This is a genomic window from Myxococcus sp. CA040A, from assembly GCF_013336725.1.
In the GTDB taxonomy this organism is placed as follows: Bacteria; Myxococcota; Myxococcia; order Myxococcales; family Myxococcaceae; genus Myxococcus; species Myxococcus llanfairpwllgwyngyllgogerychwyrndrobwllllantysiliogogogochensis.
In genome coordinates this window covers 1110426-1168096 of record NZ_JABUMR010000002.1, presented here as the reverse complement: position 1 = coordinate 1168096, position 57671 = coordinate 1110426, and the positions used below count along the sequence as shown (strand labels likewise).

At 69.7% G+C, this 57671-nt stretch carries 21 protein-coding genes (2 of these 21 cut by a window edge); 9 read left to right on the top strand and 12 right to left on the bottom strand.

What is annotated here, in order from left to right; all coding sequences use genetic code 11:
- Window positions 1-729 carry the end of an endopeptidase La gene (gene lon / locus HUA75_RS11345; RefSeq protein WP_141647087.1) on the top strand. 1761 nt of this gene lie to the left of the window's left edge, so 729 of the gene's 2490 nt are visible here — the last part of the coding sequence; its start codon lies off the left edge, out of view; the stop codon is at window positions 727-729.
- An 81-nt stretch (window positions 730-810) separates the two neighbouring features.
- Here the strand turns inward: lon and HUA75_RS11340 are convergent, their stop codons facing one another.
- A complete protein-coding gene (locus tag HUA75_RS11340; protein ID WP_174486364.1) occupies window positions 811-4380 on the bottom strand; it encodes a DEAD/DEAH box helicase in 3570 nt (1189 codons plus the stop codon).
- Window positions 4381-4529: 149 nt separating this feature from the next.
- Here HUA75_RS11340 and HUA75_RS11335 point away from each other — a divergent pair, with 149 nt between their 5' ends.
- Window positions 4530-5531: an N-acetylmuramoyl-L-alanine amidase gene (locus HUA75_RS11335; RefSeq protein WP_174486363.1), complete on the top strand. Its 1002-nt coding sequence runs from the start codon at window positions 4530-4532 to the stop codon at window positions 5529-5531.
- 141 nt (window positions 5532-5672) lie between these two features.
- Here the strand turns inward: HUA75_RS11335 and HUA75_RS47890 are convergent, their stop codons facing one another.
- From HUA75_RS47890 to HUA75_RS11305, 6 genes are all read right to left on the bottom strand, one after another.
- Entirely contained in the window at window positions 5673-6440 is a 768-nt protein-coding gene (locus tag HUA75_RS47890) for an immunity 52 family protein (protein ID WP_174486362.1), read from the bottom strand.
- A gap of 12 nt (window positions 6441-6452) precedes the next feature.
- On the bottom strand, window positions 6453-7805 hold the full coding sequence (locus tag HUA75_RS47705) for a Tox-REase-5 domain-containing protein (protein WP_371746093.1): 1353 nt from the start codon (window positions 7803-7805) through the stop codon (window positions 6453-6455).
- Window positions 7806-8169: 364 nt separating this feature from the next.
- A complete protein-coding gene (locus HUA75_RS11320; RefSeq protein ID WP_174486360.1) occupies window positions 8170-8958 on the bottom strand; it encodes a DUF4336 domain-containing protein in 789 nt (262 codons plus the stop codon).
- A gap of 39 nt (window positions 8959-8997) precedes the next feature.
- Window positions 8998-27153: a non-ribosomal peptide synthase/polyketide synthase gene (locus HUA75_RS11315; RefSeq protein WP_174486359.1), complete on the bottom strand. Its 18156-nt coding sequence runs from the start codon at window positions 27151-27153 to the stop codon at window positions 8998-9000.
- Window positions 27150-38549 (bottom strand): non-ribosomal peptide synthetase/type I polyketide synthase, encoded by an 11400-nt coding sequence (locus HUA75_RS11310; RefSeq protein WP_174486358.1) that lies wholly within the window; start codon window positions 38547-38549, stop codon window positions 27150-27152. Before HUA75_RS11310 ends, HUA75_RS11315 begins: the two co-directional genes overlap by 4 nt.
- 4 nt (window positions 38550-38553) lie before the next feature.
- Window positions 38554-43887: a non-ribosomal peptide synthetase gene (locus HUA75_RS11305; RefSeq protein ID WP_174486357.1), complete on the bottom strand. Its 5334-nt coding sequence runs from the start codon at window positions 43885-43887 to the stop codon at window positions 38554-38556.
- Window positions 43888-44142: 255 nt separating this feature from the next.
- On the opposite strand from HUA75_RS11305, the gene HUA75_RS11300 reads away from it, so the two are divergent.
- Window positions 44143-45123 (top strand): aldo/keto reductase, encoded by a 981-nt coding sequence (locus tag HUA75_RS11300; protein ID WP_141646072.1) that lies wholly within the window; start codon window positions 44143-44145, stop codon window positions 45121-45123.
- A gap of 30 nt (window positions 45124-45153) precedes the next feature.
- On the opposite strand, the gene HUA75_RS11295 is transcribed toward HUA75_RS11300, so the two are convergent.
- From HUA75_RS11295 to HUA75_RS11275, 5 genes are all read right to left on the bottom strand, one after another.
- Window positions 45154-45960, bottom strand: coding sequence for a hypothetical protein (locus HUA75_RS11295; RefSeq protein WP_174486356.1), 807 nt, complete (start codon window positions 45958-45960; stop codon window positions 45154-45156).
- A 125-nt stretch (window positions 45961-46085) separates the two neighbouring features.
- On the bottom strand, window positions 46086-47222 hold the full coding sequence (locus HUA75_RS11290) for a DUF4130 domain-containing protein (protein WP_371745633.1): 1137 nt from the start codon (window positions 47220-47222) through the stop codon (window positions 46086-46088).
- A gap of 102 nt (window positions 47223-47324) precedes the next feature.
- Window positions 47325-48290 (bottom strand): FHA domain-containing protein, encoded by a 966-nt coding sequence (locus tag HUA75_RS11285; RefSeq protein ID WP_174463655.1) that lies wholly within the window; start codon window positions 48288-48290, stop codon window positions 47325-47327.
- Window positions 48278-49618 (bottom strand): S1C family serine protease, encoded by a 1341-nt coding sequence (locus HUA75_RS11280; protein WP_174486355.1) that lies wholly within the window; start codon window positions 49616-49618, stop codon window positions 48278-48280. Before HUA75_RS11280 ends, HUA75_RS11285 begins: the two co-directional genes overlap by 13 nt.
- A 224-nt stretch (window positions 49619-49842) precedes the next feature.
- Window positions 49843-50514, bottom strand: a complete 672-nt coding sequence (locus tag HUA75_RS11275; RefSeq protein WP_174456853.1) for a hypothetical protein — start codon at window positions 50512-50514, stop codon at window positions 49843-49845.
- Window positions 50515-50674: 160 nt separating this feature from the next.
- On the opposite strand from HUA75_RS11275, the gene HUA75_RS11270 reads away from it, so the two are divergent.
- From HUA75_RS11270 to HUA75_RS11245, 6 genes are all read left to right on the top strand, one after another.
- Window positions 50675-51157 carry a hypothetical protein gene (locus HUA75_RS11270; RefSeq protein WP_174463653.1) on the top strand — a complete coding sequence of 161 codons (483 nt, stop codon included), beginning with the start codon at window positions 50675-50677 and terminating at the stop codon, window positions 51155-51157.
- A gap of 141 nt (window positions 51158-51298) precedes the next feature.
- A complete protein-coding gene (locus tag HUA75_RS11265; protein WP_174486354.1) occupies window positions 51299-52396 on the top strand; it encodes a 6-phosphofructokinase in 1098 nt (365 codons plus the stop codon).
- Window positions 52397-52425: 29 nt separating this feature from the next.
- Window positions 52426-54507: a protein kinase gene (locus HUA75_RS11260; RefSeq protein ID WP_174486353.1), complete on the top strand. Its 2082-nt coding sequence runs from the start codon at window positions 52426-52428 to the stop codon at window positions 54505-54507.
- The gene (locus HUA75_RS11255) at window positions 54504-55523 is read left to right on the top strand and encodes a hypothetical protein (RefSeq protein WP_141647956.1); all 1020 of its coding nucleotides are present in this window, start codon (window positions 54504-54506) and stop codon (window positions 55521-55523) included. The genes HUA75_RS11260 and HUA75_RS11255 overlap by 4 nt, the downstream gene beginning before the upstream one ends.
- 28 nt (window positions 55524-55551) lie before the next feature.
- Entirely contained in the window at window positions 55552-57444 is a 1893-nt protein-coding gene (locus HUA75_RS11250; RefSeq protein ID WP_141647955.1) for a sigma 54-interacting transcriptional regulator, read from the top strand.
- A gap of 19 nt (window positions 57445-57463) precedes the next feature.
- A protein-coding gene (locus HUA75_RS11245; RefSeq protein WP_141647954.1) for a hypothetical protein crosses the window boundary here: on the top strand, window positions 57464-57671 show its 5' portion. The gene runs 383 nt beyond the window's last position; 208 of the gene's 591 nt are visible here — the first part of the coding sequence; the start codon lies at window positions 57464-57466; its stop codon lies off the right edge, out of view.

Here is a 57671-nt window from a genome sequence, read left to right as displayed (position 1 = left end):
ATGGACAAGCAGACCATCGACTCGGAGCGCGTGAAGGAGGTCCTCGGGCCCGAGATGTTCTACTCGGAGGTCGCGGAGCGCACGGAGGTTCCGGGCGTGGCCACGGGCCTGGCCTGGACCGCGGCGGGTGGCGACCTGCTCTTCATCGAGGCGACCAAGATGGCGGGCAAGGGCGGCATGACGCTCACCGGCCAGTTGGGCGACGTGATGAAGGAGAGCGCGACGGCGGCGCTGAGCTACCTGCGCAGCAAGTCCGAGCAGTTGGGCATCAGCTCCAACTTCCTCGAGAAGACGGACCTGCACCTGCACTTCCCGGCGGGCTCCATCCCCAAGGATGGTCCTTCCGCGGGCGTCACCATCCTCACCGCGCTCACCAGCCTCCTGACGGGCATCCGGGTGCGGCACGACACGGCGATGACGGGCGAGGCCACGCTGCGTGGCCTGGTCCTGCCGGTGGGTGGCATCAAGGAGAAGGTGCTGGCGGCGCACCGGGCGGGCATCAAGCGGGTCATCCTGCCCGAGCGGTGCCGCAAGGACCTGGTGGACGTGCCGGATCAGGCCAAGAACGAGCTGGAGTTCATCTTCGTCACGCAGATGGACGAAGTGCTCAAGGCCGCGCTGGAGACGTCGCCGTTCAAGTCGTCGGCGGGGACGCCGGGTGGCGAGCCGGGCAAGGAGCCGCTGCCTCCCCAGGCCGCGGACGCCAGCTCTCCCGAGGTCCGCGCTTAAGCGCGCAGGCCGCTGAGATGTGACACGGGCAGGTTCCTCTTCCGAGGGACCTGCCCGTTGTCTTTGCGGGTCTCGGCGACGTCAATGCCGCGTCGGAGGCGTGTCCTGCGCGTCGGGCCCGGAGAGCCGCTGGGCGAGCAGGCCGAGCAGCTCCTGGGTGGAGAGCCGGCCCGCGCCGTCCTTGCCCTCGAGCACGTCCGCGACGAGCGCGCGCTTGTGCTCGTGCAGGGAGAGCATCTGCTCTTCAATCGTGCCGCGCGCCACCAGTCGGTAGACGGTGACGGGACGCTCCTGACCGATGCGGTGCGCGCGGTCCGAGGCCTGGTCCTCCACGGCCGGGTTCCACCACGGGTCCAGGTGGATGACGCTGTTCGCGGCGGTGAGGTTGAGGCCGAAGCCACCGGCCTTGAGGGAGATGAGGAACAGCGGCGCGGTGCCCTCCTGGAAGGCCTTCACCGCTTCCGCGCGGGCCCTGGGGGCCGTCTGCCCGTCCAGGTACTCGTAGGTGATGCCCCGCGCGTCCAGCACCTCTCTCACCAGCGCCAGGTGCGAGGTGAACTGGCTGAAGACCAACGCGCGGTGGCCCTCGGAGCGCAGCTCCTCGACGAGCTCCAGGAAGCGCTCCAACTTGGAAGACTCCACGCGTGACGCGGCGTCATAGAGGCGCGGGTGCGAGGCCAACAGTCGCAGCCGGGTGAGGGCCGCGAGCACCTCGAAGCGCTGCTCGTGCTCGCGCTCACGCCGCTCGCGCATGACCTCCGGACGAGACTCCAGCGAGGAGATGGCCGCCAGTCGCGCGTCCTCGTACAGCGTCCACTCCGCCGAGGACAACACGACGGGCACACGCACGTCGGTGCGCGGGGGAAGCTGCGCCTCCACCTGGGCCTTGGTGCGACGGAGCAGGAAGGGTTGCAGCACGCGAGCCAGCGCGGGGGCCGCCGTTGGATCCACCCTTCGCTCGATGGGAATCGCGAACCGGGTGCGGAACGCCTCGTGACTGCCGAGCAGCCCCGGGAAGACGAGCGAGAACACGCTCCACAGCTCTCCCAGGTGGTTCTCCAGCGGGGTGCCGGAGAGGGCGAACTTGAAGTCTCCCTGGAGGGCCCTGGCGGCGCGGAAGCGATGCGTGCCGGCGTTCTTCAGTGCCTGGGCCTCGTCGAAGACGATGGTGGCGAAGCGCAGCTCGGACAGCCGGCCGATGTCGCGCGTCAGCAGGCCATAGCTGATGACGAGCACGTCCCGAGGCCCCAGCCGTTCGAGCAGACCGCCCCGGTCCGCCGCCTCGGAGAAGAGCCGCATCCGCAGCGAGGGCGCGAAGCGCTTCGCCTCGTCCATCCAGTTGAAGGCCACGGAGGTGGGCGCCAGCACCAGCGCGGGTCCGTGCTTGCTTCGCTCCAGCAGCACGGCCAGCGCCTGCACCGTCTTGCCCAGGCCCATGTCGTCCGCCAGCACCGCGCCCGCGCCCCATGACGCCAGCCGCGTGAGCCACCGGAAGCCCTCCGCCTGATAGTCGCGCAGCTCCGTCTTCAGAGTCGCGGGCACCTTCGGCTTCAACTCCTTCGCGGCGAAGATGCGCTGGACGAGCCCTTGCCAGGTCTTGTCCGCCTCCAGCTCGGCCCCCGCGCCACTCAGGGCGGACAGGGACTCCGCGGCGGCCGGGCCCACCTCCAGTCCGTGCCTCGACTGGTGGGCATGGTCCGCCAGTCGCTCCAGGTGCTGGCGCAGCGCCTCTTCGACCTCCACATAGGTCTGGTCCTTCACCAGGACGAAGCGCTCCTTGCGGCGCGCGGCATCGAGCAGCCGCGCCAGCTCCACGCGCTCCCCCTGCACAGCGAGCCCGCCGAGCATTCCGAACCAGTCCCGCTTGCGCTCGACGGAAATCTGGAGCGCGCTGGCTCCACGGTGGGCCGCGATTCGCAGCGGCGAGCCCAACCACTCCAGCTCCGGAGCAGGCTCCATCTCCTGACACGCGGCGAGCAGTGCGAGCGCGCCCTGCACTCCCGAGAACGAATAGGAGAAGGGCATCACCTGCGGCTCCGCGAGGCCGAAGGGCAGGCGCGTCTGGAGCGACTCGGCCAGCGCGAGTTCCTTCACGAAGTCGCGCACCGTGTGGGCCGCGTCGTTGCCACGGCGCACGTAGACATCCCGGGGTCCCTCGCCAGGGATGAAGGAGGCGCTGTCCGGGAGGGCACGCACGCGCAGGTCCACGCGCACCGCGCCGCCCGGCTCGATTTCGAGCCGCAGCACCGGGAGCTGGAGCACGGGGACGCGCTCACCCATGACTCCGCGAGGCAGGGCCACGGGCAGGCGCACCGCCAGCTTCGCCAGCTTCTCCAGCAGCACGCCATGGCTCTCCGGCGGGAAGACGTTGCCGTGGCGCTGGAGCACCGTGACGAGCGCGCGGACCTCCGGGCCCACGTCCAGGAGGGTGAGCCGACGCGCGCCTTCGTCCCAGAGGAAGAGGGCCTCCTCGGGCTTCGACTTGCGCACGCGGTCCACCATCGACGCGGACAACGTCGCGCCCTCCACGCCCGCGGTGACGACGACCGCCCCACCCCGCTCCACCGCGACGATGCCCACCTTGGCGCGCTCGACCTGGACCAGCAGGTCCTGCGTCCCCTCCTGGTAGAGCCGGGGATGGTCCACCAACTCAACGAGCAGCGCGCGCGAGGCGGGCCCATCGTTGTCCGGGAGCAAGGACGCGAGGCGCGCGTCGAGGGAGGACAGCTGCGCGCCGTGCTCTTGCAGCAGCTTGCGCCGGCTCACCTTCGCCCCCGTCGAGCGCTGGCCCTTCTTGGTGCGCCGGTGCACGTACGGATGCACCTCCACGCCGTAGCCCTCGATGACGTCGACGCGCCAGGAGACCTCCACGCCCGAGCCGCTTCCGAGCCCCTCGTCGAGCGCGCGCTCCAGCGCCCGGAGTGTGCGATCCCACCCCGGCCGCACCAGCTCATCGAGCGTCTCGCCGAAGCCCTCCGTCCAGGGTTGGCGCAGCCACAGCAGCACCGTGTCGATGGCCGCGAGCAGATGGACACAGGGCGGCGCGCCACAGGTGCAGTCGGCCTGCACGGCGGTGGGCGTGAAGGTCAGGCTCGCCTCGGGGAGGATGAACCCCATCTGCGCGCCGTAGGGCAGCTCCGAGCAGCGCGTCTCACGGAAGCGGAAGCCCGGGAGCTCGGGGTCGAGCTGGAGCGCGTCGCGACTCAGCGCGCTCGTGGGACGCGGAGCGACGGTGCCGGGCGCGCGGGCGCGGAGGTCCAGCAGCAGGCCGTGGACGCGGTGCGTGCGAACGTCCTGAGGGGGCGCGAGGCGCTCGGGGAGCGAGGCCCGGGTCTGCTCCGCGTTCCGCCGCTCCTCTTCCACGAAGCGCCATGCGAGCAGCGGGAGCAGCTCCTTCATCTTCGGAGATGGGAGGGACTCCTGGCTCCAGCGGGTCCGAGCCTCCTCGCTGAGCATCTCCACCAGGCGGCGGCGCGCGGTCGCTGGACGGGCCTGGGGCAACAGCGCGGCGTCCACCAGGGGCGTCAACACCGTGAGGCTCAAGCGGGACAGATGCTCGATGCCCTGCTCCCGCAACCAGGACCGCAGTGCGCCCTCCGTGGCGAAGTGTGGGACAGACGAGGGAACAGGCTGCGGGCGCTCCACGGACATGGCCCTTCGCTTCTTCGCGAAGCGGCGGGGAAACGCAAGCGCCACGGCGAGGCGGACAGGCAGGCAACCCTCCTTCCACGACTTCCGCTTTCCTGCCCTTCCACGGCACACTGCGGAACGACGCTCCCTTGCCAGGCGTCGCACCTGCCATGACCAAATCCGCTGGAGTGTGGGGACTGGGCTTCATCCTGCTCGCCGGGCCCGCGTGCCTGCGAGCCTCGACGGAGGCGAAACCGGCCACCCTGCCCGTCGACCCGGCTGCGGTGAAGGAGTCGGTGGAGGGCAACCGCACCTCCCTTCCCACCGCGCCGGCCGAACCCAAGGGCGTCGTCGTCGAACCTCCGACGAAGCCACCGTCCGGGGAGCCCGAGGCCCTCCGCTCGTCACCGAAATGGCCCGCTTCCGGGGCGCCCCTGACGCTGGTGTCGGCACGCTTTCCCCAGGGCTTCGGCAAGCAGCGCGTGTACCTGGACGCGGGACATGGAGCGGAGGGGAACACCGGCACGCGGTCCGTCACCTGTGAGGACGAAGAGGTCTTCACGTTGCGCGTGGCGGAGGACCTGGCCCGGCGCCTGGAGGCCACGGGGCGCTTCGACGTGCGCATCAGCCGCAAGTCGGGGCAGCGAGTCGCCTACGCGGACCGGCTCGCGGAGGCCGAGCGTTGGGGCGCGCACGTGCTGGTAAGTCTGCACTCGGACTCCCGGGGGACGGCGCACCCGTGGTCACCCACGGCGGGCCAGGAGTGCAACCGGCAAGATGAGACGCCAGGGTTCAGCGTGCTCTGGTCCGAGGAGGCCGAGCCTCCCCTCCAGGCACGACGGGCCACGCTGGCGCGGGCACTCGCCCGGAACCTGTCCCAGGTGGGATTCCTGCACTACGACGGCGTGGACTACACGGGGCTCTATGCCGCTGACTCCGCGCAGGCCGGGGTCTTCGTGGCGAGAGAGCCTACGCACCGACGCATCTTCGTGCTGCGCAAGCCGACCATCCCTTCCGTCATCATCGAGACGCACCATGCGCTCGACTTCGAGGAAGCCGCGCGGTGGCGTGAGGAGCGCACGCTGGAAGCCTTTGGCTCCGCGGTGACGCAGGGGCTCGTGGACGCCTTCACGCCGTCCATTGTCTCAGCGCCCCAGGCGAACAGCCGCTGACGAGCAAGTACGTCACCTTCGCAAAGGCACGAGAAAACCCCGGCAGGACGCGCTGTTGCCCGCTGGAGCCTCGGTTTCGCTCGGAAACGTCATCCCGCCCCGCCCCATGCTGATCCCCCAGAGGGCAGGGCACAAGGGTGGTCAGGGAGCGATGACGGACCGCATCAGACCCGCCTTGGCCAGCAGCCCTCTAACACGTCGCGCCAGTGCGACATGCTCGGGGTTGGCGACGCTGAATGGCTCGGGCGTGAGGAAGATAAGCATCCCCTTGTCCTCCACCGGCTCGATGCGCACTGGGGCGGGAAGCGGCGGCACCGTGCCCCAATGACGCGCGAAATACGTCACCCAGCCGAGCCAAACGGCGGCCACGCCGCCCTCGTTCTCGTCGTCCATATCCCGATGGGTGCGGGACATGGCTACAGCCCAGTCGGGCTCCCAGGCAACCGCCATGCTGCGCAACACGTGTCCCAATACGGAAGCAGTGAGCACTCGCTCGGCATCGGGTCCCCTCCTGGGCAGCGACATGAAGCAGGAGTTGGGAGTAGCCCCACAGTAGTCCCCGCACTTGATGCGCATGTCCGCACCCTCGTGTGGGAGGCCTCCGTTGTGGAACCAGACACGATAGCCCAAATCCTCGAAGACAGGCCCACCCTTCTCACGATTGACGCCTCCCCGAAACACCTCGGTGAGGGTGTTCACGTCAGGGGGCGTCAGGGGGTATTTGCGCGCGTCCTTTGGTGACTTGGCGGTTTTGTACCAGTGGGCCAGGGAGGGGTCACACGGGGCCAGGAGGTTGATGAAATCCGCCGCTCGCCGCGCACACTCGTCGGGCGCCTCTCGTCTCGGGCCCCAGTAGGCTCCGGCAAAGTGGGATTCAGGATAACGCTCTGGAGCGGGTTTGACGGTCACGTGGGTCTCTCGTCAAAGGGCCTGGGTGTGCAGGACCTTGATTCCTTCGAGGCGTGCGTTCCTCAGGAGTTCTCGGATGGCATCGGCTGCATTCTTCTCAGCGACGTGCCACTGGATTCGAATGCCCGTGCCACGTACCCGCTTGAGCTGTCGGTCTGCCTGGTCAATGAGCCCCTGTGCACCCGACGACGTGAACCACGCCTTCGGGTCCAGGCCTTCGAAAAACCTGGCATAGCCCGGCCCCTTCGCCTCCAGGAGCACGTCTTTTTCGAAGCCATCGAACTTCACGCCTCCACTGTCCTTGCCCACGCCACCGACCCAGTATGCCTCGTCGGCGGAATGCCCCGTAATCTGTTCCTGGTAGCGCCGGGCACGCAGGGACATTGATTCCTTGGCTGGCCCCCACTGTCCGGGCCCTTCGGATGGTGCGCCGCCCGTCGCCGCCGTGCTCGCCCGCTGGACAATGATGGCCGCTCCAGGCCCACCGCTCAGCACCGCCGCCGCGCGTCCCACCGGCACCGCGACACGCCCCATGACAAGCCCCCCTTGTGCCGAGAGCGACAGCACTGGCACCTCGGCCGTAGCGAGCGTCGCACCTTGCAGCGTGCGCGGTGCGGCAGACGCCGTACCCCAAGTGGCGATGAGGTTCGTGACCAGCTTGGAGACGGCCTGAATCTGCTCACCCCTCGGCATGTACTGGAAGCGCTCCAGGTACTCGGGCGACGAGGCCAGCAGCGCGGCCACGGCGGCAGGCATCTGTCGCAGCGCCGCGAGGTTGTCGGCTGGCGACGTTGAGAAGAACTGCCCCACCGCCAGCGCCAGCCCGACGAATGCCTCTTCGGCCCCATCCAGCGAGCGGCTGATGACGTCGGCATCGTCGTGGACGTCCGCGATGGCGAAGCCGTTGACCTCCCGCAGCTCGTCGTCCAGCAAACGGAAGACGCCCGTGCGCCCATTGTAGAAGCGACCCAGTTCGAAGCCGTGCGCGCGGAAGGCCCCATCTTTCCACCCCACTGGAGCCACTCGCTGCTGAGTCCTGCCACTGCGCACCCAGGCCAGGCACCCGTCAGGCCGGAGCACTGCCAGATGATTGAAGCGCTCTACCCGCTGCGCCAACTCGGCGCGTGACACCTCCCCCGTGTCGAGCACTTCGCGCAGCATGAACCCCACCGCGACTCGGGCCGGAAACTGCCCCAGCGTCACGTCCTTTCTCAGCAGCGTCCCCAAGAGTCGTGCTGCCTGGGCTGGAGTGAGCAAACCGCCCACCACCGGGCGCTCGTCTCGGTCCTCCAGTCCCGCGCCGCGAAGCAGCGCATCGAACGCATCGTTCCGCGCTCCCCGATGTCCTCGCGGTTCGCGCGCCACCAGCACTGCCCCCTCCTCTCGTAACGAGTGGCGGTAACGCAATGGCCTGGAAGTATCCGTCTCCTCCCCTTGAGGCTTCCGGTCGGCCTGCTCGAGACCATCATCCCCCTGATCTCCCGGCAGCGCGGCACGCTGCTGGAAAGTTCCCCTGCGAGTCGAGGGTTCAATTCCAGCGCATCCCGTGACGAAGAGAGCGGCGCACAGTATCCAGAGGCCAGCACGCATTCTTCACTCCCATGCCTCCCACCAAGGAAGACAAGCGGACTGAATGCTGGCATTCCTGTCTGACAAGACGGCGGGGAACCGACAGCGAGGCGGAACCTTACAACATCATACCGCAGGGGCTCGATGACGTAGATGAGCGTCAGCGCAGCCAGGCGAAGGCGCGCTCGAGCTGGGCCACCGCGTCGTCGAGATAGCAGTGACCATGCGCCAAGAGCACCCGCTGCGGCTGCCATCCAAGCATCCGCTGATAGCAGGCACGCGCTTGAGGCTTTCGTCCCCAGGCTGTCGCCTGCACCTCACGAGGTGTCTGTCCCGGCCACATGGTGCCACCGAGGGTGAGCAGCCACCGGAAGCGAGGCCGGACGCGCTCCTTTTCGAGGGCCATGACCATGTCCGCCAGGATCAACGTCGCGGAGTCCTTGTGGAAGAACACGACCTCTTCGACGAAGCGACTCCCTCGGAAGACGAGCTGTTCGAAGTCATTCGCCCAGGCCTCGGGGGCGCCATCCTGGAGGTCGGCGTCGAACGGAACATCGAGCTTCTGCGAGCGTGCACGCTCACGAACTCCCGGCGAGGCCCAGACCGTCGCGTGCGGGTAGCGCGCCTTCCAGGCCGGGATGGCCGCGTAGTGAAACCTGTTGGGCGAGACGAGATGCTCGACACTCCCGAGTGCATCGACTTCCGCGAACAGCGCGGGGGTTGGCGCCGTGGGAGACCAGAGCCACAAGCCGCCCGAGCTCAGCCGGATGATGACCATTCGGGTGGGGAACGGCAGGGACACCGGGCCAACACTCATCTTGGCGACGGGCCCGTCCACCCACCAGAGTCCTTCGGCGAGCGGCTTGAGCGTCGAGAGTGGACCATAGGGACGTATCCCATCGGTCCACTCGCTGAGTTCGTGGGCGCTCTCGCGGTTTCCAGTCGTCATGGCCCTGTCATAACAACTCCGGGACGACGTGCACTTCGACTATGTGCCCGCGTCCCGGTCCTCGGCAGCCTCTTCGTCCCCGAGGACGCGCGCCAGTCGCGAGGCCAGTGCATGAACGTACGGCGCTCGCAGCACGCTGTAGTGGTCACCGGCGACGTCCTCCAACTGGAGCTGTTCCTGTGGGACCCAGCGCGACCACCCATGGCTCGCGTCCACGGCCCGCTCGCGCCTCGCGTCCTTCGCGCGGAGAAGCAGCATGGGCCCGGCGTAGGGTCCTGGACGATACGTGGACAGTGCTCGGAGGTTTGCTCGCGTCACGTCTCGCCAGGCTCGAAGGTCGGTGTCCCGGACCTCGGGAGGCAGCCAGCCGGCGACACGTGCATGTTCGGCGAATCGGGCGAGCTGCCCGTCTTCCGTGAGGCCCATGAGCAACTCCGGACGCAGCGTCGATTCCGACCCCGCCGCACGCGCCAGATCCATCGCCATGCCCGTGAGCAACAGCGCGTCCTCGGGCACGGTCATGAGGGATTCGTCCCCTGGAGCGAAGCTGTCGAGGAGCACGAGTTGTTCCACCCGCTGCCCCTGTCGCTCCAGTTCACGCGCCATCTCGAAAGCGATGACGCCACCCATGGACCAGCCGCCCAGGATGTAGGGACCCTCCGGCTGCACAGCGCGCATGGATGCGATGTAGCGACGAGCCAACGCTTCCACCTGCTCCAACGGCGCCTCGTCTCCGTCCAGCCCAGGCGCCTGGAGCCCGTAGAAGGGCCGCTCCGTTCCCAGCGTGCGCGCGAACAGCCGGTAGGGGCCCACCGCGCCCCCCACCGCGTGAACGAAGAACAGCGGCGTGCCCGAGCCCTCCGCCTGCAACGTCACGCAGTCTCTGACCGCGCCACCCGCGCGAGTCCCTTCCAGCCAGGACGCGAGCTGTTCCACCGTGGGTGCCTCGAAGAGCGCGCGCAATGGGACGTCCACGCCGGTCCGCGCGCGCACCCTCGCGACCACCTGCGTCACCAGCAATGAGTGCCCGCCCAGTTCGAAGAAGTCGTCATGGATGCCGACCTTCTCGACGCCGAGGACCTCGCTCCAGAGGGCGGCGAGCTGCTGCTCCGTGTCATTGCGCGGCGCCTCGTACCGGTCCTGCGCGGCTCGGGTGGTATCCGGCACGGGCAGCGCACGGCGATCCACCTTGCCGTTGGCGGTGAGCGGCAGGGCTGCCATCACCACGAACGCGGAGGGGACCATGTACTTGGGGATGCGCTCCTGGAGGAAACCACGCAGGGCGAGGGGCTCGGGCCCCGCCTCCCGGCGTGGCACGACGTAGGCCACCAGTCGCTTGTCGCCGGGGACGTCCTCGCGCACCAGGGCCACGGCCTCGCGCACCTCCGGGTGCTGGTGCAGCGCGGACTCCACCTCGCCCAGCTCGATGCGCAGGCCGCGGAGCTTCACCTGGTCGTCGACGCGGCCGACGAAGGCGAGCTGCCCATCCGCCCGCCAGCGCACCACGTCGCCGGTGCGGTAGAGACGCGCGCCGGGCTCGGTGCTGAACGGGTGCGGGATGAAGCTCTCCGCCGTCAGCTCCGGACGGCCGAGGTAGCCGCGCGCGAGCTGCACCCCGCCGATGAACAGCTCACCGGGCAGGCCCACGGGTACGGGCTCCAGGCGCTCGTCGAGGACGTACACCCGCACGTTCGTCAGGGGGCGGCCAATGGGCGGCGGCTGTCCCTCTTGCGGCGCGCACTCGCGGAGCGTCGCCACCACCGTGGCCTCGGTGGGGCCGTAGGTGTTGAGAAAGGTCCGGCCCGGAGCCCAGCGCGACACGAGCTCGGCCGAGCAGGCCTCACCGCCAGAGATGACCGTGCGCAGCGCCGGCAGCTCTTCAGCGGCGGTCGCCGCCAGCACCGCGGGGGTGAGGCTGAGGACGGAGATGGATGAGCGCCGCAGCAGCTCGTGCAGCGCCGGCCCTGGCATGGCCTGCTCGGTGGTGAGGACATGCAGGGTGCCGCCCGCGGTCAGCGTGCTGAAGACCTCCTCGACGGAGAGGTCGAAGCTGGGGTTGGCGAACTGGAGGACCTTGCTGGACGGCCCCAGGGCATACGCCTGCTTCTCCCAGTGGACGAGGTTGCCGACGGAGCGGTGGGTGATGAGCACGCCCTTGGGCTGGCCGGTGGAGCCCGAGGTGTAGATGACGTAGGCGAGGTTCTCCGCCATCACGCCGGAGACGGGGGCGTCCTCTCGCTGGCGGGAGAGCTCGGCCGTGTCGACGCACACGGTGGCGCCGGAGAAGGAGGGCAGGCGTGCCGCGAACGGCTGCTGAGTGAGGAGCACGGTGGCCCCGCAGTCCTGGAGCATGAAGGCCAGACGCACGGGAGGCTGCATCGGGTCGAGTGGCACGTAGGCGCCGCCGGCCTTGAGGACGCCGAGCATGCTCACGATCAGCTCCGGCGAGCGCTCCATGCACAGGGCGACGCGGACCTCCGGGCCCACGCCCAGGGAGCGCAGGTGCCAGGCGAGCTGATTGGCGCGGCGCTCCAGCTCGCGGTAGGTGAGCGCGCCGGAGCTGGACTCGATGGCCACCGAGTCGAGGTCGCGCGAGGCCGGGATGACCAACTCGTGGAGACAGGCCTGATGCGGGAAGGCGGCCTGGGTGCCACTCCACCGCGACAGCAGTTGCTCGCGCTCCTCGCCGGGCAACAGCGAGCAGGTGGCGAGCGGCGCATCCGGGCGGGCCAGCACGGCCGAGATCAGCACCTCCAGGTGCCGCATCATTCGCTCGGCAGTGGAGGCGTCGAACAGGTCCGTATTGTACTCGAGCCGTCCCTCCAGGCTCCCGTCCTCGACGAAGCCCATATCGAGGATGAGCTCGAACTTGGCGTTGCCAGGGTTGAGGCCAAGGGGCGACAGCTCCAGGCCCGCGTGCGAGCTCCGCGGCTCGCCCAGGGCATGCAGTTCGAACATGACCTGGAAGAGCGGTGAGCGGCTCAGGTTGCGCTCGGGCTGGAGCTCCTCGACGAGCTTCTCGAAGGGGATGTCCTGGTGCTCGTAGGCAGCCAGGGTGTTCTTGCGCACCTGGGCGAGCAGCTCGCGGAAGGTGGCACGGGAGTCGATGCGGGCGCGGAGGACGAGTGTATTGACGAAGAAGCCGATGAGCCCTTCGAGCTCCGCGAAGCGGCGGCCGGCGATGGGCGAACCCACGCAGACATCGTCCTGGCCGGAGTAGCGGGCCAACAGCAACTGCCAGATGGCCAGCATGCCCATGAAGGGCGTGAGTCCCTCCTGCTGGCAGAGAGCACGCAGCGCCTCGGTGGACTCGCGACGGATGCGGATGGGAACGGCGGCCGCGCGTGCGGAACCATTCGAGGAGCGAGGCCTGTCGGTGGGCAGCTCCAGGGCCTGGGCGGCCCCTGCCATTTCCTGGCGCCACCAGGACAGCTGCTTCTCCAGGGCGTCGCCCTGCAGCCAGCCGCGCTGCCAGGCCGCGTAGTCCGCGTACTGCACCGGCAACTCGCTCAGCGGTGACGGCTTCCCCGCCGCATACGCCTCGTAGAGCGCCACCACCTCCCTCACCAGCACCGCTGTCGACCACCCGTCCGACACGATGTGGTGCAGCACCACCACCAGCACGTGCGACTCCGCTGACAGCCTCGCCAGCGTCACTCGCAGCAGCGGCCCACTCTTCAGGTCGAAGGGCCTTGCGACTTCTTCACCCACCCAGCGCAGCACCGTGGCTTCATCCTCGGACAGCTCGACTCGCTGAAGCTGGAACGCTGTCGGAGGCTGGATGACCTGAACGGGAACACCACTCTCGTCGGGGAAGCAGGTGCGCAGGCTCTCGTGACGACGCACCACTTCCGCGAAGGCTCGCTCCAGCGCCTCCACATCGAGCGGCCCATCCAACCGGAGTGCCGTCGGAACGTTGTACGCAACGCTCCCCGGTTCGAGTCGATCCAGGAACCACAGTCGCTGCTGCGCGAAGGACAACGGCAGCGCGCTCTTCCGAGGCGAAGGTCGCAGCGCGGGCAACGAGACGGCTCGCGCGACCTGGTCCACCTTCCTCGCCAACGCCTCCAGCGTGGGCGCCTCGAAGAGCGCTCGCAGGGGGACTTCCACTCCCAGCGACGCACGCAGACGGGCCACCACCTGCGTCGCGACGAGCGAATGCCCACCCAAGGCGAAGAAGTCATCGTGTCGCCCCACCCGCTCGACTCGCAAGACCTCTGCCCAGATGGAAGCCAGCGCCTCCTCCATCGGCGTGGCGGGCGGGACATGCGCGGCTCCCGACACCATGGCCCCGGACTCGGGCACTGGCAGCGCTCGACGATCCAACTTTCCGTTCGGCGTCAGCGGCAACACGTCCAGCCACATGAAGGCCGAGGGCACCATGTGCGCCGGCAGACGCTCCTGGAGGAACCCTCGCAACGCCCCCACTTCCGTCGCCTGCCCCGAACCCGCGAGGACGTACGCGACCAGGCGCTGGTCTCCAGGCGTATCCTCACGGGCCACCACCACCGCATCCTTCACCGAGGGATGCTCGCGCAGGACCGCGGCCACTTCTCCCGGCTCCACTCGGAAGCCGCGCACCTTCACCTGGAAGTCAGAGCGGCCGAGGAACTCCACCCGCCCATCCGCGAGCCACCGCACGCGATCCCCCGTGCGGTACATCCGCGCTCCCGGCACGGCACTGAACGGGTCTGGACCAAACCGTTCCGCCGTCAGCTCGGCGCGCGACAGGTAGCCACGCGCGACTTGCGCACCTCCGATGAACAGCTCGCCCGGAACACCGACTGGCACCGGCCGAAGCTCGTCATCGAGCACATACACCCGCGCATTCGCCAGGGGTCGACCCAAGGGCACCGTAACCTGTCGTGTCGACGGACCCGCATCCGCACGAGCGGGCGTCGAGTGAGGCGCAATAATCGCCTCGCCCGTATCAACCCCACCCGCGAGCACCCCCACCGTCGTCTCCGTGGGGCCGTAGTGGTTGAACACCTCGCACTCCGGGGCCAGGGCACGCACCTGCTCCAGCAACGCCCAGGTGGAGGACTCGCCTCCCAGCACCAGTCTCTTGCGCGGAAGCACCCGAGCCGGAGCTGGCGCAGTCAACAGCGCGGAGAGATGCGCGGGGACGATCTTCACGCAGTCCACGCCGTGACGCTGGAAGTACTCCGCGACTCCCACGGGATTCCCCGCGCGCTCCGCGGTGAGCACATGCAGCACACCACCCGTGCACAGCGCGGGGAACAACACCGTGTTCCCCAGGTCCGCGCCGAATGTGGACACCAGCGCGAAGCTGGAGCACTCGCTCAACCTCAACCGCTCCGTCGCGGCCTGGACGTAGTTGACGAGCGCGCCATGCGACACGGCCACGCCCTTCGGACGCCCGGTGCTCCCCGACGTGAACAACACGTACGCCAGATTCTCCGACGCACCTCGATGGTCCGGAGCATCCACTCGCTGGAGGGCGAGCTGCTCCGCCTCGGTGTCCAGTTGCACTCGCCGCGCCGCACAGGCCTGGAACAAGGCCGCGTGACGTGACTCCGTCACCACCACGGGCGCGGCGACCTCCTCCACCATCAGGCACAGGCGAGAGGCGGGCTGCGACGGCTCCAGCGGCACATATGCACCACCCGCCTTCAGGACACCCAGCAACGCGACCACCAGCTCCGCGCTTCGCTCCAGACACAGCGCCACCGGGACGTCCGGTCCCACGCCCAAGGCTCGCAGATGATGCGCGAGCTGATTCGCCCGAGCATCGAGCTGCCGATACGAGAGCACCGTCTCCTCGCAGCGCACAGCCGGCGCGTCCGGTGTGCGAGCCACCTGTCGCTCGATGAGCTGGTGCGGCAGCGCGGCCTCGAACAGGGCATCAGCGGTCGCGGTGGACCAGGACTCCAGGACGTGTCGACGCTCGGAGGCCGTCATCAGCGGGAGCGCGGCGAGGCGCTGCTCCGGGTTCGCGGTGATGGACTCCAGCAAGACCTGGAGGTGGGAGACCATCCGGGCCGCCGTGGACTCCAGGAACAGGTCCGAGTTGAACAGCAGCGTCCCCGCGAAACCCTCGGCCGACTCACTCAGGTTCAACGACAGCTCGAAGCGCGCGGACTCCGTGCCCTCGGTCGGCACCGGCTCCAACGACAGCGCGGGCAGCTCCAGGGCCTCCACCGGCGCGTTCTGAAGGACGAAGAGGACCTGGAACAGCGCGGTGCGACTCAGGTCGCGCACGGGATGGAGCGCTTCCACCAGCTTCTCGAACGGAAGGTCCTGGTGCTCGTAGGCGCCCAGCGTGGTCTCCCGCACCTGGGCCAGCAGCTCATGGAACGTGTCCCGAGGCCGTGCCTGGGCTCGCAGGACCAGCGTGTTGACGAAGAAGCCGATGAGGCCCTCGGTCTCCGCGTACCTCCGGCCCGCGATGGGCGAGCCCACGCTCACGTCTTCCTGACCCGAATAGCGCGCCAGCAACACCTGGAACGCCGCGAGCAACACCATGAAGGGCGTGGCCCCCTCGGCGCGGGCCAGTGCTCCGATGGCGTCGCTCAGCTCCCTCGAAAGTCGCACCGGCACCGTGGCGCCCCGGTGCGACAGAATCGCGGGCCGTGGACCATCCGTGGGCAGCTCCAGGTGGGGAGGTGCTCCCGCCAGACGCTTGCGCCAGCCGTCGAGCTGCGCTTCCAGTCGATCACCACTCAGCCACTCGCGCTGCCAGCGTGCGTAGTCCGCGTACTGCACCGGGAGCGCGGCGAGCGGTGAAGCACGGCCCTCGGAGAAGGCGACATAGAGCGTGCTCAACTCGCGCACCAACACGCCGAGGGACCAGCCATCCGCGATGATGTGGTGCATCACCAGCGAGAGCACATGCACCTCGGGCTCCAGCCGCGACAACGTGGCTCGCACGAGCCACTTCTGCCCCAGGTCGAACGGACGCAGCGAGTCCTCGACAGCTCGACGACGAACCTCTGCCTCTCGCTCCAGCTCAGTCAGTTGACCGAGGTCTTCCACCGCAAGCGGGAAGTCCGCGGGAGGGTGGACGACCTGAACGGGCTCGCCCTCATGCAGGGCGAAGGTGGTGCGCAGCGCCTCATGCCGCGCCACCAGCGCGGAGAACGCTCGCTGGAGGGCATCGAGGTTCAGCGCACCTTCCACTCGAAGGTGGATGGGGATGTTGTAGGCCGCGCTGCCCGGAGAGAGCTGGTCGAAGAACCACAGTCGATGCTGCGCGAAGGACAACGGCGGCATCCCCGTGCGCGGCAGCGCGACCAAGGGAAACGCCTCGGACGACGGACCTGCTTCGCGTGAGGAGTCGATGCGCGCGGCCAGGGCTTCGAGCGTAGGTGCTTCAAAGAGCGTGCGCAGCGGGAGGTCCACGCCGGTCAGCGCGCGCACTCTCGCCACCACCTGCGTCGCCAGCAGCGAGTGCCCGCCCAGTTCGAAGAAGTCGTCCTTCCTCCCCACTCGCTTCGCGCCCAGCACCTCCGCGAAGACTTCCGCCAGCTTCGCTTCCATCCCTTCTCGCGGCGCCTCGTACTCCTCCACGGCCTGCGTCACGTCCTCCGGTGCTGGCAACGCCCCGCGGTCTACCTTCCCATTCGCCGTCAGCGGCAGCGCCTCCAGTACCACCACCACCGTCGGCACCAGGTACTCCGGCAGCTTCCTCCGCAGCCCTTCCTTCACCACGCTGGCGTCCAACCCCGTCCCCACCACGTACCCCACCAGCTTCTTGTCCCCCCGCTCCTCCCTCACCACCGCCACGGCTTCCTTCACCCCCACCTGCTGCTTCAGCCCCTCCTCCACCTCCCCCAACTCAATCCGGTATCCCCTCACCTTCACCTGGCTGTCTCGACGGCCCAGGAACTCCAGCACGCCGTCCCCCCGCCACCTCACCACGTCCCCCGTCCGGTACAGCCGCGCGCCCTCTCCAAATGGGCTCGGCACGAAGCGCTCCGCTGTCCACTCGGGACGCCCCACGTACCCCTGCGCCAGCCCCTCTCCTCCCGCGTACAGCTCTCCCGGCACTCCCACCGCCACCGGATTCATTCGCGCGTCCAGCACGTACACCTCTGTGCCTTCCACGGGCTTCCCAATCGGAATGCCTCGCGCTCCTGCCGCGGCCTCTCCCTCCATCCGGTACGCCGTCGTGAAGGTCGTGTTCTCCGTCGGCCCATACCCGTTGATGAGCGTGCCTCCCTGCCGCAGTCGCTCTCGGACTCGCTGCGCCGGCAGCACGTCTCCTCCCGCCAGCACCTGACGCACGCCCTTCAGCGCTTCCGGCTGGTACGCCTGCATCTGCTCGAAGAGCGCCGCCGTCAGCCACAACGACGTCACTCCACGCTTCGTCAGCTCGCGGCCCACTTCCTCCAGCGACACTTCCTTCGCCGGGTACACCACCAGCTTCGCCCCGTGCAGCAACGCGCCCCATACCTCCAACGTCGACGCGTCGAACGACACTGGCGCCAGTTGCAACCACACTTCGTCCGCGCCGAAGCGCGCGTAGCTGGCTCCCAGCACCAGCCTTGCCACTGCCCTCTGCGGCACTCCCACGCCCTTCGGCGTCCCCGTGCTTCCCGACGTATACATCACATACGCCAGGTTGCCTCCGCTGCCTCGGAGACTCGGGTTGCTTCTCGGCTGGCGCGCAATCGCGGAGCCCTCTCCGTCCACGCTCACCACCACGTCCGCGCTCTCCGCCACTTCCTCCACCTGCGCGTCCGTCCCCACCACCACCGCCACTCCCGCTTCCCTCTTCATCCACCTCAACCGCTCCGCCGGCACCCCTGCCTCCAGCGGCACGTACGCCCCTCCCGCCTTCACCACTCCCAGCACCGACACCACCCACTCCACCCCGCGCTCCACGCACAGCCCCACCCTCACCTCGGGGCCTACTCCCACCCCCTTCAGGTGGTGCGCCAGTTGGTTGGCTCGCTCGTTCAGCTGCGCGTACGTCAGCGACTCCTCGCCGCACTCCACCGCCACCGCGCCCGGCGTCTTCTCCACCTGGGCTTCGAAGTGGGCTGCCAGCGTCTCGTCCCCGCGCGCGCCTCTCTTCTCTCGCCCGCTCCACTCGCGCACCAGTCGCCGCTGCTCCTCCGCCCCCACCAGCGGCACTTGCCAGACCTTCTTCTCCAACCCCTCCACCGCCCCCTCCAACACCACCCTCACGTGCTCCACCAACCTCGCCGCCGTCCCCTCCTCGTACAGGTCGCTGTTGTAGTTCAGCGACACCCCCATCCCCTCCGAGTCCTCCCCCACCAGCAACGAGAAGTCGAACTTCGACGTCTTCGTGTCCGTCTCCAGCCCCTGCAGCACCAACCCCTCCCCCAGCTTCACCTCCACCCCAGGCGTGTTCTGCAACGTCAACGACACCTGGAAGAGCGGACTGCGGCTCATGTCCCTCCGCGGCACCAACTCCTCCACCAACTTCTCGAACGGCACGTCCTGGTGCGCATACGCACCCAACGTCACCTCCCTCGCCCTCCCCACCAATTCCCGGAAGCTCTCCTCCTCGCGGACTCGCCCCCTCAGCACCAACGTGTTCGCGAAGTACCCAATCAGCCCTTCCGTCTCCGCGTGCGTACGTCCCGCTATCGGAAACCCCACCACCACTTCTTCCTGCCCCGCGTACCTCGCCAGCACCACCTGGTACGCCGCCAGCAACACCATGAAGGGCGTCGCTCCCTCCCTCCGGCTCGCCTCCTCCACCTTCCTCCACAGCTCCTTCGGCCACCGCCTCTCCAACATGGCCCCTCGGAAGCTCTGCACCGCCGGCCTCGGCTTGTCCGTCACCAACTCCAGCGCTCTTGGCGCGCCCTCCAACTGCCTCCGCCAGTACTCCACCTGCTGCTCCAGCACCTCCCCCTGCAACCACCCTCGCTGCCACTCCGCGTAGTCCGCGTACTGCACCGGCAACTCACCCAGCGGTGACGGCTTGCCTGCCGCATACGCCTCGTAGAGCGCCGCCACTTCCCTCACCAACACCTCCGTCGACCACCCGTCCGACACGATGTGGTGCAGCACCACCACCAGCACATGTGCTTCCGCTGACAGCCTCACCAGCGTCACTCGCAACAGCGGCCCCACCGACAAGTCGAACGGAAGCAACACGGCTTGCTCCACGTGACGACGTGCTTCGGCCTCACGGCGATCCTCGGGAAGCCCTTCCAGATCCACGTCGTGCAACACCACCGGTGACTCCGGCGCGACGATCTGCACGGCGACGCCGTTCACACTTCGAAATGTGGTGCGCAGCGCTTCGTGACGCCGAACGAGTTCCTGGAACGTCCGAGCCAACGCATCCCGGTTCAACGGCCCCGTCATCCGCACCGCGCCAGGCACGTTGTACGAAGCGCTCAACGGCTCGAGCTGGTCCAGGAACCACAGGCGCTGCTGCGCGAAGGACAGCCTTGGAGGCTGACTCCTGTCTTCCCTCGGCACCAGCGACGGCGCCACCTGCGCAGCCCCCGCTCGAATCAGTCGATCCACCCGACTCGCGAGCTCCGCCACGGTCGGGGCCTCGAACAGCTCGCGCAGCGGCAGCTCGATACCAAACGCACTCCGCACCCGGGAGATGGCCCTCGTGGCCAGCAGCGAGTGGCCTCCCAGCTCGAAAAAGTGGCCGTACAGCCCCACCCTGTCGAGCCCGAGCACCTCCGCGAAGAGCCCCGCCAGCAAGTCCTCCGTCGCGGTGCGCGGCGCCACATAGGCACTCACGCCCTCGCGCCCCGCATCCACCACGGGCAGCGCCTTGCGGTTCACCTTGCCACTCGGCGTCAGCGGCAGCGCGTCCAGCGTCACGAACGTGGACGGCACCATGTACTCGGGCAGATGTGCCCCGACATGCGCGCGCAGGGCCTCCCGCTTCGCCCCCTCCGGCTCCGAGAGGACGACGTACCCCACCAACCTCCTGTCCCCAGGAACATCTTCACGCACCACCACGGCCGCATCGCGAACACCCGGCGCGGCACGGAGCGCTGCTTCCACCTCGCCCAATTCGATGCGGAAGCCTCGCAGCTTCACCTGGCCATCCAGGCGGCCCACGAACTCCACCGTCCCCTCCACCGTCCATCGGGCCAGGTCTCCCGTGCGGTACAACCGGGCGCCAGCCTCCTCGCTGAACGGATGCGGAACGAACTTCTCCGCCGTCAGCTCCGGCCGACCCACGTACCCGTGCGCCAGATGCGCGCCACCGATGAAAAGCTCGCCCGAAATTCCCACGGGACAGGGCTGTCCCCATGCATCCAACACATAGAGCTGACAGTGCGGCAGCGGCGCGCCGATGGACGGAAGACGCGGCCACGATGAAGGCGCCCCCCGCAACCGGTGCGCGGAGACGACATGCGTCTCCGATGGCCCATATTGATTCTCCAGCACGCACCCGGGGAGACGCTCGAAGAACGCGACCAGCGAGGGCGTCACCTGGAGCTGCTCACCCGCGGTCACCACTTCGCGCAGCGCTCTGGGCACCGTCGGGCTCTGGACCGCGACCTCCGCCAGGGCTTGAAGCGCCACGAAGGGCAGGAAGAGGCGCTCCACCGCGTGCCTGTCCAGGAACGTCAGAAGCGCTGACAAATCCTGACGCACGTCCTCCGAGGGCAGCACCAACGTGCCACCGGCCCACCAGGTGGAGAACATCTCCTGGAAGGACACATCGAAGCTGAGCGCCGCGAACTGCAGCGTCGTCGCCGTGGGATTCACGGACCGCTCGAGCTGCCACGTCAGCAGATGTGACAGCGCACGATGCGACAGCGCCACGCCCTTGGGCCGCCCCGTGCTGCCCGACGTGTAGATGACGTAACACGCCAACTCCGGAGGAACCTCTCGAGCAGGAGCCCGGGTCGGCTGACGCGCCAGTGCCTCGGACTCCAGGTCCATGAACACGCGGCGCGCACGCGAGTCCACCGGCAACACCGTGCCAAGCCGGGAGTGACTCAGCACCACGACGGCGCCCGAGTCCTCCAGCATGAACGTCAGTCGCTCCGCCGGATAGCGCGGATCCAACGGCACATACGTGGCCCCCGCCTTGAGCGTGCCCAGCACGGCGACGGCCAGGTCCAGGCTCTTGTCCAGACACAGGCCCACCTTGCTCCCGACGGAAACTCCCAATTCCGCCAGGTGATGCGCGAGCTGATTCGCCCGAGCCTCCAGCTCCGCATAGGTCAGCGCCCGCGTCCCATCGGTGACGGCGATGGCCTCGGGAACCCGAGCCACCTGGGCTTCCACCGGACGGCCCACCGCCACGGGCACATGTGCATCACGCGCCAGGGGATTCCACTGGGTGAGGACCTGTCGTCGCTCCTCCACGTCGAGCAACGCCAACTCCGACAACGGCCGCTCCACCTTCTCACGCAGCTCGCGCAACACGTGACGCAGGTGCGCCAGCATCCGCCGCACCCCCGTCGCGCCGAAGCGCCTGGCGTCATAGGTCAGCCGAAGCACCAGCTCGTGTCCCGGCAGCGCCATCAACGTCAGCGGGTGGTGGTCCACCTCCATCGACGTGGGGTTGCGCACCACCAGCTCATCCGACGGCGTGGAGAGCCCCGCTTCCATCGGATAGTTCTCGTAGATGACAAGGCTCTCGAACAGCGACTCGCTCGAAGGCACCTCGCTCCAGCGGCGCACCTCCACCAGCGGAGAGGACTCGTACTGACGCGCCTCCTGCAACCACGACTGCAGTTCCTTCAGCCACGGCCCCACGGGCCGTGAGGCGGGCATCCGCACGCGCACGGGGATGGCATTGATGAACATGCCCACCATGCTCTCGATGCCAGCAAGCTCGGGCGGCCGTCCGGAGACCGTCAGCCCGAAGACCACGTCATCGCCGCCGCTGTAGCGCCCCAGCAGCACCGCCCAGGCGCCCTGCAGCAACGTGCCCGGTGTGAGCCCCTGCTGCCGGGCGAAGGCGACGAACGCCGACGTCTCCTCCGCTCCCAGCCGCACCTCCTCGTCCCCCCGCTCCCCCTGTCCCCGAGGCACACCTCCCACATTCAACCGCGTGGGCTCCGCGAAGCCCACGAGCGCCTTGCGCCAGAAGTCCCTCGCGGCGCCCTGGTCCTGCCCCTCCAGCCACGCGATGAAGTCCCGGTAGGGCCGGACATCTCCCCGCGGCGGCGTCACTCCACGCCGAAGCGCCTCGTACCGGGTGAACACATCCCGCGTCACCAACTGCGTGGACCAGCCATCCAGCAACAGGTGCGTGACGCTGAACACCACGCGCCAGACGCGCTCGTCCGTGCGAAACAGCGCCAGCCGGAACAGCGGCGCGACGGAGAGTTCAAACCCGCGCCGACGGTCCGCCACGAAGAAGGCCGACACCCGGGCCTCCAGTTCCTCCCGAGGCACCGTGCGCCAGTCCTCCACGGAGACGGTGGGCTCCACGTCGCGCATCACCGCCTGCAGCGGCGCGTCCAATCCCTCCCAGAAGAACGCCGTGCGCAGGATGGTGAAGCGCTGTGCCGCCTGCCGCCACGCCTCCGTCAGCGCCGTCACGTCGAGCACGCCATCCAGCTCGAAGGCGATCTGGTTGAAGTAGGGCTGGGTCTCGTCCTCCTGGAGGTGGTGGAACAGGATGCCCTGCTGCAACGGCGACAAGGGATACAGGTCCTCCACGTCGCGAAGCCGCTGTCCCTGGGAGGCCAGCCGGTCCGCGAGCCCCTCCAGCGCGCCCTGCCCCAGCTTCGCCAGGGGGAAGTCCAGAGGTGACAGTCCACGCGGGTCCTCGGACGTCCCATGCGCGATGAGTTCCCGCAGGGCCGCTCGCAGCGCGTGAGCCAGCCTCTCCACGGTTTCGGTCCGATGAATCCCCGAGCCATGGGTGAACATCAGCCGCATCCGGCCGCCGCTGACGGCGCAGTCCACGTCGAGCAGGTGCGCGCGCAGCCCTTCTGGTGCGTGCGTGGGCCCCGCCGAGCCCTCCGACAAGCGCAGCGGCGCCGTGGCGGGCAGCACGTTGTCGAACTGCCCCAGATAGTTGAACCCCACCTCCGGCACGGGCAAGGCGCTCAGTCGCTCGCGCAGCGCCCGGTCCGGCGACAGGTAGCGCAGCACACCGAACCCCACGCCCTTCGACGGAGTGCGCCGCACGGCCTCCTTCGCCGCTCGCACCCACGCCCCGGGCCCATCCCCCATCGACTCCACCAGCACCGGGTACAAACTGGTGAACCAGCCCACCGTGCGCGAGAGGTCCACCTCTCCGAAGAGGTTCTCGCGCCCGTGCCCCTCCATCTCCACCCGCACGCACGACGCCCCCGTCCAGCGACGCAGCACGTGCGCGAGCGCGGCCAGCAACAGCTCATCCGGCTTCGCGCGGAACGCCTTCGCCACGTCCTGGAGCAACACCTGCGTCTCCCCGGGCTCCAGCGTCACCTCCACCAGACGCGAAGCACCCTCCGTGTTGGCGGCGCCTCCCTCCACCTCACGGGGAAGCGAGCCCACCCGCTCCCAGGGGAGCCCGAGCCAGAAGGTCGCCTCCTCCCTCGCGGACGGCGTGCGCGCATGCTCCACCAGGCGCGAGGCCCAGGACTGATAGGACAGCGTCTTGGCGGGAAGTCGCACGGGCTCGTCCGCGCGAAGCCGCTGGTAGGCAGACAGCAGATCCTCCAGCAGCACCCGCCACGAGACGGCATCCACCGCCAGGTGGTGGATGACGAGCAACAATTCCTGCGGCACCTCCGGCCCCAGGTCGAAGAGCACCGCTCGCGCGACGTCTCCCGTGGAGGGCTTCAAGCGCTCCTGGACCCGCGCTGAGTACGCCTCCACCTCTGCACTCCGAGCCCCCGGCGCGCACCGCGAGAGGTCCACCGTCTCCAGCGGCAGGGTTCCTTCCAACCCCATCAGCTCTTGATGCCAGCCGCCCTGCCCGTCCCTCGTGAAGCGCAGGCGCAGGGCGTCGTGGTGCTCGCGCACGAGTTGGAGGGCTCGGTCCAGATGCGCGGCCACCATCCGCTCGCGCAGCGTGAAGCGCAGGGCTTGATTGAAGTGGTGCGCCCCCGACAGCTCGCGCGCGAGGAACCAGCGCTGGATGGGCGTCAACTCCACCGGACCCGTCACGGGCCCCTGGGCGATGACTTCCCTGGGTGCCTCGGACACCACCGCGGCCAGCCGCGCCACCGTCGGATGGTCGAAGAGCTGCTTCGCGCTCAGGTGCAACCCCGCCTGCGCGGCGCGAGAGATGACCTGGATGCCGAGGATGGAGTCGCCCCCCAGCTCGAAGAAGTCCTCGTGCACGCTGACCTGGGGACGCCCCAGCACCTGGGCCCAGATGCTCGCGAGGGCTTCCTCCTTCGCGTCACGCGGTGCGATCTCGACGGTCCGCTCCACCACCGTGAGCTCCGGTGCCGGCAGGGCTCGCCGCTCCACCTTCCCGTTGTCTGACAGCGGGAACGCCTCCAGCACGACGAAGGCCGCGGGCACCATGTACTCGGGCAGCCGCTCCGCCAGGAACTCGCGCAGCGCGGAGGACTCCGGTCGCTGTGCGCCGGAGGGCACCACATACGCCACGAGCCTCGCGCCGGAGGGCACGTCCTCGCGCACCACCGCCACCGCGTCGCCCACCGAGGGGTGTGTCCGCAGCACGGACTCGACCTCGCCCAGCTCGATGCGATAGCCGCGCACCTTCACCTGGAAGTCCGCGCGGCCCAGGTACTCCAGGCGTCCATCCGCGCGCCAGCGCACGCGGTCTCCCGTGCGATACAGCCGCGCCCCCGGCTCCGTACCGAAGGCATCCGGAATGAAGCGCTCCGCCGTCAACTCCGGCCGCCGCCAGTAGCCTCGCGCCACGCCGGCGCCACCGATGAACAGCTCTCCCACCACGCCCACCGGCACCGGGCCCAGGCTCGCATCCAGGACATACAGGCGCGTGTTCGCGATGGGCCGACCGATGGCCACCGGACCACTCACCGGGTCCGCCGCGCTCACCGTGTACACGCAGCAGCCCACCACCGTCTCCGTGGGGCCGTACTCGTTGATGAGGCGCGTGTCGGGCGCGTGCTCGCGCCAGAAGGCAATGCCCTCGGCCGTCAGCGCCTCACCGCCAATGACGAAGGCCCGCGTGCGTCCCGCGGCTTCCTCGGGACGAAGCTGCGCGGCCAGCATGCGCAGGTGGGTGGGCGTCAGCTTCACCAGACTGAAGTGGTTGCCCGCGCGCAGGGCTTCACCCAGTCCCTCGATGCCCACGTCTTCCGGCACCAGCACCACCGGCCGCCCCGCGACCAGCGGCGCCACCAGGCTCGTCACCGTCAAATCAAACGACAGCGGCGAGTGCACGGGCGAGCCGCTGCCCTCCGCGAGCCCATAGGCCCGCTGCGCCCAGGTCAGGTAGTTCACCACGCCCCGGTGCTCGACCATCACCCCCTTGGGTCGCCCCGTGCTTCCAGACGTGTAGATGAGGTACGCGAGGTCTCCGGCTCCGGCCAGTGGCTCTGGCGGCGTCACGGGCTCGCGACCCGCGGTGCGCGCCCAGTCCGTGTCCAGGCAGAGGAGGAACTGCGAGGTCGCCGGCAGCGCGTCCGCGAGCATCTCCTCGGTGAGCACCACTGGCACACCGGTGTCTTCCAGGAGGAAGGACACCCGGGTCGACGGCCAGGCCGGGTCGATGGGCACATACGCGCCCCCGGCCTTCAGGACGGCCCACAGCGCCACGACCATGTCTGGAGAGCGACGGAAGCACAGGCCCACCAGCGTTCCTCGCCGGACGCCCAGGCCGCGCAGGTGGTGCGCGAGCTGATTCACCCGCGCGTCCAGCTCGCGGTAGCTCCAGCGCACATCTCCCATCGACACGGCCAGCGCGTCCGGGGTGCGCGCCACCGCCTCCTCGAAGAGGCCATGCACGGTGGCCTGCTCCGGGAAGTCCGCGCGTGTGTCGTTCCAGGTCACCAGGAGTTGGTGCCGCTCCGCGCCGGACAACAGGGACAGCTCCCCCAGTCGCCCCTCCGGCCGCGCCGCGATGGCCTCCAGCACGAGGACCATCCGCTCCAGTCGCGCATCCGCGAACGCCTGCGTGAAGCGGGTCTGGTCGTAGCGAAGGAGCAGCGGAAGTTTCGCGCCCGAGGTGGAGATCAACGTAAGGCCGAAGTGGTCCGCCTCCCGGGCCCGTACGTCGCGCACCTCCAACGCCCGCGCGGAGGACGTGAGCGCGGCATCCAGCGGGTAGTTCTCGAAGACGACCAGCGTGTCGAAGAGCGAGGTGCCCGCGGGGACGTTGCTCCAGCGCTGCACCTTCACCAGGGGCGCATGCTCGTGCTGGCGCGCCTCCACCTGCGTGTCCTGGATGCGACGCAGCCACGTCGACCAGGTCAGGTCCTGGGACCAGCGCACTCGCACGGGCTGGGTGTTGATGAACAACCCGACCATGTCCTCCACGCCCGCGAGGTCCGGAGGACGACCGGAGACCGTGGTGCCGAAGATAACGTCCTCGGCGCCCGAGAGCTGTCCCAGCACCAGCGCCCACGCGCCCTGCACCAGGGTGCTCAGCGTAAGCCCGTGTCGACGCGCGAAGGTGTTGAGCGCCGCGGTGGTGGACTCCGACAGATGACGGGTCCGCGTGATTCGCCCCGTGCCCTCCCCCGCCCCCTCGCCCGTCGGCGTGGGTTCATCGACCCCGGCCAGTTCGCGGCGCCAGAAGTCCTCCGAGTCCTTCAGGTCATGCTCGGCCAGCCACCCCAGGTAGTCGCTGAACGGACGAGGCGAGACGAGCCTCGGAGACCGCCCTGCGAGCGAGCCTTCGTACAGCGTGAAGAAGTCCCGCACCACCAGCGGCACGGACCAGCCATCCAGCACCAGGTGAGAGTGACTGAAGACGAAGCGGTACGCATCGGCGGCGCTTCGCAGCAGCGTCAGCCGGATCAACGGCGCGCGCGACAGGTCGAACCCCTCACGCCGGTCCTGCTCCAGGAAGGTCGACAGTCGGGCCTCGAAGGCGTCCGCCGACAGGTCGCGCCAGTCCTCGACGCGCACGGGCAACTCCACCTCTCGCAGCACCACCTGCACCGGCTCGTCCACGTCGTCCCAGACGAGCGCCGTGCGCAGCGCGGGATGCGCCGCCACCGCGCCCCGCCAGGCCTGGATGAAGGCGTCCACGTCCAGCTGCCCCCGCAATTCACAGACGAGCTGGTTGAAGTAGAGCCCCTCTCCAGGCTCCGCGATGGCGTGGAAGAGCATGCCGCCCTGCAGAGGCGACAGCGGGTACAGGTCCTCGATGTTGTCGCTCATCGCGTCTTCTTTCCGAACCGCGCCGCCAGTTTGTCGAGCTGCGCCTGCTTCACCTTCGCGAGCGGGAAGTCCGACGGGGAATGTCCCCCCGCGTCGGGCGCTCGCGAGGCGGCCACCAGCGCCAACAGTCTCGCCACGAAGTCCTCCGCCACACCCACCACCGTCTCTCGTCGGTGCACCGCCTCGCTGAAGGTCCACGTCACCTCCAGCCGGCCCTCGCGCACCACGCTCGTCACATCCAGCAGGTACGGCCGCCGCGAGCTGTCCGCGCGCTGCCTCAGCCCGTCGCTCTCCGGGGCCAGTGCGAAGGGGCCTCCCGTACCGACGATGCCGTCCACCTGTCCCAGATGGTTGAAGCCAAGCTCCGCGACAGGGAGCGCCGCCAACGAAGCGTCCTTCGCCACGTAGCGCAGCAGCCCCCAGCCCATGCCCTGCGACGGGACCGCGCGCAGCGACTCCTTCACGACGCGCAAGGCCTCGCCGGGCCCCTGCACGTCGCGGAGGTCCAGGAGCGCCGGGAAGACACGCGTGAACCACCCCACCGTGCGGGAGACATCCGCGCCTGGCAGCACCTCTTCACGGCCGTGCCCTTCCACGTCCACCAGCGCGACGCTCCGTCCCGTCCAGGCCGTCAGGGCCTGCGCCAATGCGGTGAGCAAGGGGTCCTGCGGCTGCGTGTGCCAGGCCTTCGGCACGTCGTGCAGCAGCGCCTTCGTCTGCTCCGCATCCAGCGACACCTGTACCCGGCGAGCCGTGGCCTCGGTGTTGATGCCCTCCGGGAAGTCCCTCGGCAGCCGCGCGGCTTCGGCCCAGGGCCGCTCCAGCCACCACGCGCGCTCCGCGAGCAGCTTCTCCGAACGCGCCAGTGCCTCCAGTCCTCGAGCCCAGACCTGGAAGGAGGTCGTCTTCGGTGGCAGTCGCACCGCGCCGCCCTCGGCGAGCTCCGCGTAGGCCGTCGCCAGGTCTTCCAGGAGGATTCGCCAGGACACCGCATCCACCGCCAGGTGGTGGAGCGCCAGCATCAGCAGCGTCGGGCGTCCGGGACCTCGCTCCAGCAACACACCCCGGATGAGCGACGCCTCCAGGCGCAGGGACTGTTGAAGCTCCAGGGCGCACCGCTCCAGCGCGGGCCCCATCGCCTCCGGCGGCACGGTCGAAAGGTCCACGCGCGCCACCTCCACCGACACGCCCGGAGCCACGGACGTCTGATGCCAGCCGTCCTCCTTCCTGGCGAAACGCAACCGCAGGGCGTCATGGTGCTCGACGACCCGCGCCAGCGCGCGCTCCAGCAGCGGCGCGTCGAGCGCGGCCCGCGCCTCGAACATCAGCGACATGTTCCAGTGGTGCGGCTCCTCCAGCCCCAACTCGAAGAACCAGTGCTGGATGGGCGTGAGCGCCACCGGGCCCACCACGGGTCCCTGCTCGGCCTGCACCGCGAGCCGTGTCCCCGCCACCGTCGCGAGCCTCGCCACGGTGGGGTTCTGGAAGAGCTGCTTCGGAGACAGCTCCAGACCCGCCGCCCGCGCACGGGTGACAATCTGCAAGCCAAGGATGGAGTCGCCGCCCAGCTCGAAGAAGTCGTCGTGGATGCCCACGCGCTCCACGTTGAGGACCTGCCGCCACAGCTCCGCGAGGCGCGCCTCCACCTCCGTACGAGGCACCGCGTCCTCCGCGCGCGAGGACTTCGACGGCTGGGCCTCCGGTGCCGGCAACGCGCGCGCATCCACCTTGCCGTGACGCGTGCGCGGCAGCGCGGCCAGCGTGACGAAGGCGGACGGCACCATGTAGGGCGGCAGGCGCGAGAGCAGCCACGACTTCAGCGCGCCCGAGGTCAGCGCCTCGACCTCGCCCGGACTCCGCGCCACGACATAGGCGACGAGCCGACGGGGCCCACTCCCTTCCGCCCTCGCCACCACCGTCGCCTCCCGCACCTCGGGATTCGCGAGCAGCGCGGCCTCCACTTCACCCGGCTCGATGCGGAAGCCTCGCACCTTCACCTGCGCATCCGCGCGGCCCAGGAACTCCAAGCTCCCATCGCGGCGCCAGCGGGCCAGGTCTCCCGTCCGGTACATGCGCGCTCCCGGTCGCGTGTCGAAGGGGTCCAACACGAAGCGCTCGGCGGTGAGCCCGGGCTGGCCCAGGTACCCTCGCGCCACGCCGGAGCCGCCCACGTGGAGTTCGCCCGGTGCGCCAGGCAGCGCCAGCCCACCTCGGGCATCCAGCAGGTACACCTGGGCGCCCGGCACTGCCCGACCAATGGGCACATGTCCCTGCTCGTCTCGCCGGACACGATGCACCGTGCTCCAGATGGTCGCCTCCGTCGGACCGTACTCGTTGAACAACGGCACCGAGGGCAGGGCCTCGTGATGCGCGCGCGCCAGCTCGAGCGTGCAGGCCTCTCCGCCCACGCTCACCGCGCGCAGGCCCACCAATCCTCCCGCTGGCGCCGCCGCGAGCACCTCCGCGTAGAGAGCCGGCACGGAGATAAGGTGCGTCACGCGAGCCCTGGCCACCAGCTCCGCCAGCTTCCTCGGGTCCTCGCGGTCCTCCACGTCCGGGTAGCGCAGCGTGCCACCCTCGAAGAGCGACCAGAGCAACCCCGCCAGCGAGGCATCGAAGGTGAACGGCGCCAGGGACAACACGACTCCGGGGGCGCCATAAACCTGCTGTCGTGCCCGCGTCGCCGAGACGAGCTGGCGGTGCTCCAGCACCACCCCCCTCGGCTTGCCGGTGGAGCCCGAGGTGTAGACGATGCAGGCGGCCTGGTGCGGCTGGGGCTCCGAGGGCAGCGCGCTTGCACCCATCGGGAGGGCCTCAAGGGTCACCACCGCCATGCCCTCTCGCGAAGGCACACGCGCCAGCCAGGCGCCGGACGTCACCACCGCGTGCGCCTGGGTGTCCTCGATGATTCCGGACAGCCGCTCGGAGGGATGCTCCAGGTCGAGCACCACCACGGCCGCGCCCGCGCGCAGGATGCCGAGGAGGCCCGCCACCACGTCGGACGGTTGCGCGAGCGCGAGCGCGACGATGTTCCCCGAGCCCGCGCCCACCGCCTTCAGCGCACCAGCGAGGCGCGCGGACAGCGCATCGAGTTCGCGGTAGGTGAGTCGGCGGGTGCCGTCGTCCACCGCCACGACGTCGGGGTCGGAGGAGGCGCGCGCCGCGAAGCACGCGGTCACCGTCTCGCCCGCCGTCGACTCGCGCGAGGGCGCAGTGGCCCATTCGGTCAGGAGCTGGTGACGCTCATCCTCGGACAGCACGGAGAGCTGGGACAGGCGTCGCTCGGGATGCGCGGCCAGTTGCTCCAGCAGTCGCAGCAGGTGCCCCGAGAGTCGGTGGATGGTGTCCGCGTCGAAGAGGTCGGTGTTGTAGTCGATGCCTCCGGACAGCCCCTCCTTCGACTCCACCAACTCCAGCATGAGGTCCAGCTTCGTGGCCCCCGTGTGGACGGCCTGGCTGCTCAAGCGCAGACCGGCCATGGTCAGCTCGATGGGCGGCGTGTTGTGCAGCACGAGCATCGTCTGGAAGATGGGCGTGTGACTCAGGTCGCGAGCCACATGGAGCGCGTCCACCAGCTTCTCGAACGGCACTTCCTGGTGGGCGAAGGCCCCCAGCGAGGCGCGGCGCACGCGGCCCAGCAGCTCCGTGAAGGTGGGGTCGCCGGACAGGTCCGCGCGCAGCACGATGGAGTTGATGAAGCAGCCGATGAGCGGCTCGATTTCGGGTCGGTTGCGTCCAGCGACGGGAGTGCCCACCGCGAAGTCATGCTGCCCGGTGTACGCGTGGAGGAGCGTCTGCCACGCGGTCATCAACACCATGAACGGCGTGGCGCCTTCTCGCCGACCCAGTGACACCAGCGCATCCGTGAGGGGCCGGGAGAGGGAGAGGGGCAGTCTTGCGCCCGGATAGGTCTGCACCGGAGGCCGGGGACGGTCCGTGGGCAACCGGAGCACGGGGACGTCCGCCAGCACGTCGCTCCACCAGGCCTGCTCGGCCGCCAGCTCCGGGCCTCGCATCCATTCGAGCTGCCAGGCCGCGTAGTCCGCGTACTGCACCGTGATGGGTGGGAGTGGAGACGGCTGGCCCGCGAGGAAGGCGGCATAGAGGCTCGCCAGCTCAGGGAACATCACGCCCAGGGACCAGCCATCCGAGACGATGTGGTGCATGACGATCAGCAGCACATCCTCCTTCTCGCGGACGCGCAGGAGTGAAGCCCGCAGCAGCGGCCCCGTCTCCAGGTCGAAGGGCTTGCGCGCCTCGTCCCGCGCCCAGCCGTCCACTCCCCGGGCGTCCCCTGCATCCATCGTGAAGACCCGCAGGGGCACTTCGAGCGCCGCGGAGATGTGCTGCACTCCGCCCGCGTCGGACATCGAGAACGTCGTCCGGAGGACCTCGTGGCGACGCACCACCTCGTTGATCGCGCGCTCCAGCGCGGCCACGTCGAGCGTGCCGGTCAGCGCGAGCATCACCGCGTTGTTGTTGGCCACATTCCCCGGCTCCAACCGGTCCATGTACCAGAGCCGTTGCTGCGAGAACGAGAGCGGCAGCGGGCGCTCGCGGGAGACGTGTGGAATGGGCGGAGGGCCCTCGCGCCGAGCGGCGCCGTTCGACTGCGCCACGACGCGGGGCGGGGTCGGACGACGTGACGACACGGGCAGCGGAGGCAGCAACTCCAACGAGCCATCCAGGTGGCGGCGCGCCCTGCGCCCCATCGCGAGGCGAGGCCCCGCGCCGCCGTCCGGAAGCAGCCGGAGCGCGGCGGACGCCGGAGCATTCCAGAGGCCGCGTGGCGCCTGATCGCCCAGCACCGCCAGCTCTCCCACCACACCCGTGGGCACGGAGCGGCCTCGCGCATCCACCACGTCCCAGGACAGGGGCTCCTTCGACGAAGGTGAAGCAGACCCGGACCGCGTCCACGCCCCCAGGCCGAGCAGCGGGTCCCGGCGCGACACCTCGACCGGCAGCGCACGCGACAGCGCGTCCGCGACCTCTCCCTTCGCCTCCTCCAGCAAGACGCGCCGCACGGGACGCAGGACCTCGGCGGCGGAGGGCAGCTCCGACAGGGCCTTGGCGAGCGTCGCCGTGAGGTGCAGGTGCGTGGCACCCGTCTGGCGCACCAGGGACAACAACGCCTCGGCGGCGCTCGGCCCTTCGTGGAGCGTCACGGTGGGCACCGGCGACACGGACAGCGGCGCATGTCGCCGCCGCAGCACATCCAACTGCTGGAGCGAGTCGAGCGTCGCCTCCACCTCCACGCCGAAGTCCACGAGGCAGGCCACTTCATCCACATCCAGGCGCTTCACGCGCTCCACCACCGGCCCGCACGTGTCAGGGGTTCCGAAGAGGCCCCCATCCTCCACGTAGCGCGTCAGCCCGTGCTCCAGCAGGGCATCCATGTCCCCCGGAGTCAGCGAGCGGAAGTCTCCCTTGAGGCCCAGGCTGGCCACGAAGGCCTGAAGGATGTCCACGGAGCTGCGGAAGTATTCGAGCAGCGGCTTGCGCACGCGGCGGCGGACCTCGGCCTCGTCCTCGCCCAGGAACGCGTGGAGCATGAGGCTCACGTGTCCCCGCCCTGGATGACCGTGTTGCCGCCAGGCCTCGCGATAGAGGGCCACCTTCGACGACAGGTCCTCCAGGTTCTGCCCCATCAGGTTCGTGAGGACGTACGCCCCCATTTCACCCGCCATGCGGAACGTGTCCGGACTCCCCGCCGCCGTGAGCCAGAACGGAAGCTCCTTCTGGACGGGACGCGGACGGAGGAACACCTCCACCTCGTCACCCGCGCCGTTGCGCCGGAGCACCGAGCCGCCACGCCACAGCGTGCGCACCTCCTCGATGCCCTTGAACATGACCTCCTTGCGCCGCGCGTACCGGTCCGGCGCGAAGACGAAGTCATTCGCATGCCAGCCCGATGCGAACGACACACCCACGCGGCCGTTGGACAGGTTGTCCAGCACCGACCACTCCTCCGCGACGAGGATGGGGTCATGCAGCGGGAGCACCACGCTGCCCGCGCGAATCCCCAGCCGCTCCGTCACCGTGGCCACGCCCGCGCCGACGACAGCGGGGCGGGGGTAGAGCCCTCCGAAGGAATGAAAGTGCCGCTCGGGGGTCCACACCGCCGAGAAGCCCTGCGCGTCGGCGTACTTCGCCGCCTCCATCAGCAAGCGGTACTTGCGTCCCCCCAGCGAGTCCTCGTCGTTGGCGAAGAACGACAGGCTGAAGTCGGGCCCAGGCCGTGTGCCCGCTCCGCTCGAAGTGGCCAGCACGAGGCGGGCACGCTCCGACGGCAGCACCACGCGCAGGCCACGCGTCAGCGCCCACAGCAACTCCAGTCCCGTCCCCGGCGCCCCCGCCTCTTCCGCCGACAGCCAGGTCCCCTCCTTCACCTCGGCATTCGAGTCGAGGCGCCGGAACAGCGCATCCACCGTGCGCACCGTGTGCATGGCACGCAGTCGCGCTCCCGTCGGTCCAACCAGCGACTCCAGGCAGACCAGGGTCTCAGCCGAGGACTCCATTGAGCCTGGCGAGGCGGAGGCATCCAACGTAAGGCCTCCCTCCACCGCCAGCGTGGAGAGCGCGCGGACGGAGATGACCCGAGCCGGGTCCAACGGCACGCTCGTGTGCAACCGCTCGTGCGTCAGCAACAAGGGCGGTGGGCCACCAGCAGGCGCGAGGGCCGCGAGTTCCCTGAGCTGGGGTGTGGAGAGGAGCACGTAGCCGCCGCCCGCCTCCAGGACCGCCCAGAGCGCCACCACGCGCTCCACCGACGGCTCAAGACAGAGCGCGACCAGCACCTCGGGGCCCACGCCCTTCGCACGCAGCTCGGACGCCAGCCGGCGCGACTCCGCGCGCAGGGTGCGCCACGTGAAGTCACCTTGGCCCTCCGTCGACACAGCCACCGCATCCGGGGCCCTCGAGGCACGAGACTCCAGCAACGCGGAGACCGTGCTCGGCGGCACCGACGAGTCAGCGGCGGAGACGCGCGCGGGCGACTCCTGGCCCTCGGCCTCCAGACGCAGTCCGGACAGCGGTTGCCCCGGGTCCGCGAGCGCGGAGGTGAGCAATACCGTCCAGTGCGACAGCAGCCGGTCGATGGTCTCGGGCGCGAACCGCTCCACCGCGTAGTCGAGCGTGCCCGCGAAACCGCCAGCATCCTCCCCCATCGACACGGACAACGGCGACAGCACCGCGCCGAACCGCGGCGGCCCCTCCTCGACTTCCACCAACTGCATCCGCAGATCCGGAGCATCCAGGACCGCATCGAACCGGGGATGCAGGACGAAGAGCGCATCGAACACGCGCTCGCGGCCCGGGTTCCGCGTGGGCTCCACCTCCCGGATGAGATGCTCGTAGGGGACGTCCGGCTGCGCGTACGCGTCCAGCGTGACATCGCGCACGCGCCCGAGCAGCTCGCGGAACGTCGGGTCACCCGACAGGTCCGTGCGCAGGGGCACCGCATGCGCGACGTAGCCAATCAACGGCTCGAGCTCCGGACGGTTCCGATTGCCAATGGGCGTGCCCACGATGATGTCGTCGCGGCCCGCCCACCGCGCCAACAGCGCCTGCCAGGACGCGAGCAACACCATGAAGGCCGTGACGCCCTCTCGCCGCGCCAGGGCGTGGATGCCGCTCGTCAACGACGCCGAGAAGCCAACGCCGCGTCGGACTCCGCTGAGCGCGGGCCCCACGCCAGGAGGCAGGTCCACGGGCAGGTCCAGCGGCCCGGGCATGCCCGCCAACCGCTCACGCCACGTCGCCGCCTGCGCGGTGGAGGCCCCCGACTCCAGGAACTTCCGCTGCCAGGCCGCATAGTCGATGTACTGAATCGCCAGCTCCGGAAGCGGCGACGACTCCCCCCGCTTGAAGGCGCCGTACAGCGCGCCCAGCTCCGAGCTGAACACCACCAGGGACCACGTGTCGCAAACCACGTGATGGACCGAGATGACGAGCAGGTGCTCCCGCGCCGAGAGCTTCAACAGTCGCGCGCGAACCACCGGCCCGTGGGCGACGTCGAACGGCTGGGACATCTCCGCGAAGACCCGCCGCCGCCACTCCGCTTCGCGCGCCTCCTCCGCCATCTCATCCAGGGAGTCGATGACCAGGGGAACGCGCGCCTCCGAAGAGACGCGCTGCACCATCCGACCGTCCACGAGCGGATACGACGTGCGCAGGGCTTCGTGACGCCGGACCACCTCCTCCAGGCTTCGCCGCAGCACCGACACGTCGAGCACGCCCGTCAGGCGCAGGGCCACGGACATGTTCAGCGCGGGATTGCCTGGGAGCGCCTGCTCCAGCGCGCAGACCCGCTCCTGCACCACCGACAAAGGCAGCACCCCATCCCGAGGGACCCGCACGAGCGGCGGCAGGACACCGTCCTTCGCGGACAGTCCCTCGGTCCCCAGTCGCGTCTGGATTCGCGCGGACAGGCCCGCCACGGTGGGCGCCTCGAACAAATCACTGAGCGGAAGCTGGACGGGGAAGGCTTCACGCAGCCGCGTGAGCATCTGTGCCGCCATCAGCGAGTTTCCACCTAGCTCCAGGAAGTCGTCGTGGATGCCAAAATCCGAGCGCCCCAACCGCTCGCGCCAGATGCCGAGCACTCCGCGCTCCACATCCGTTCGCGGGCCCGCCTTGTCCGCGGGGACGTCCATCACCTCGGGTGACTCCGCGCCGCTGGTGTCGAGCGCGTGAGCCACGGTGGCCGCGGTCGTCGTCGCGAGCACCTTGGGCGCATCCAGCGCGAAGCGCCGACGCTGGAACGGATACGTGGGCAGCGACACCCTGTGGCGTTGCTCGTTCGCGTAGACCCGCTTCCAGTCGGGCTCGAGCCCGGACTCCCACAGCGCGCCCAGGGCCGCCATGAGCACGCCGTACTCCCCCACCTTCGAGTCGGCCCGAGGCAGCGAGGCCACCACTCGCCCTCCGTGTCCGCGCAGTCCCAGTCGCGCCAGCGCCGTGAGCGCCTGATCCGGTCCCACCTCCAGGAAGAGCGTGAAGCCGCCCTCCTTCAGCGTCTCCAGTCCCTCCCCGAAGCGCACCGGTGCTCGCATCTGACGTGCCCAGTACGCGGGGTCCGTCGCCTCCTCCGGACGAATCCACGTGCCCGTGACGCTGGAGACATACGGCACCCGGGGCGCGGAGAGCCGCAGGCCCGCCACCACGCGCGACAGCTCCTCTCGCAGCGGCTCCACGGCCTCCGAATGGAAGGCGTGCCCGGCGGGCAGGCGCAGCACGCCGACGCCTCGAGCCACCAGCTCCCGCTCCAGGGCCTCGACCTCCGCCGTCGGTCCCGACACCACGCACCGCTCGGGCCCGTTCACCGCCGCCAGGGCGAGGGCTCCCGTCAACAACGGGCGCACCACCTCTTCCGCGCAGCCCACCGCCGTCATGCTTCCCGGGGGCAGCTTCGACATCAGCCGACCGCGCGCCACCACCAGCGTCAGCGCGTCCTCCAACGGCAGGACGCCCGCGAGGCAGGCCGCCGTGTACTCGCCGAAGCTGTGTCCCAGCAGCGCTCCCGGCTGGATGCCCCACGACTCCCAGAGCTTCGCCAGCGCGTACTCCACGCAGAACAGCGCGGGCAGCGCATGGCGCGGGTCTCCCAGCGCCTCGCGTGCCGCCGCCTCCGCGCCCGGGCCCGGAAGCAGCACGTCTCGCAGCACCTGCTCCAGCGAGTGCCCCAGCTCTCGCAGACAGGTGTCCACTGTTTCGCGGAAGAGCGGCTCCGCGCCGTACAGCTCCCGCCCCATCCCCAGCGACTGCGCGCCCTGCCCCGGAAACAGGAAGGCCACGCGCCGCTCGCGCGCCGCCGCGACATCCTCCAGCACGCGCCCGTTGCTGGGAGTCCGCAGGCGTGCGAGCAACTCGGCCCGGTCCCCGGCCACGACCGCGAGCCGATGCTCGAAGCCACCGCGCCCCACATTGCGCGTGAAGGCCACGTCCGCGAGCGACGTGTTCCCAGGGGCCGTCTCCAGCCACTCCGCCAGCTCACGCACCGACGCGGAGAGCGCCTGTGCGGTGCGCGCGGACAGGGTGATGAGCTGCGCGGGCCGAGCACTCGGGCCCGAGGCTTCCTTCTTCGGCGCCTCCTCCAGCACCGCATGCGCGTTGGTGCCACCAATGCCGAACGAACTCACTCCCGCGCGCCGGGGCACGTCTCCGCGCGGCCAGGCGCGCTTCTCCGCGACGACGGAGAACGGGCTGCTCGCGAAGTCGATGGCCGGGTTGGGCGACGTGAAGTGGAGCGTGGGAGGCATCACCTCCTCGGAGAGCACCAGGGCCGTCTTGATGAGCCCCACGAGTCCGGCCGCCGTATCCAGGTGGCCGATGTTCGTCTTCACGGAGCCCAGCGCGCAGAAGCCCTTGCGGTCCGTGTCCCGCCGGAAGGCGCGGGTCAGCGCCGCGACCTCGATGGGGTCTCCCAGCGCGGTGCCAGTGCCGTGCGCCTCGACGTAGCCGATGTCGTCCGCGGTCAGTCCCGCATAGGCGAGCGCCTCGCCGATGACATCCGCCTGCCCTTCCACGCTGGGCGCCGTGTAGCCCACCTTCAGGCCACCATCGTTGTTCAGCGCGGAGCCTCGGATGACCGCATGGATGTGGTCTCCATCCCGCAGCGCATCCGCCAGCGGTTTGAGCACCACCGCCGCGACGCCATTGCCCGGCACCGTGCCGGCCGCGCGCGCGTCGAAGGCACGACAGTGTCCGTCGGGGGAGAGGATCATCCCCTCCTGGAAGAGATACCCCGTGCGCTGCGGCAAGGAGATACGCACCGCGCCCGCCAGCGCGATGTCGGACTGGCGCAGCAGCAGGCTTTGACAGGCCATGTGGACCGCGACCAGGCCCGTGGAACATGCCGTGTAGACGGCGAGGCTCTCGCCACGCAGCTTCAGCTTGAAGGAGGCCTTGGTGGCCAGGTTCTCGCCGGACGTGCCCATCACCTCGTACAGCGAGGCCGGGTCCAGTTGCCCCTGTCCCAACATGCCCAACGTGTGCAGCGAAGGAGCCGCGCCCGCGTACAGGGAGATCTTCCCCGAGTAGCGAGTCGGGTCATAGGCCGCATCCTCGAGCGCGGCCCAGGCGCACTCCAGGAACACCCGCTGCTGCGGGTCCATCCACAACGCCTCGCGTGGGGGCACGTCGAAGAAGTCGGCGTCGAAGGCGTCCGCCCCCTCCATCACTCCGGCCACGGGCACGAAGTCCGGGTGTCTCCGCAGCGCTTCGGGCACCAGCGGCGAAGTCTCCAGCGCCTCCGGCGACAGGCGGGAGACCGACTCCACGCCGTCGAGCAGATTGCGCCAGAAGTCCCGCACATTCGCCGCGCCGGGGAACCGCCCGGACATGCCGATGATCGCGATGTCGTTGCCACTTCCGCCCGTCAGGTCCTGGTCCGCCATGTTCTCAGGTATTCCTTCCGCCGCGACGCTGGAGGGCCTGACGACGGGCCTCCGCACGCTCCTGATGCTTTACCGTCTGCGTCCCAGGCTCCGACTCGGAGGACAGCCTCCGCGCCAGCGCATGGACGGTGGGATGCTCGAAGAAATGGGTGACGGGAACATCCCGCCCGAGCACCTCGCGCAGCCGCGCGCACGCGCGCACCGCCGACAGCGAGCTGCCGCCCAGGTCATCGAAGAAGTGGGCGTGGACGCTCACCGTCGGATACCCGAGCGTCTCAGCCCATGCCTGGACCAACGTCTGCTCCAAGGGTGTGCGCGGAGCACCTTCCGAGGGCGCCGCTCGCGTCGGAGCCGGCAGGGCCCGCGTGTCCACCTTGCCGCTGGACAACAACGGCAGTGCCTCCAGGGTGACGAGGTCCGCGGGAATCAGGTGTTCGGGCAGGCGCGCGCGAAGGCTCGCTCGCACCTCTCCCGGCGTCGGCATCCCGCCTTCCGGAGGCACCACGTATGCGACCAGCCGAGGCTCTCCACCCGCCGGCGGGCGCCACACTCGGACATGGGCCTGCCGCATTCCCGCCAGCTCGCGCAGGGCCACCTCCACCTCGCCCGGCTCGATGCGGAACCCGCGCAGCTTCACCTGCGCATCCACGCGGCCCAGCAAGTCGATGTGGCCAGAGGGACGCCAGCGCGCCAGGTCCCCGGTGCGATACAGGCGCGCCCCAGGACGTGAGCCATACGGGTCCGGGACGAAGCGCTCCGCCGTCAGGTCCGGGCGCCCTTCGTAGCCGCGTGCGACGGCCGGGCCTCCCAGGAACAGCTCCCCCGTCACCCCAGGAGGAACAGGCCGCAGGGCCTCGTCGAGCACGTAGGCATCGACGTGCGGCAAGGGCGGGCCGATGTCCGGCGCCCCGGTTCCGACCACGCACGTGGACCACGCCGAGCAGACCGTGACTTCGGTAGGCCCATAGGCGTTCAGCATCACCCGCCCCGGAGCGAAGCGGGTCACCAGGTCTTCCGGACAGTGCTCGCCCGCGGAGACGAGCGTCTTCAGGTCGGGAAGCGGTGTCTCCGGCAGCAACGTGCAGGCGGAGGGAGGGAGCGTCACGAGGGTGATGCGTTCTTCTCTCAGCACCCGGTGCAGCGCCTCACCCGCGAGCACTTCGCCAGGAGGAGGCAGGACCAGCGTCGCACCCGTCATCAGGCCCTGGATGTATTCCCAGACGGAGACGTCGAAGGCCGGTGACGCGAACTGGAGTACTCGTGCTCCGGGGGCCAACGCGAAGCCCTGTCGAATCGTCTCGACCAACTGCAGGGAGCTCCAGTGAGAGATCATCACGCCCTTCGGACGTCCCGTGCTTCCGGAGGTGTAGATGATGTACGCCGTGCAGTCCGACGAGGGCAGCGGTCGTGCTTCGAACGGCGACTCCCCGTCACGTGTGTCCCGGGCTCCGTGCTCCTCCCAGAGCAGCGTCGTCACGGCTTCGGGCAGGGTCAGTCGCCGTGCGAGCCGCTCGTGGACGAGCAACCAGCGCGCCCCGGCGTCGCTCAACATCCACGAGACTCGCTCCGACGGGTAGCCCGCGTCGAACGGCACCACCGTTCCACCGGCCTTCAACACCGCGAGGAACGCGATGAGCGCCTCGGGGCCCCCGCGCTCCATCTGCACACCGACACGGCACTCCGGACCTACGCCCTGACAGCGCAGCCTCGCGGCGACACGGTCCGACCAGTCATTCACCTCGCGATAGGTCCACCGCGACGTGCCCGCGACCAGGGCCACGGCCTCGGGTGTCTTCGCCACCCAGGACTCGAAGGCCTCGTGCAGTCCGGTCACCGGAGGGGCTTCGGACATCGCGCGCCTTCGGCCGGTGGCCAGCGCCGCGCTCCGCTCCTCCTCATCCAGCACCGGCAGGTCGAGCACCGGAACGTCGGGAGTCCGCGACGCCGCGTCCAACAGCGCGCCCAGATGACGGGCCATGCGCTCCACGACTTCGGCATCGAAGAGGTCCGTGCAGTACTCCAGGCTGGCCGCGAAGCCACCTCGCGACTCCGCCATCGACAACGTCAGGTCGAAGGCCGAGGCCTGATTGCGCAGCGGTACGGACTCCAGCTCCAGCGCACCCAACCGGACCCGCGTCCCCTCGCCTCCGAGCGCGAAGGGCGCGAGGGCTTCACGGCCCGGACGCCCGGAGTGCAACACGAACATCGTCTGGAAGACGGGCGCGCGCGACGCATCCCTCCGAGGCTGGAGCCGCTCGACGAGCCGAGCGAAGGGCAGCTCCTGCCGCTCCAGCGCGGACAGCACCGTGCCGCGCACTTCCGCCAGCAGCGCGGAGAACGACAGCCCTTTCGTCACGGTGGCGCGCAGGGCCACGGGGTTGACGAAGTAGCCCACCTGTCGAGCCAGATCCGCGCGTGCCCGACCCGCCGTCGGCGTCCCCACCAGCAGGTCTTCATGTCCCGTGTAGCGGCGCAGGAAGGCGAGGTAGCCGGCCAGGAGCACCATGAAGGGCGTGGCACCGCGCGCGCTCGCCAGCGACACCAGGCGAGAGGCGGTCTCCGCCTCCACTCGGAAGGTCACAGCCGCGCCCCGGAAGGACTGGAGTCGAGGCCGTGGACGCGAAGTGGGCAACTCCAGCACCGGCAGCTCTCCGCTCAGTTGCTCACGCCACCACGCCTGGAGCCCGTCGCCTCGTGAACCGGAGTACAGCGCCTCCTGCGCGCGGAGGATGGGCGCGACGCGAGCCGGAGGTGGCGGCAGCGTCGGAGCCACGCCTTGGAGACCGGACGTGTAGAGGAGGCCCAGTTCCTCGGCCATCACCTCCAACGACCAGAAGTCGGTGATGAGGTGGTGGAACACGAGCAGCAGCACCGGTCCACCCGCGACGTCGGTGAAGACGCGCATGCGCATCATGGGCCCGCGCTCCAGGTCGAAGGGACGGTGGGTCTCCACCTCCAACCGCTCGCGCAAGTCCCCATCCGTCCACCCTTGGGCCGACTCGCGCTCCAGGGCGGGCGCGGCAGCGGGACGCAGCACGGGCTCGCCGCGCTCCTCGGGGAAGGCACACGCGAGAGCCGGATGGCGGGTGATGAGCACGGAGAACGCGCGCTCCAGAACCCCGAGGTCCACGTCCGGCGCGAGGCGCATCGCGCGCGCGATGTGGTACGCGGTGCTTCCTGGCGCCATGCGCTGGAGGAACCAGAGCGCGCGCTGACCGTCCGAGACATGCGGCGTCGCGTCCTCCGACACGGCGGGAGTGGACGACTCCGCGACCGAGTTCCGCATGCGCTCCACCCACGCCGTCACGTCACGCAGACTCGGCCCTTGCAGCAACAACGTCGGGGGCAGCGACACGCGCCACGTCTCTTGCACCGCGTGCATCACATCCAGCCCGCGCAGCGAGTCCAGGCCGTACTGCGTGAGCGGCGCATCGGCATCCAGCGAGCTCGCGGCGACACCCAGCCGGTGCGCCACCTCGCTCGCGAGCCACGAGAACACGTCTCCTGAAGTCAGCGCCTCGGACGCACTCGCCACCTCGTCCCGCGCGAGCACGTCCGCGCGGCTCTCCCGCCACTCCTTCACGACCTCCAGGCCGTCGGTGAGGAACGCCTGCTTCGTCACGCGCCGCTGCACCTTGCCGCTGGACGTCTTGGGCAGGCTGCCCGACGTGATGAGCACAACCGCGTGCGCGGCCACGCCGTGCTCCTCGACGAGCGTGGCGCGGATGCGCGCGAGCGCCTCGTCGATGATGCCCCCTTCGGCCGCCTTTCCGGAGACCTCCTGGACGATGACGAGCCGCTCCTCCCCTTCCGCCTCCACCGAGAACGCGACGCCACATCCCGGGCGCAGGGCCGGGTGGCCGCGCTCCACCGTCAGCTCCAGGTCCTGCGGGTAGAGGTTGCGCCCGCGCAGGATGAGCACGTCCTTCAAGCGGCCCGTGACGAAGACCTCGCCGCCCTCGACGATGCCCAGGTCTCCCGTGCGCAGGAAGGGCCCCTCGCCCGTCCCCGCGAGGCGGCCCCGGAAGTCACGCTCCGTCTCCTCGGGGCGCTGCCAGTAACCCTCCGCGATGCTGGGCCCGCGCACCCACAGCTCGCCCACCTGGCCCGGGGCCTTCGGCTCGCGCGTCTGGGGGTCCACCACGCGCAGCTCCTGCGCGCCCAGCACCTCGCCGCTGCCCACGAGGACTGCTCCGGCGTCGGCATGCTCCGGTGCTCGCGCCTCGCCCCGCTCCAGGCCCTCGCGCGAGAAGCTCTTCACCACCAACTCCACCGGACGCTCCGCGACGCGCTGGCGGCCCGTGACGATGAGCGTCCCCTCCGCCAGGCCGTAACAGGGATAGAGCGCGTGGCGGCGAAAGCCCGCGGGCGCGAAGGCCTCCGCGAAACGGTCCATCGTCTCCGCGCGCACCGGCTCCGCGCCACAGAACGCCACCTCCCAGCGACTGAGGTCCAGCGCGGCCCGCTCCTCCGGCGTGCTCTTGCGCACGCACAAGTCGAACGCGAAGTTGGGCCCGCCACTCACCGTGCCGCCGTGGCGCGAGATGATCTCCAGCCACCGCATGGGCCGCTGGAGGAAGAACAAGGGCGCCATCAGCGACGCATGCATGTCCCGGAACAGCGGATGGACGATGCCGCCAATCAGCCCCATGTCGTGGTACGGCGGGAGCCACGAGACGAACCTCGGATCCGGCTTCGCGTCGAACCCTCGCGAGATGAGTTCGCAGTTGTGCATCAACTGGCGGTGCGCCAGCACCACGCCGCGTGGCGAGCCGGTGGAGCCCGACGTGTACTGGAGGAACGCCACCGTGTCCTCGCGCACGCCCGCATCGCGCCACGACGCGGCCTCACCGAGAGGGACCGTGTCCGTCGACAACCAGCGCAGCGCCCGCAGGTCGTCCAGTCCTTCGGTGAGCGGCCCCACCAGCTCCGAGATTCCGGACGTGGTGAGCGCCACACGCGCGCCGCAGTCCGCCACCAGCGCCTGGAGCCGGGGCAGCGTGCGCCCCAGTCGCATCACATCCGGCGGATATGCGGGCACCGCCACCACGCCCGCATACAGACACGCGAGGAAGCCCACCACGTACTCGCGCCCTGGCGAGTACATGAGCAGCGCCCGGTCTCCTGGCGCCATCTCCTGCTGGAGCCGCGCCGCCACCGCGCGCACCTGCGCATCCAGTTCAGCATAGGTGACGGTGTGCTCCCCCTCTTCGTCGACAAACGTGAAGATGGAGTCGGTGGGCTGAGACACCGCCCGGGCACGGCACACGTCGACGAGGGTAGCGTTCTCGGGACGAACGAACGCGGAGGCGGGGGCAGCGCGAGTCGGCAAGTGCATGTCGAGTGTCCCGGGGGGATTTTCAGGAGGACGGAAGCCGTTTCAGCCCGGCACACACGCGTCCCGTGAACCCGGGGGCGTTGACCTTGCTGCACCGACCGACGCCCCCTGGATTCCCCCTACTTTTAATGGATTCTCGGCATCCAGAAAAGTCGTGTCATCACGAATGACCCAGCACATCGGTGTTGACCGGTTGCATATTCACGAACGTTCGTGGCGATGTGCCGCGTCGACACCCGACGAGAGGAGCTCCCCATGAAGTACACGCAACTGGGCCGCACCGGCCTGCGCGTCTCACGCCTGTGCCTGGGCTGCATGAGCTACGGCACCCCCTCATGGCGCCCGTGGGTCCTCAACGAGGAAGCCTCGCAGCCGTTCTTCCGCCGCGCGGTGGAGATGGGCATCAACTTCTTCGACACCGCGGACATGTACTCACTGGGTGTCAGCGAAGAAGTGACGGGCCGTGCGCTGCGACGCTACGCGCGCATGGAAGAGGTGGTGGTCGCCACCAAGGTGTACTTCCCCATGGGCGATGGCCCCAACATGCGCGGCCTGTCCCGCAAGCACATCGTCCAGGCGTGCGAGGCCAGCCTGAAGCGGCTGGGCATGGAGACCATCGACCTCTACCAGATCCACCGGATGGACCCGCACACGCCGGTGGAGGAGACGCTGTCCGCGTTGGATCAGCTCGTCCGCCAGGGCAAGGTGCGCTACCTGGGCGCGTCGTCCACGTATGCGTGGCAGTTCGCGCGGGCCCTGGGCGTGGCGGACGTGAACAGCTGGTCCCGCTTCGTGTCCATGCAGGACCACTACAACCTCGTCTATCGCGAGGAGGAGCGGGAGATGCTGCCGCTGTGCGAGGCGGAGGGCATTGGCGTGCTCCCCTGGTCTCCGCTCGCGCGCGGGTTGCTCGCGGGGACGCGCAAGTCGCTGGGAGACCGGGACGCCACGCCGCGCGCGAAGACGGATGCGTACGCGCCGGTGCTGTATGACCAGGCGGGAGACTGGGACGTGGTGGAGGCCACGCGGCGGGTGGCCGAGGCGCGCAACGTGCCTCCGGCCCAGGTGGCCATGGCGTGGCTGCTGTCGCGTCCCGTGGTGACGGCGCCCATCATCGGCGCCACGAAGCTGGAGCACCTGGAGGACGCCATGCGCTCGGTGGACCTCAAGCTCCAGCCCGAGGAACTCCAGGCCCTGGAGGCGCCCTACCAGCCCCACGCGCTGCGCGGCATGTGAGCCGCGCGGCGGTACGGTACCGGGTCGACGTCAGAGGTCGACCTGGGTGGGAGCGGGCTTCGGCGCACGCGCGGGCGCGACCGGAGGGACATCCAGGAAGGCGGCTCGCGGGCCAGAGCCGCCATAGGCCAGCGCTTCGATGCGGTTGGTGCGAGGAGCCAGCGGGTCTCTCGGCAGACACTCGGCCTCGGTCTCCAGGAGCTTCAGTTCCGGGCGGGACTCCAGGAGCCGCTCGATGCGCGGGGGCACGTAGTCGACGGCGTCCTCGAACGCATACCGGGAGAGGATGCGCGTCGCCGTCACGGGCTCGCAGCGAATCTCGGGACGCGACGTCATGGAGGTCGTGGTCATCAACACGGCCGCGCCCCGAGCGGAGCTGGGACCGGACCGGGTGGCCTCCGTCACCGTGGTGGACACCCAATGCTCCCGGCACTGCGTCATCGTGTACGGGATGGGGCGACGGATGACCCGCAGCGGCGCGTATTCCCCCGCGGCCATGGCGGTGCGGACCAGGGTCTTCCATGGCGGCACGGGGCCCTCGGGCATCAGGTGCGTGCGGCACTCCAGCTCCGTGCCCCCGTCGTCCGCCATGAACACCACCTGGACGTTGCTGACGTAGCGCGCGCCCGACGTCTCCGCGCGCTCCAGGAACCGCAGCACCAGCGTGCTGCCGTCCTGCGCGTGTCCGAAGGGCATGGAGATGGCCCAGGGCGCGAAGCCAGACTGCTGCGCGAGCGCCGGCGTGGCGACGATGACGGGGAACCCCTGGCGGACCAGGGGCGAGCGGGCGCACGCGGCGGAAAGGAGCAGCAACAGGGTCAGTGAGGAGCGGCGCATCGAAGGTCCCCTTGTCGTGGGCTTTGCGTCCTCCGAGTTTACGCCCCTCGCTGCGACCCGTCCCAGCGAGCAAACCACGGAGCAACCATCCCCGCGGGGAACGATATGGCAGCCTCGTCCAGACGTTACCCGCGCCGACCGGCGTGTCGCAGCCACTGCGCCGCCGATCGAAGGTCCGCCTCGAAGTGGATGCGCAGCTCCGCGCGCTCGCGAGGGTCCGCCCTGCGCAGCACGTCCGCGGGCGCGAAGGTGGCCATGGCGCCGCGTGCCCAGGGCGTCTGGACGAATTGTCCCCGGTTGAGGTTGAGACGAAACCCCGGCCCCAGCACCGCCTGGCCCGCGGTGCTGCCCAGCGCGAGCATCAACAACGGGCGCACCGAGGCCACCTCCGACGCCAGCGCTTCCCGGAACGCCTGCGCCTCCCGCCAGCCCGCGGCCTCCGCGTCCCCATCCGGCGGAGGTCCCCGCGAGACATGGAGGTCCGTGGGCTTCAGCCCCGCCCGGGAGAGCACCACCTCCAACAGCCGTCCCGCCGGTCCCACGAAGCACGGCACGTCACCGTCCTCCCGCGTGTCCGGCACGTCCCCCACCATCATCACCGGAGTCCCCTCTGACGGTGTCCGCGACTTGCGCGCGGCCGTGCTCCGCGCCGGGGCCTGCGGCGGCGCTTCCCACGCCAGTCCCGCCCCGTAGCTCAGGCGCGCCAGGTCCCAGTGGGCGCTGGCGTCCGGGGTGAAGAGGCTCCAGCGCAGCGTGGGAAAGCGCCCCACGAGAAAGGGCGCCGCCAGCCTGACGACGAGGTGCTCCGGCCGGTACCATGCGACATACCGCTCCGCGCCATCGGACGCTCCCCGCCGGAAGCGGACGCGAATCACGAGGTTGCGCACGTCCCGCCGCACCGCGCGCTCCATCCGCCGCAGCCGCTGGACGTCCCGGTCCAACTCCCGCTCCAACAGCCACCGCTCCCCGTGGGTCAGCCGCCAGAGCACGCGGTACAGCAGCGCCCAGCGCTCCGGCTCCCGGTGACACACCACCTTCTCCGCCAGCCCCAGGAAGTCCCGGGGCACCACCGGCAGCGCGCCGGTGCCCATGCCGCTCACGAGCGCATCCACCCGTCCATCCCACGGGCCCCGCGCTTCCTCGAAAGACACCCGCTCCGGGGGCAGACACCGCGCCAACAGCCCCCGCGCCACTTCCCGAAACGATGCCAGCTCCGGCGCCACGCTCACCCGCACCTGGACCTCCTGGTCGCTCAGCGACACACGCCGCGAGCCACCCGTGGAGGGTGCTCGCGCGCGTGGAAGGCTTCTACCTTCCAGGTCTGACATCACCATCCCACCCGTGACGTCGTCGGGCCCTCGCGGCTATTCCTCCTTCGCGAGCGCGTCCACCTGCTGCTGGAGCCCCTCCATCTCCTCGAAGAAGGACTCCACGGGCTGGGCGCGGGTCATGCGGAAGGCCGGCGGCAGCAGCGTGCGCGGGAAGTCCAGCGACGTGCTGAAGGGCTCGTTGCCCAGCAGGTCGTTCGCGCGGGACAGGGCGCCGAAGGCGAGCGTCACCACGACGAGCACTCGAACCAGTCGCCCGGGCTCCCAGCGCGCCACGTAGCGCAGGTGCCAGAAGAGGCCCCAGCCCATGAGCGAGAGGAACGTCGCGTGGTGCAGCCAGGACAGGCCCGAACCCAGCCCCAGGCTGAAGCCCAGCGCCGACACGAGCGGCGGCAGCGCCACGGCCCCCAGCAGCACCAGGCTCCCGATGGTGGCATGCGTGCGGTAGTGGAACCGGCGGCGGGAGATGCGACTGGCGACGGCCCAGCCCCCCGCCCACAGCAACGTCAGCGTGAGCGGCGTCACCACGGCCACCGTCAGCTCGCCCCAATCCGTGCGGCCGTAGTTGCCCAGGTGCGTCTCGAGCGAGCTGACGAAGATCAGGGCCAGCATCGCGATGGGGAACGCGCGGGCGTGCTCGAACACGCGCTCCCGGGGGGCGACGGCCGAGGTGATGACGGTGCCGGGCACGGCGTGGTCCCTGCGCCGGAAGCGCAGCACCGTGTCACCCACGGCCACGCGCGTATCGGGCGCCAGCTCCAGCTCGGCGAGCGGTGCCCAGGGCTCCACGCGCCAGGTACCGTTGTGGCTGCCCACATCCCGCACCACGAGCGCGCCGTCCTCGCGCCGCTCGATGCGCAGGTGTTCGGGGGAGACCTTGGGGTCATCGAGGATGACGTCGTTCGAGTACGCCCGGCCAATCGTCGCGGGGAAGCGCTCCAGGCGGTGGCGCTCGTGGACGGAATCCCCTTCCAGCACCTCCAGGAAGATCATTTCGTCCACGACAGCCCCTCCAGGTAGCGGCGCGCCAGCTTACGCGCGTTGTCCGCCGTGAAGCCGCCCAGCGTGAGGCTGGTGTCGACGCCGCTGGTGCTGGCGTTGAGCGCGGCGGCGCGCAGCACCAGGTCATAGAGGCCCGGGAAGCGCTTGTAGGCGCGCAGGCACAGCGCGGCGCGGACGGGCAGGCCCTCCACGTCCACGAACTCCGTCGTGCAGCGGAAGTTGGTGACGTCCTCGCGCGAGGCCTCCACCGTGTCCGGGTCCTGCGCGTACAGCGCGCTGTAGAGCGAGGAGAAGCGCAGCGCGCCCAGCTTCTGGCTGGAGGCCTGCTGGTGCAGGAAGGCCACCACGCCCGTGCGGTGATGCGAGGACAGGTAGATGTCCTCCTCCGAGGAGCACTGGTAGTTCGTCACCGTGTAGGGCACCTCCGGGTCATGTGGCGTGTCGCCCCAGCACTTGAGGAAGGGAATCCACCGGCCGGGGACCTGATAGCTGCCCAGCTTCTGCTTCGGCACCGGAGCCGCCATCAGCTGCTCGGTGAGGCGCTGCTGGTTGTCGACGAGCTGCGCGCGCACCGTATCCACGAGCGTGCGGGCCTCGTCCGGCTTCGCCTCCAGTGCACGCGCCAGCAGCGCGCTCGCGTGCTTCACCGGCACCAGGAAGCCGAGCTGGTTTCCCATGGTGGCGACGTTGACGCCCACCACGCGCCCCTGCCCCGTGAGCGTGGGCCCGCCGCTCATGCCCGGATTGATGGCGCCGCTGAAGTGGATGCGCTCATAGAGCGAGTCCTGGATGAAGCCGTTGTAGGTGCCCTCGACGATGGTGGTTCCCAGGTCATGGGGATTGCCCATGGCGAACAGGCGCGTGCCCTGCTGCGGCTCGCGGTCCTCCAGCGCGAAGAAGTCCTTCACGACGTCATCCATCCGGATGACGGCCAGGTCATGCACGACGTCCACGTCCACCAGGCGCGCCGGCACGGGTTCGCCGCCGCTGCGCAGGACGAGTTCCGCGGTGTAGTCCTCCGGGTGGAGCACCACGTCGGAGACCACGTGATAGTTGGTGATGGCGTGCCCGCTGGCCGAGACGAAGAAGGCCGAGCCGATGGACGAGCGCGTGCCCGAGCGCCGCTCGATGATGCGCACCTGGGCGACGCGGTTCTGGATGCGCTGGAACAGCTCGTGCGTGGCCGGAGGCAGCACGGCCGGAGGGGACTCGGGCGCGGGAGCAGGCGCGGAGTCGGGTTCGCTTCGAGCGGGGGACTGCACGCCCGGTTCCGAGGGAGCGACCGACGGCGCCTGCCCAAGCACGGCGACGAGGAGGAGGACGAACATGGATGCCGCGCACGCTATCCCAGCGCCGAGCGCCTGGGCACCGAGTCGCGCACGGCCCGGAGCATGAGGCCCGCGTGCGCTCGCCGACCCACCTGCCCTGTTGGCGGCGTGCCTGCCAGCGACTACGTTCCGCCCCGCCGAAGGTGCCTCGCGGGGGTCCGCGAGGTTTAGGGAATCCGGTGCCTGTCCCCGATTGCCGACCTCGCGACGCGCGCGCGGCGTCGTCACGCCTCGGAGGTGCCCTGCCCCGCCCGCATCCTGCGCCACGCCGCGTACGACGCCACCAGCGCCCCAGCCAGCGCTCCCGCGAGCGCGCCCAGCACCCGGCGCGGCACCACACCCGGCGCGGTCGTCGCCTCCAACCGGAACGTATCCAGCGACGCACGCACCCCCGGAGCCAGCGACTCCCAGCGCACCGCGGGCGCGCTCACCACCACCACCGCGTGCCGGCCCTCGGACGCGAGCCCCGCCACCAGCACCGTGCGAACCTGTCCCGCCTCGCGCAGCGTGCCCAGCACCTCCACTCGCGGAACGATTCCACCCACCCGGTCCACGCGCTCCGGAGACAGCGTCACCCCCAGCTCCCGCTGGAAGTGCTGCATCACCGCCGACGCGAAGTCATCCCGCTCCGAAGGACTGGCGGAGAAACTCCGCTCCACCACCGAGACCAGCATCGTCGCCGCCTCGGGCCCCTCCCCATCCGCCAGCGCCGCCGACAGGCTCCGCGTCGCCTCCGCGTCGAGCGACACCGCTCCCGCCACCGAGCCCACGTAAGGCTCCCACCGCACCATGTGGAAGCGCTCCGGCGGCCGCAGCACGTAGCCGTCTCGACGCAGCTCGGAGCCGAGCGCGCCCGACAGCAGCAACCAGCCTCCAGCCGCCCACGCGAGATTCACGCCGCGAGCATAGGCCCCCCGCGTCACATCCGCAGGCCAGGCCATGGGCCCCGAGAAACGACGAACCCACGGATACCCCGTGCCCCTGGGCGCGGCGAAGTCACCGCTCACATGCCTTCGTTGTGACATCCCTGGGCGGCGCGGGTAACCTCGCGCCCAGATGACTCCTGCAGCCCGGGTGGAGATGGAGGCACGCGCCGACCGAGCCCTGCGCCGTGGCGAGCTCGTCGAGGCGGTTGACCTCTACGAGACGCTCACCCATGCCTTCCCGGATGACGCCTCGCTCGCCGACAAGCTCGCCAACGTGCGCGAGTCCCTGCTCCCCCTGGAACTCCAGAAGCTGGAGGCCGCTCGCCCGCCCGAGGAGCCAGAGCTGCCGGTCGGTCCCTCCTCACCCGCGCAAGAGGGTGAGCGCCTGTTCGCCCTCGGGGACTACGTGGGGGCCGCCGCCGCCTATCGCCGCGCCCTCCAGGAGCGTCCGGACAACGAGCTCTTCAAGGAACGGCTGCTCGAGATCTTCCAGATGGCCCGGGAGATGCCCCTACAGTCACCGACAGACAAGGCCCTTCCAAAGGCCCCTCAGCCCCGTCTCCAAGCCCTCCTCGACAGGGTCGCTTCTCGTCGCCGCCTCAAGCGGGACTGATGGAAGCTCGCGTTTCCACTCGGAAATCCGACCTGCCGAATGATTCGCGCGTTGCACCCCGGCTCCGGGGCCTCCTATCATCAGGTCCGACGTCGCTGTCATGGTGGGCCACCCTCCCTCTGACACCCGCGTCCGACCCCTATGGCCCGTTCCCTGAGACTCGGAGTCCTCACCGGTGGCGGAGACTGCCCCGGGCTCAACGCGCTCATCCGTGGCCTCGTCAAGCGGGGCACGCATGAGTTCGGCCATGAGTTCGTGGGCATCGAGAACGGTTACATGGGGCTGGTGGAGCCAGACCTCACGCGTCCCCTCACCGAGGAGGACACGCGGGGAATCCTGCCCAAGGGCGGCACCATCCTCGGCACGTCCAACCGCGCGAACCCCTTCCTCTACGCCTTCCGCGAAGGTGGCCACTGGGTGGAGCGCGACGTGTCCGACGCGGTGCTGCGGCGCTGCGAGGCGCTGAAGCTCGACGGAGTCATCGCCGTGGGCGGTGACGGCACGCTGTCGATTGGCCACCGGCTGAGCGAGAAGGGCCTCAAGGTGGTCGGCTGTCCGAAGACCATCGACAATGACTTGAGCGGGACGGACCAGACGTTCGGCTTCGACACCGCGCGCCTCATCGTCACGGAGGCGTTGGACCGGCTGCACTCCACCGCCGAGTCCCATGACCGGGTGATGCTGGTGGAGATCATGGGTCGCCACGCGGGCTTCCTCACGCTGGAGAGCGGGCTCGCGGGCGGGGCCGACGTCATCCTCATCCCGGAGATTCCGTACCGGGTGGAGGCCATCGTGGAGAAGCTGCGCCGCCGCGCCACCCGCCGCCGCAGCTTCTCCATCATCGCCATCTCCGAGGGTGCGTTCCCCGTGGGCGGCACGCTGGCCGTGCTGGACCGGGCCGAAGACGTCCCCGGGCGAGGCGTGGTGCGACTGGGCGGCTCCGGCAAGGTGTGCGCGGATCTGCTGGCGCAGCACGTCGAGGCGGAGATTCGGGTGAATGTGCTGGGGCATCTCCAGCGAGGAGGAAGTCCGAGCGCGGCGGACCGCGTGCTGGCGACGCGCTATGGTTGCGGGGTGTTGGACCTGGTGCGCGACGAACAGTGGGACCACATGGTGGCCCTGCGCGCCGGGCAGCTCGTCGCTGTACCTCTGAGCGAGTCGCGAAAGGAGCGCCGGGTGGACCCATCCGGCGAACTGGTGCGCTTCGCCAAGAGCATGGGCATCAGCTTCGGGGACTGAGGGAGGGGCAGGCACAACCGCCGCATGTCATGACGCTCGTCGGCCGCCATATCGGTCGTTATCGCATCCTCGAGCAACTCGGCTCGGGGGGCATGAGCGTCGTGTACAAAGGGCTCGACACGGCCCTGGACCGTGAAGTCGCGGTGAAGGTGCTGCACCCGCACCTGGCCGGCAAGGACGAGTCGCGCAGGCGGCTGGCCCGCGAGGCCCGCGCCGTGGCGAAGCTGCACCACCCCAACATCCTGGAGGTGTTCGACTTCTCCGCCGCGGACGCGCAGGACGCGTTCATCGTCACCGAGTACATCCGCGGCCGGACGCTCAAGACGGTCCTGGACGAAGGTCCGCTGGATCCGCCGGAGCTGGCGGCGATGATCATCCACGAGCTGGCGGCGGCGCTCGCGCATGCGCACGAGGCCGGCGTCATCCACCGCGACCTCAAGCCCGAGAACGTCATGGTGCGCGAGGACGGCATCCTCAAGCTCATGGACTTCGGCATCGCCCGGCTGCTCGACATCGAGGAGCGGATGACGGTGACGGGCTCGCTCGTGGGCTCGCCCGCGCACATGTCCCCGGAGATCATCGAGGGCCTGGAGGCGGGCCCCGAGGCGGACGTCTTCAGCGTGGGCATCATGTTCTACGCGGCCATGACGGGGCGGCTGCCCTTCTCCGCGCCCAACACCACGGCCACGCTCAAGCGCATCCTCGACGGTGACTACGAGGATCCGCGCCGCCGCCTCCCCGCCCTGTCGGACGAGCTGGCGGACATCTGCGCGCGCTGTCTCCAGAGAGATCCTCAGCAGCGCTATCCGGACGCCAGCAAGCTGCGTGACGCACTGGCGGACTACCTCGCGGGCCTGGGCTTCTCCCGGGTGGGCGAGGAGCTGGTGTCGTTCTTCGCCGATCCACCGTCGTACCGGAAGCTGGCGCGGCAGCGCATCGTCGCCAGGCTGCTGGAGCGAGGGGAGCGGCTGCTCTCGGAGAAGCGCACGTCGAGGGCGCTCGGCAGCCTCAATCACGTGCTGGCGCTGGACGCGCAGAACGCTCGGGCGCTCGGGTTGCTCAAGGGCATCCAGCGCGCGCAGCGCGTGAAGACCTGGCGGCGGCGCGGCATCCGGCTGGCGGTGGGATTGCTCACCGCCACGGCCGTGAGCCTGGGCGCCTACAAGGCGTACCACGCACGCGCGGATGCGGCGGCCCTCCAGCCGGGCACGGACAGCCCTCCCAAGGGCGACGAGGGCGTCAACCCGGGCTCCGGCGACACCAGTCACGATGGCGCGAACGGCGGGGTCGGAGACTCCAGCCCCGAGGGAACACTCGGCGCGGGAAACCCGGGCACGGACGCGCACGAGCCCCCCGGCTCCGGCACCGTGGACACGGCTCCCCGACCGAACCTTCGTCCCGCCGCGCCGACCGACGGTGCTCGCACGAGGAGCGCCGATCCGTCGCGATTCCCCCCGGGCTACACCCCCGAAGCCACCTCCCCCCGCATGGAGTCCCTCGTCGGCCGTCCCGACACCCGGCAGGCCCCCGCCTCGGGCGGAAGCGCGGCGCGCGCGAGCGCGGTACGTCCCACCGGAGGTGCCCAGGAGGACGCCCGCGCCCTGGCGGGAGGTCCAGGCGAGGACCGTGTCGCCGGCCGGAAATCGGCGTCGAAGAAGATCCTCGTGTCCATCCTCGTGCGGCCCTTCGGGCTCATCCGCGTGGACGATGGCGCCCCCAGCGCCCAGGCCCTCCAGAAGCACGACGTGGAGATGGCCCCCGGCCCACACGCCATCACCATCTCCTGCGACTACTGCGAGGACGTGGTGGAGACCATCGACGTGCAGCCCGACGGGGAGAACATCTTCCACCTGCGCGCCCAGCCCAAGTCGGCGCCGCTGTCGCTCGAGTACGAACCCGCCGAGGCCACCGTGCGCGTGGGCGACCAGGTGCGCACCGCGCGCGACAGCGTCCAGCATCCGTTCGAGATTCGCTCGCCACGCGGGCCCGCGGGCTTCCAGCACACCGTCACGGTGGAGATCTCCCATCCGGGCTTCCAGACGGAGCGACGCGTGGTGCACCTGCGTCCCGGCGAGCCCACCCTTCTGCACGGGAGCCTGCGCCCCGAATGAGTCGAAGGTTCGCGTTCATCTCGCTCTGGCTCGTGCTGTGGACCCCGGCCGGCTCGCTCGCGCAGGAGGCCGGAGATCCGGAGGTCGCCGCCCTGCGCGCCAGCTTCGAATACGGCAAGTACGCCGAGGTCCTGGACCGCGCGGGTGCCCGCATCGACCGTGGCGGGCTCAACGAGGACGAGCTGGTGGAGCTGCACAAGCTGGCCGGACTCGCCGCCTTCAACCTGGGGCGCACCGAGGAGGCCTCGCGTCACCTGCGCGCCCTGCTCCGGCTGGACCCCGACTTCAGCCTGGACCCCTTTGTCGTCCCGCCTCCGGCGGTGACCTTCCTGGAGAGCATCAAGGACGACATGACCAATGAGCTGGAGTTCCTCCGGCAGGAGCGCCGACTGCGCCAGGAGCGCGAGAAGGCCGAGGCCGAGCGCCGCGAACGCGAGCGCATGGAAGCCGAGGTCCTCCGTCGCCGCGCCGAGGAGCTGGCCAGTCAGGTCAACGTCCGCACGGTGGAGAAGCGCAACTTCCTGGTCAACTTCGTGCCGTTCGGCGCGGGCCAGTTCCAGCAAGGCCGCAACAGCCTGGGCATCGTCTTCGCCGCCACCGAAGGTGTGCTCGCCGTGACGAGCATCATCTCCTACTTCGCCTACGAGTCGCTCTTCGAGGAGCGGCCCCTCGAGCTGGACAACGTGCTCGACGAGGATGGCAAGGCGTCCATCACCATCCGGTACATCCCCACCAACCGCGAGCGTCAGCGGGACACGTGGCAGTTGCTCAAGCTGGCGTCCGCCGCCGGCTTCTACACCATCTATGCGCTGGGCGTGGTGGACGCGCTGTACCACCACGAGGACCAGGTGGTACGCACCTCGGTGGAGACGCGAGACCCGCCCTCTTCCAACGCGCCCCGCTCGGAGTCCTCGGTCTCCCGGCCGCCGCGCGCGACCGCGCCCCGCCCCACCGCACGGCTGGGGCTGTACCCTACTTCCGGCGGACTCGGCGCCGGACTCACCCTCTCCTTCTGAGCCTTTTTCTCCAGGTACGTGAAGCCCTATGGCCAGCCTCACCGTCCGCAGTCCTGATGGCAAGGTCCGCGCGGTCGCCCTGCACAAGCGCATCACCAGCATCGGCCGGAGCCCGGACAACGACATCCCGCTCGAAGACTCCGGCGTTCCCGACAGCGCCCTGCACGTCACGTTCGACGGCAGTCGCTACGAAGTCGGCAGCCTGGGCGCCACCTTCCACGTCAACGGCAAGAAGCGCGACTCACACGCGCTCGCCACCGGCGACGTGGTCCGCGTGGGCGGCACCGAGCTGACGTTCGCCCGCGAGGACGCGCCGCGCGCGCCACCCCCCTCCGCCCTCACGCCTCACCGCGACTCGGTGGCCAGTCCGGAGACCGCGGACTCGCACACCACGGAGCTGCCCGGCGTGCCCGGCCGAGAGCTGGCCATGCTGCGGCGGCTCACCGCGTTCAGCGAACGGCTGCTGGCCCTCTACGACGTGGAGCGCATCCTCGAGAGCCTGATGGACGAGGCCATCGAGGTGACGCGCGCAGACAAGGGCTTCCTCATCCTCATGGAGAGCGGGGATCCGCGCGTGAAGGTCGCGCGCAACGTGGCCCGGGAGAACATCGAGGACGCGGTGGAGAAGCTGTCCGACTCCATCATCGCCAAGGTGGTCAAGGAGCAGCGGCCCCTCATCGTCGCGGACGCGGTGGACGCGCCCGAGTTCAAGGCCAGCGAGTCCGTCGTCAACCTGCGCGTGCACTCCGTCATGTGCGTGCCGCTGATGCACAAGGGTGACCTGTTCGGCGTCATCTACGTGGGAAATGACCGGCTGGTGAACCGGTTCGAGCCCAAGAGCGCGGACATGCTCACCATCTTCGCGGCGCAGGCATCGCTCGTCCTGCAGAACGCGATGCTGGTCAACGACCTCAAGCTCGACGTCACGGAGCTGCGCCGGAAGCTGGAGGACCAGCGCTATGGCGACATCGTCGGGGCCTGTCAGGGCATGCGCGACGTGTACAAGCGCATCGACAAGATTGCCCCCACGGACATCTCCGTGCTCATCACCGGCGAGACGGGCACCGGCAAGGAATTGATCGCCCGGGAGATCCACCGCCGCTCGCCCCGCGTGAAGGGCCCCTTCATCACCATCAACTGCGGCGCGATTCCGGAGAACCTGCTGGAGAGCGAGCTGTTCGGCCACGTGAAGGGCGCCTTCACCGGCGCGGTGGCCACCAAGGCGGGCAAGTTCCAGGCGGCCATCAGCGGCACCCTCTTCCTGGACGAGATTGGCGAGATGCCGCTCCAGCTCCAGGTGAAGCTGCTGCGCGCGCTCCAGGAGAAGATCGTCTACAAGGTGGGCGACAACCGCGGCGAGCCGGTGGACATCCGCGTCGTCGCCGCCACCAACAAGGTGCTCGAGGACGAGGTGAAGCGGAACACCTTCCGCGAGGACCTCTACTACCGGCTCAACGTCGTCACCCTGAAGCTGCCGCCCCTGCGCGAGCGCGGCGAGGACGTCGTCGTGCTGGGCAAATTCTTCCTCCACAAGTATTCGCGCGAGTTCAACTCCCGGGCCAAGGGCTTCACCCCGTCCGCCGCCGTGTCCATGAAGAAGTACGGCTGGCCTGGCAACATCCGCGAGCTGGAGAACCGCATCAAGAAGGCGGTGGTGCTGTCCGACAAGCCGCTGCTGGGCCCCGACGACCTGGACCTCAAGCCGGAGAACCTGGAGCCCATCATGCCGCTGCTCCAGGCCAAGGAAGAATTCCAGAAGCGTTACATCAACGAAGTGTTGGCGCGGAACAACGGCAACCGGACGAAGACGGCCAAGGACCTGGGCGTGGACCCTCGCACCATCTTCCGCCACCTGGAGAAGCTGGAAGCGGAGAAGACCGGGCGGCCCCTGCCCCCCGAGGAGGGCGAGGAGCTGCTCTGAAGCGGCCCCAGTCGCACTGGTGATGGACTCGACGACGCGGCGAGAAGTCTGGGACAGGCGCTCCGGCCAGGGCTGGGCGACGTGCGTGCTGGCCGCGAGTCTGGGCCTGCTCGTCGGCTGCCTGTTGCCTCAGGACGACACCCTGCTCGACGAGCCTCCGCGCTTCATGAACCGCTCGCCGCGCATCATCGAGTCGCTGGTGCTGCCGCAGGAGCACATCATCCAGG

Coding starts and splice junctions, on each gene's coding strand:
- HUA75_RS11270 (WP_174463653.1), top strand. CDS start 50,675: ATGACTCCTGCAGCCCGGGTGGAGATGGAGGCACGCGCCGACCGAGCC.
- HUA75_RS11260 (WP_174486353.1), top strand. CDS start 52,426: ATGACGCTCGTCGGCCGCCATATCGGTCGTTATCGCATCCTCGAGCAA.
- HUA75_RS11280 (WP_174486355.1), bottom strand. CDS start 49,618: ATGTTCGTCCTCCTCCTCGTCGCCGTGCTTGGGCAGGCGCCGTCGGTC.
- HUA75_RS11300 (WP_141646072.1), top strand. CDS start 44,143: ATGAAGTACACGCAACTGGGCCGCACCGGCCTGCGCGTCTCACGCCTG.
- HUA75_RS11295 (WP_174486356.1), bottom strand. CDS start 45,960: ATGCGCCGCTCCTCACTGACCCTGTTGCTGCTCCTTTCCGCCGCGTGC.
- HUA75_RS11250 (WP_141647955.1), top strand. CDS start 55,552: ATGGCCAGCCTCACCGTCCGCAGTCCTGATGGCAAGGTCCGCGCGGTC.
- HUA75_RS11305 (WP_174486357.1), bottom strand. CDS start 43,887: ATGCACTTGCCGACTCGCGCTGCCCCCGCCTCCGCGTTCGTTCGTCCC.
- HUA75_RS11265 (WP_174486354.1), top strand. CDS start 51,299: ATGGCCCGTTCCCTGAGACTCGGAGTCCTCACCGGTGGCGGAGACTGC.
- HUA75_RS11335 (WP_174486363.1), top strand. CDS start 4,530: ATGACCAAATCCGCTGGAGTGTGGGGACTGGGCTTCATCCTGCTCGCC.
- HUA75_RS11255 (WP_141647956.1), top strand. CDS start 54,504: ATGAGTCGAAGGTTCGCGTTCATCTCGCTCTGGCTCGTGCTGTGGACC.
- HUA75_RS11340 (WP_174486364.1), bottom strand. CDS start 4,380: ATGTCCGTGGAGCGCCCGCAGCCTGTTCCCTCGTCTGTCCCACACTTC.
- HUA75_RS11310 (WP_174486358.1), bottom strand. CDS start 38,549: ATGGCGGACCAGGACCTGACGGGCGGAAGTGGCAACGACATCGCGATC.
- HUA75_RS11320 (WP_174486360.1), bottom strand. CDS start 8,958: ATGACGACTGGAAACCGCGAGAGCGCCCACGAACTCAGCGAGTGGACC.
- HUA75_RS11315 (WP_174486359.1), bottom strand. CDS start 27,153: ATGAGCGACAACATCGAGGACCTGTACCCGCTGTCGCCTCTGCAGGGC.